Origin of the sequence: Domibacillus sp. (assembly GCF_031181085.1) — a bacterium.
Taxonomy (GTDB): domain Bacteria; phylum Bacillota; class Bacilli; order Bacillales; family Domibacillaceae; genus Domibacillus.
On the sequence record NZ_JAPSLE010000005.1, the window covers coordinates 230,121 to 279,256 of the forward strand.

57 protein-coding genes and 1 other annotated feature (1 of these 58 only partly in view) are annotated in these 49,136 nt (G+C 45.1%); of the genes, 51 read left to right on the plus strand and 6 right to left on the minus strand.

Going from position 1 to position 49,136, the window contains the following annotated elements; all coding sequences use genetic code 11:
- The 4 genes from udk to mtnN form a co-directional block, all read left to right on the plus strand.
- Positions 1-458: the 3' portion of a uridine kinase gene (gene udk / locus RIN81_RS10030; protein WP_242233385.1), read on the plus strand. Its footprint begins 178 nt before the window's first position; the window shows 458 of its 636 coding nt (coding positions 179-636); its start codon lies off the left edge, out of view; it ends in the stop codon at positions 456-458.
- 114 nt (positions 459-572) lie between these two features.
- Positions 573-1,049: a transcription elongation factor GreA gene (gene greA, locus RIN81_RS10035; protein WP_309089752.1), complete on the plus strand. Its 477-nt coding sequence runs from the start codon at positions 573-575 to the stop codon at positions 1,047-1,049.
- A 107-nt stretch (positions 1,050-1,156) separates the two neighbouring features.
- Entirely contained in the window at positions 1,157-1,831 is a 675-nt protein-coding gene (locus tag RIN81_RS10040) for a YrrS family protein (RefSeq protein ID WP_309089754.1), read from the plus strand.
- A gap of 53 nt (positions 1,832-1,884) precedes the next feature.
- Positions 1,885-2,589 (plus strand): 5'-methylthioadenosine/S-adenosylhomocysteine nucleosidase, encoded by a 705-nt coding sequence (gene mtnN, locus RIN81_RS10045; protein WP_309089756.1) that lies wholly within the window; start codon positions 1,885-1,887, stop codon positions 2,587-2,589.
- A 136-nt stretch (positions 2,590-2,725) separates the two neighbouring features.
- Here the strand turns inward: mtnN and sigK are convergent, their stop codons facing one another.
- Positions 2,726-3,484, minus strand: coding sequence for an RNA polymerase sporulation sigma factor SigK (gene sigK / locus RIN81_RS10050; protein WP_309089758.1), 759 nt, complete (start codon positions 3,482-3,484; stop codon positions 2,726-2,728).
- A 44-nt stretch (positions 3,485-3,528) separates the two neighbouring features.
- Entirely contained in the window at positions 3,529-3,672 is a 144-nt protein-coding gene (gene sda / locus RIN81_RS10055; RefSeq protein WP_242233390.1) for a sporulation histidine kinase inhibitor Sda, read from the minus strand.
- A 288-nt stretch (positions 3,673-3,960) separates the two neighbouring features.
- On the opposite strand from sda, the gene RIN81_RS10060 reads away from it, so the two are divergent.
- The 8 genes from RIN81_RS10060 to RIN81_RS10095 are packed head-to-tail and all read left to right on the plus strand — an operon-like array spanning position 3,961 to position 8,930.
- The gene (locus RIN81_RS10060) at positions 3,961-4,482 is read left to right on the plus strand and encodes a YqeG family HAD IIIA-type phosphatase (RefSeq protein WP_309089760.1); all 522 of its coding nucleotides are present in this window, start codon (positions 3,961-3,963) and stop codon (positions 4,480-4,482) included.
- The gene (gene yqeH / locus RIN81_RS10065; RefSeq protein ID WP_309089762.1) at positions 4,482-5,579 is read left to right on the plus strand and encodes a ribosome biogenesis GTPase YqeH; all 1,098 of its coding nucleotides are present in this window, start codon (positions 4,482-4,484) and stop codon (positions 5,577-5,579) included. Before RIN81_RS10060 ends, yqeH begins: the two co-directional genes overlap by 1 nt.
- A 17-nt stretch (positions 5,580-5,596) precedes the next feature.
- Positions 5,597-6,439, plus strand: coding sequence for a shikimate dehydrogenase (gene aroE / locus RIN81_RS10070; RefSeq protein WP_309089764.1), 843 nt, complete (start codon positions 5,597-5,599; stop codon positions 6,437-6,439).
- Complete coding sequence (yhbY, locus tag RIN81_RS10075) at positions 6,433-6,726, plus strand: ribosome assembly RNA-binding protein YhbY (protein WP_309089767.1); 294 nt, start codon at positions 6,433-6,435, stop codon at positions 6,724-6,726. The genes aroE and yhbY overlap by 7 nt, the downstream gene beginning before the upstream one ends.
- On the plus strand, positions 6,723-7,292 hold the full coding sequence (locus RIN81_RS10080) for a nicotinate-nucleotide adenylyltransferase (RefSeq protein WP_309089769.1): 570 nt from the start codon (positions 6,723-6,725) through the stop codon (positions 7,290-7,292). Before yhbY ends, RIN81_RS10080 begins: the two co-directional genes overlap by 4 nt.
- Positions 7,282-7,851 carry a bis(5'-nucleosyl)-tetraphosphatase (symmetrical) YqeK gene (gene yqeK / locus RIN81_RS10085; protein ID WP_309089772.1) on the plus strand — a complete coding sequence of 190 codons (570 nt, stop codon included), beginning with the start codon at positions 7,282-7,284 and terminating at the stop codon, positions 7,849-7,851. Before RIN81_RS10080 ends, yqeK begins: the two co-directional genes overlap by 11 nt.
- Positions 7,852-8,202, plus strand: coding sequence for a ribosome silencing factor (gene rsfS / locus RIN81_RS10090; protein WP_242233397.1), 351 nt, complete (start codon positions 7,852-7,854; stop codon positions 8,200-8,202).
- Positions 8,199-8,930 carry a class I SAM-dependent DNA methyltransferase gene (locus RIN81_RS10095; RefSeq protein ID WP_309089775.1) on the plus strand — a complete coding sequence of 244 codons (732 nt, stop codon included), beginning with the start codon at positions 8,199-8,201 and terminating at the stop codon, positions 8,928-8,930. Before rsfS ends, RIN81_RS10095 begins: the two co-directional genes overlap by 4 nt.
- Before the next feature lie 64 nt (positions 8,931-8,994).
- Here the strand turns inward: RIN81_RS10095 and comER are convergent, their stop codons facing one another.
- On the minus strand, positions 8,995-9,822 hold the full coding sequence (gene comER, locus RIN81_RS10100) for a late competence protein ComER (protein ID WP_309089778.1): 828 nt from the start codon (positions 9,820-9,822) through the stop codon (positions 8,995-8,997).
- Between the two features lie 86 nt (positions 9,823-9,908).
- On the opposite strand from comER, the gene RIN81_RS10105 reads away from it, so the two are divergent.
- From RIN81_RS10105 to RIN81_RS10115, 3 genes are all read left to right on the plus strand, one after another.
- Positions 9,909-10,550 carry a helix-hairpin-helix domain-containing protein gene (locus tag RIN81_RS10105; protein ID WP_309089781.1) on the plus strand — a complete coding sequence of 214 codons (642 nt, stop codon included), beginning with the start codon at positions 9,909-9,911 and terminating at the stop codon, positions 10,548-10,550.
- An 86-nt stretch (positions 10,551-10,636) separates the two neighbouring features.
- The gene (locus RIN81_RS10110; protein ID WP_309089783.1) at positions 10,637-11,053 is read left to right on the plus strand and encodes a deoxycytidylate deaminase; all 417 of its coding nucleotides are present in this window, start codon (positions 10,637-10,639) and stop codon (positions 11,051-11,053) included.
- Positions 11,054-11,066: 13 nt separating this feature from the next.
- Positions 11,067-13,346 carry a DNA internalization-related competence protein ComEC/Rec2 gene (locus RIN81_RS10115; protein ID WP_309089785.1) on the plus strand — a complete coding sequence of 760 codons (2,280 nt, stop codon included), beginning with the start codon at positions 11,067-11,069 and terminating at the stop codon, positions 13,344-13,346.
- 37 nt (positions 13,347-13,383) lie between these two features.
- Here RIN81_RS10115 and RIN81_RS10120 read toward each other — a convergent pair whose 3' ends face one another.
- A complete protein-coding gene (locus tag RIN81_RS10120; RefSeq protein WP_242233403.1) occupies positions 13,384-13,515 on the minus strand; it encodes a YqzM family protein in 132 nt (43 codons plus the stop codon).
- Positions 13,516-13,690: 175 nt separating this feature from the next.
- Between RIN81_RS10120 and holA the strand changes: the two genes are divergently transcribed.
- Entirely contained in the window at positions 13,691-14,710 is a 1,020-nt protein-coding gene (gene holA, locus RIN81_RS10125; RefSeq protein ID WP_309089787.1) for a DNA polymerase III subunit delta, read from the plus strand.
- 31 nt (positions 14,711-14,741) lie between these two features.
- Here the strand turns inward: holA and rpsT are convergent, their stop codons facing one another.
- A complete protein-coding gene (gene rpsT / locus RIN81_RS10130) occupies positions 14,742-14,996 on the minus strand; it encodes a 30S ribosomal protein S20 (RefSeq protein WP_045851032.1) in 255 nt (84 codons plus the stop codon).
- A gap of 180 nt (positions 14,997-15,176) precedes the next feature.
- Between rpsT and gpr the strand changes: the two genes are divergently transcribed.
- The 35 genes from gpr to RIN81_RS10305 all read left to right on the plus strand — a co-directional run bounded on the left by gpr (position 15,177) and on the right by RIN81_RS10305 (position 48,796).
- On the plus strand, positions 15,177-16,178 hold the full coding sequence (gpr, locus tag RIN81_RS10135) for a GPR endopeptidase (RefSeq protein WP_309089789.1): 1,002 nt from the start codon (positions 15,177-15,179) through the stop codon (positions 16,176-16,178).
- A gap of 59 nt (positions 16,179-16,237) precedes the next feature.
- Positions 16,238-17,326 carry a stage II sporulation protein P gene (gene spoIIP, locus RIN81_RS10140; protein WP_309089791.1) on the plus strand — a complete coding sequence of 363 codons (1,089 nt, stop codon included), beginning with the start codon at positions 16,238-16,240 and terminating at the stop codon, positions 17,324-17,326.
- A gap of 91 nt (positions 17,327-17,417) precedes the next feature.
- The gene (gene lepA / locus RIN81_RS10145) at positions 17,418-19,247 is read left to right on the plus strand and encodes a translation elongation factor 4 (protein ID WP_309089793.1); all 1,830 of its coding nucleotides are present in this window, start codon (positions 17,418-17,420) and stop codon (positions 19,245-19,247) included.
- 227 nt (positions 19,248-19,474) lie between these two features.
- Positions 19,475-20,611: a radical SAM family heme chaperone HemW gene (hemW, locus tag RIN81_RS10150; protein ID WP_309089795.1), complete on the plus strand. Its 1,137-nt coding sequence runs from the start codon at positions 19,475-19,477 to the stop codon at positions 20,609-20,611.
- A gap of 89 nt (positions 20,612-20,700) precedes the next feature.
- Positions 20,701-21,735, plus strand: coding sequence for a heat-inducible transcriptional repressor HrcA (hrcA, locus tag RIN81_RS10155; RefSeq protein WP_309089797.1), 1,035 nt, complete (start codon positions 20,701-20,703; stop codon positions 21,733-21,735).
- 11 nt (positions 21,736-21,746) lie between these two features.
- A complete protein-coding gene (grpE, locus tag RIN81_RS10160; protein WP_375164530.1) occupies positions 21,747-22,337 on the plus strand; it encodes a nucleotide exchange factor GrpE in 591 nt (196 codons plus the stop codon).
- A 42-nt stretch (positions 22,338-22,379) separates the two neighbouring features.
- Positions 22,380-24,215 (plus strand): molecular chaperone DnaK, encoded by a 1,836-nt coding sequence (dnaK, locus tag RIN81_RS10165; RefSeq protein WP_242233411.1) that lies wholly within the window; start codon positions 22,380-22,382, stop codon positions 24,213-24,215.
- A gap of 133 nt (positions 24,216-24,348) precedes the next feature.
- Complete coding sequence (gene dnaJ / locus RIN81_RS10170; protein WP_309089801.1) at positions 24,349-25,467, plus strand: molecular chaperone DnaJ; 1,119 nt, start codon at positions 24,349-24,351, stop codon at positions 25,465-25,467.
- Positions 25,468-25,491: 24 nt separating this feature from the next.
- Positions 25,492-26,436, plus strand: coding sequence for a 50S ribosomal protein L11 methyltransferase (gene prmA, locus RIN81_RS10175; RefSeq protein WP_309089803.1), 945 nt, complete (start codon positions 25,492-25,494; stop codon positions 26,434-26,436).
- A gap of 13 nt (positions 26,437-26,449) precedes the next feature.
- Positions 26,450-27,199, plus strand: a complete 750-nt coding sequence (locus RIN81_RS10180) for a 16S rRNA (uracil(1498)-N(3))-methyltransferase (RefSeq protein WP_309089805.1) — start codon at positions 26,450-26,452, stop codon at positions 27,197-27,199.
- Between the two features lie 5 nt (positions 27,200-27,204).
- Complete coding sequence (mtaB, locus tag RIN81_RS10185; protein WP_309089807.1) at positions 27,205-28,536, plus strand: tRNA (N(6)-L-threonylcarbamoyladenosine(37)-C(2))-methylthiotransferase MtaB; 1,332 nt, start codon at positions 27,205-27,207, stop codon at positions 28,534-28,536.
- Positions 28,537-28,645: 109 nt separating this feature from the next.
- Positions 28,646-29,329 carry a deoxyribose-phosphate aldolase gene (deoC, locus tag RIN81_RS10190; RefSeq protein ID WP_242233416.1) on the plus strand — a complete coding sequence of 228 codons (684 nt, stop codon included), beginning with the start codon at positions 28,646-28,648 and terminating at the stop codon, positions 29,327-29,329.
- Positions 29,330-29,438: 109 nt separating this feature from the next.
- The gene (rpsU, locus tag RIN81_RS10195) at positions 29,439-29,612 is read left to right on the plus strand and encodes a 30S ribosomal protein S21 (RefSeq protein WP_018393973.1); all 174 of its coding nucleotides are present in this window, start codon (positions 29,439-29,441) and stop codon (positions 29,610-29,612) included.
- A 14-nt stretch (positions 29,613-29,626) separates the two neighbouring features.
- Positions 29,627-30,073 (plus strand): GatB/YqeY domain-containing protein, encoded by a 447-nt coding sequence (locus RIN81_RS10200; RefSeq protein ID WP_242233417.1) that lies wholly within the window; start codon positions 29,627-29,629, stop codon positions 30,071-30,073.
- Between the two features lie 116 nt (positions 30,074-30,189).
- Positions 30,190-30,894, plus strand: a complete 705-nt coding sequence (locus RIN81_RS10205; RefSeq protein ID WP_309089813.1) for an NfeD family protein — start codon at positions 30,190-30,192, stop codon at positions 30,892-30,894.
- 15 nt (positions 30,895-30,909) lie between these two features.
- Positions 30,910-31,905 (plus strand): flotillin-like protein FloA, encoded by a 996-nt coding sequence (floA, locus tag RIN81_RS10210; protein WP_309089815.1) that lies wholly within the window; start codon positions 30,910-30,912, stop codon positions 31,903-31,905.
- Between the two features lie 70 nt (positions 31,906-31,975).
- Positions 31,976-32,293, plus strand: a complete 318-nt coding sequence (locus tag RIN81_RS10215) for a hypothetical protein (protein WP_309089817.1) — start codon at positions 31,976-31,978, stop codon at positions 32,291-32,293.
- Positions 32,294-32,344: 51 nt separating this feature from the next.
- Complete coding sequence (locus RIN81_RS10220) at positions 32,345-32,611, plus strand: YabP/YqfC family sporulation protein (protein ID WP_251271064.1); 267 nt, start codon at positions 32,345-32,347, stop codon at positions 32,609-32,611.
- A complete protein-coding gene (locus tag RIN81_RS10225; protein ID WP_309089819.1) occupies positions 32,604-33,731 on the plus strand; it encodes a sporulation protein YqfD in 1,128 nt (375 codons plus the stop codon). The genes RIN81_RS10220 and RIN81_RS10225 overlap by 8 nt, the downstream gene beginning before the upstream one ends.
- A gap of 25 nt (positions 33,732-33,756) precedes the next feature.
- Positions 33,757-34,746, plus strand: coding sequence for a PhoH family protein (locus RIN81_RS10230; protein ID WP_242233422.1), 990 nt, complete (start codon positions 33,757-33,759; stop codon positions 34,744-34,746).
- Positions 34,730-35,200 carry an rRNA maturation RNase YbeY gene (gene ybeY, locus RIN81_RS10235; RefSeq protein WP_309089823.1) on the plus strand — a complete coding sequence of 157 codons (471 nt, stop codon included), beginning with the start codon at positions 34,730-34,732 and terminating at the stop codon, positions 35,198-35,200. Before RIN81_RS10230 ends, ybeY begins: the two co-directional genes overlap by 17 nt.
- Positions 35,178-35,555: a diacylglycerol kinase family protein gene (locus RIN81_RS10240; RefSeq protein WP_309089825.1), complete on the plus strand. Its 378-nt coding sequence runs from the start codon at positions 35,178-35,180 to the stop codon at positions 35,553-35,555. Before ybeY ends, RIN81_RS10240 begins: the two co-directional genes overlap by 23 nt.
- Before the next feature lie 14 nt (positions 35,556-35,569).
- Positions 35,570-35,971, plus strand: coding sequence for a cytidine deaminase (locus tag RIN81_RS10245; protein WP_309089827.1), 402 nt, complete (start codon positions 35,570-35,572; stop codon positions 35,969-35,971).
- Positions 35,961-36,869 carry a GTPase Era gene (gene era / locus RIN81_RS10250; protein ID WP_309089829.1) on the plus strand — a complete coding sequence of 303 codons (909 nt, stop codon included), beginning with the start codon at positions 35,961-35,963 and terminating at the stop codon, positions 36,867-36,869. Before RIN81_RS10245 ends, era begins: the two co-directional genes overlap by 11 nt.
- 23 nt (positions 36,870-36,892) lie before the next feature.
- Positions 36,893-37,666: a DNA repair protein RecO gene (gene recO, locus RIN81_RS10255; RefSeq protein ID WP_309089831.1), complete on the plus strand. Its 774-nt coding sequence runs from the start codon at positions 36,893-36,895 to the stop codon at positions 37,664-37,666.
- Positions 37,667-37,712: 46 nt separating this feature from the next.
- Positions 37,713-37,880 (plus strand) — a binding site (T-box leader).
- 134 nt (positions 37,881-38,014) lie between these two features.
- On the plus strand, positions 38,015-38,905 hold the full coding sequence (gene glyQ, locus RIN81_RS10260) for a glycine--tRNA ligase subunit alpha (RefSeq protein ID WP_242233427.1): 891 nt from the start codon (positions 38,015-38,017) through the stop codon (positions 38,903-38,905).
- A complete protein-coding gene (gene glyS / locus RIN81_RS10265; protein ID WP_309089833.1) occupies positions 38,898-40,964 on the plus strand; it encodes a glycine--tRNA ligase subunit beta in 2,067 nt (688 codons plus the stop codon). Before glyQ ends, glyS begins: the two co-directional genes overlap by 8 nt.
- A gap of 91 nt (positions 40,965-41,055) precedes the next feature.
- On the plus strand, positions 41,056-41,691 hold the full coding sequence (ccpN, locus tag RIN81_RS10270; protein ID WP_309089834.1) for a transcriptional regulator CcpN: 636 nt from the start codon (positions 41,056-41,058) through the stop codon (positions 41,689-41,691).
- 20 nt (positions 41,692-41,711) lie between these two features.
- On the plus strand, positions 41,712-42,524 hold the full coding sequence (locus RIN81_RS10275) for a pyruvate, water dikinase regulatory protein (protein WP_242233429.1): 813 nt from the start codon (positions 41,712-41,714) through the stop codon (positions 42,522-42,524).
- Positions 42,525-42,762: 238 nt separating this feature from the next.
- Positions 42,763-44,580, plus strand: a complete 1,818-nt coding sequence (dnaG, locus tag RIN81_RS10280) for a DNA primase (RefSeq protein WP_309089837.1) — start codon at positions 42,763-42,765, stop codon at positions 44,578-44,580.
- 32 nt (positions 44,581-44,612) lie between these two features.
- The gene (gene rpoD / locus RIN81_RS10285; RefSeq protein ID WP_242233431.1) at positions 44,613-45,740 is read left to right on the plus strand and encodes an RNA polymerase sigma factor RpoD; all 1,128 of its coding nucleotides are present in this window, start codon (positions 44,613-44,615) and stop codon (positions 45,738-45,740) included.
- 100 nt (positions 45,741-45,840) lie between these two features.
- The gene (locus RIN81_RS10290) at positions 45,841-46,374 is read left to right on the plus strand and encodes a hypothetical protein (protein WP_309089839.1); all 534 of its coding nucleotides are present in this window, start codon (positions 45,841-45,843) and stop codon (positions 46,372-46,374) included.
- Between the two features lie 135 nt (positions 46,375-46,509).
- Positions 46,510-46,884 (plus strand): cytochrome c550, encoded by a 375-nt coding sequence (gene cccA, locus RIN81_RS10295; protein WP_242233433.1) that lies wholly within the window; start codon positions 46,510-46,512, stop codon positions 46,882-46,884.
- Between the two features lie 96 nt (positions 46,885-46,980).
- Positions 46,981-47,688, plus strand: a complete 708-nt coding sequence (locus RIN81_RS10300) for a tRNA (adenine(22)-N(1))-methyltransferase (protein WP_309089841.1) — start codon at positions 46,981-46,983, stop codon at positions 47,686-47,688.
- On the plus strand, positions 47,675-48,796 hold the full coding sequence (locus RIN81_RS10305) for a Nif3-like dinuclear metal center hexameric protein (protein ID WP_309089843.1): 1,122 nt from the start codon (positions 47,675-47,677) through the stop codon (positions 48,794-48,796). Before RIN81_RS10300 ends, RIN81_RS10305 begins: the two co-directional genes overlap by 14 nt.
- Positions 48,797-48,812: 16 nt before the next feature.
- On the opposite strand, the gene RIN81_RS10310 is transcribed toward RIN81_RS10305, so the two are convergent.
- The coding region (locus RIN81_RS10310; RefSeq protein ID WP_309089845.1) for a hypothetical protein at positions 48,813-49,136 on the minus strand (324 nt) is incomplete at its 5' end.

A 49,136-nucleotide genomic window follows, 5' to 3' on the forward strand; every position in this document is an offset into this window, starting at 1 on the left:
ACCATCCGCTTGCATTTGATAATGACCTGCTGATTGAACAGGTAAATGAGCTGATCAATGGCCGGCCTGTTCAAAAGCCGGTCTATGATTATGCACAGCACACGCGCTCTGAAGAAACAATTCCACTCGAGCCGAATGACGTGATTATTTTAGAAGGCATTCTAGTGCTTGAGGATGAGCGCCTGCGTGATTTAATGGACATAAAACTGTTTGTAGACACGGACGCGGATTTGCGGTTTATCCGCCGTCTGACGCGTGATATAAAAGAGCGGGGTCGTTCGCTGGATTCCGTGATCGAACAGTATACAGAAGTTGTGCGGCCGATGCACAACCAGTTTATCGAGCCAACGAAGCGATATGCGGATGTGATTATCCCAATTGGCGGAGAAAACAAGGTAGCCATTGATTTATTAATTGCAAAAATACAAACAATTCTTGAACAAAAAGACATTTTATAGTATGTTTTTAGAAAACAGGCATACAATGGGAAAAACGCGCGCCTTCTCTAAAGCAGAAGGGGCGCGCTCATATTTAAGTGCTTTTTTTGGTGAACATTAAAGGAGTGGAAGAAGTTGTCGAACGAAAAAGTATACCCGATGACACGAGAAGGTAAAGAAAAACTGGAACAAGAGCTTGAACATTTAAAAACGGTTAAGCGTAAAGAAGTAGTGGAGCGCATTAAAATTGCCCGCAGCTTCGGCGACCTGTCAGAGAACTCTGAGTATGACTCAGCAAAAGAAGAGCAGGCGTTTGTAGAAGGCCGGATCGGCACAATTGAGACGATGATCCGCAATGCAAAAATTATTGAAGACAGTGAAATGAAAGCAGACGAAGTATCGCTTGGCAGAACGGTTACGTTCATTGAACTTCCTGATGGTGAAGAAGAAAGCTATACAATTGTTGGAAGCGCGGAAGCGGATCCATTTGAAGGGAAAATTTCAAATGACTCTCCTATTGCCAAAAGCATGATCGGCAAACGCGTGGGCGACAAAGTGATTGTTCAAACACCGGCTGGTGAAATGAACGTAAAAATCGTTTCCATTGATTAACATAAAAAAGCGCAAAAGGCGCAGGCCTTTTGCGCTTTTTTGTGTAAAAACATTTATCCGTTAAACGAGACATGTTAAAATGAAAGCGGAATGAGGAGGAGAAGCAAATGGAACAATCGTCGCGTGCTGAGCGCAAAACGAAGCGGAGAAAAACAAACCGCATTTTAAATACAGCCATTGCGGTTGTGGTACTGCTTATTGTAATCGTTGGATTTACCATCTTTGCCGGTGGAAATGACGAAGAAACAGCAGCGCCGGAAAAAGCGCAGGAAACAAAGCAGGAACAAACCACTGCCGTGTCTGATGAAGAAACAGAAAAAGAACAGGCTGCTGAAACGACAGAGGAGCCGGCTGAAACAGACGAGCAGACTGAAGAAGAGAAAGCAGCAGAAAAAACGGAAGAGCAAACTGAAGACAAAAAAGAAGATAAAGAAGAAGTAGTGGTTTCAGAAGGCACAGAACCGAATGTGGAACAAGATATCGTCAATCCAAACTGGGAAGGAGTAGGTACGACTCAATCAGGAGAACATACCTCTTCATTCGAAACGGATTCAACTGACTGGCAGGAAAAGGAACAAGCCTTATCTTATGCAACAGGAATTCCACAAGAAAACATGACCGTTTGGTATATTAGCGGAAATGGACCTCAAGCAGCGATCGGAACTGTTTCTCCCAAGTCAAACCAGGATGAAGCGTACCGCGTGTACATTGAATGGGTAGACGGCGAGGGATGGAAGCCGACAAAAGTACAAAAGCTTGAAGAAAATGATAAAGGCCGCTAAAAACCCGCTTTGCCGGCGGGTTTTTTTGCGGAATTAAAAAAGGAGTGCAGCAAATGAAAGCAGCAATTATTGGTGCAATGGAAGAAGAAGTAACCATTTTACGTGGTGAAATGAAAAACAAGGAAGTGAAAATCATTGGCGGCAGCGAGTTTACAATCGGCGAGTTGCGCGGTGTTGAAACAGTTTTGCTACGCTCAGGGATCGGTAAAGTAAATGCGGCGATGACAACAGCTGTTTTAATTCATGAATTCAAGCCGGATGTGTTAATTAATACAGGTTCTGCTGGCGGATTGTCTCCCGAACTGCAGGTAGGAGATGTAGTCATTTCAACTGAAGTCCGCCACCATGATGTAGACGTAACAGCTTTTGGCTATGAATACGGACAGGTGCCGCAGCTTCCAGCCGCTTTTACAGCTGATGAGAAACTAGTTGATATCGCGTTTCAAGCATCCGAAGAGGATACAGAGCTGAAAACGGTAAAAGGACTAATTGCGACAGGGGATTCGTTTATGAATGATCCAGCACGTGTACAAGCGATTGCCGATATCTTCCCTGGCCTTCAGGCAGTTGAAATGGAAGCGGCCGCCATTGCACAGGTAGCTCACCAGTTTAGTGTGCCGTTTGTAGTCATCCGGGCACTTTCTGATATTGCAGGAAAAGAATCGAATATTTCGTTTGAACAATTTTTGCCGAAAGCCGGGCTTCACTCCGCTAACCTTGTGATGAAAATAGTCGAACAGCTTCAAGAAGAGAAATAATCCAATACAAAAAGCATCTTTTATGATAAAGTATTCGTAAGAAACAAGGCGGATGAAAAGGGAGAGATGTCACAAAATGATTATGATGATTATGGGGCTTCTTTTAGCTACAGTGACAGGTGTTATGATCTCTGTTTCAATCGATTGAGGAAAAGTGATTTGAAGGGTGCTCCAGATCTTTTGGGGCCCTTTTTTGTTTTGCTTGAAGCCGCTTAAATTCCTGCATCATTTTAGCAAGGGCTCTTTTTTCAATTCGGGAAACATAACTTCTAGAAATGTTCATTTTGGCCGCAATTTCACGCTGCGTTTTATCTTGGTCATTCGTTAAGCCATAGCGGGCAGCAATTACGGACAGTTCTCGTTCATCAAGAACAGAGAGGCACTTTTTCATTTGTTCAATATCCATTTGAAGGGAGAGGCGGCCTGCGACGTCTTCGTCTTCCGTTTTAAGTAAATCAAGAAGACTGATTTCATTTCCTTCTTTGTCGCGGCCGACTGGATCATAAAGTGATACGTCCTTCTTCGTTTTCTTTAAGGAGCGGAAGTGCATCAGAATCTCATTTTCTATACATCTTGCCGCATAAGTGGCAAGCTTAGTTCCTTTTTTTCCGGAGTAGCTTTCGATGCCTTTGATCAGGCCGATGGTCCCGATAGAAATTAAGTCTTCTGTATCGTGATGAGTTTTCTCAAATTTTTTCACGATATGGGCTACTAAACGGAGATTATGCTCGATCAGCTTGGCACGGGCATTGCGATCTCCCTGTTCATGAAGCGCCAGGTACTTTCGTTCATCTTCCGCACTCAGCGGCTGAGGAAACGCATTATGCTTTACATAAGAGACGAAAAAAACCGCTTCCTTCAATAAAAAAGAGAGAGCGGCTGCTAGTTCAATCATGATGATCCCTCCTTTATAGGCATCATATTCGGAGGGGGAGACGGCTATTCCTTTTTGGCTCTTTTTTGCGACTGAATTTCCCGCCGCTTCATTTCTTTTTCTATCAGAGCTAGAAAGTCATCATTTAATTTTAATTTTGCCGCTTTTTTATAAGAAGAAAGAAGTAAGTGATCGGATAATGAGTGCATAGTCTGTCATCTCCAATGTCATTGATTAATTATTTTTTTCAGTTTAACAAAAAAAACCATTAAGAACAATTGTTCTTTTTTCCACAGGATACAGTGGATAAGTGAGGATAACAAATAGAATAACTAGATTAAACCCTTGAAACAGCTGTGTTAATTTGTGAATAAGGTTATCCACAGAGTAGGATAATGAGAAATATGTCGAAAAGTTTTTGTTCTTAATATTACTTTGTCACATATGGAAAAATCGGCTATGATAGGAGAAGCAAACGAATAGTAGAGGTGTACATTGTGCTGAAATTATTTTTGCCGAATGAGCAGGTAAGAAGTGTGCTTGAAATCCAGCCAGAGCGCTTGAAACAAAAAGGAATTAAAGCGATCATAACCGATCTTGATAATACACTCGTTGCCTGGGACAGACCAGATGCGACACCCGAGCTTTTAATTTGGTTTCAAAAAATGCGGGAAGCGGGCATTAAAGTACTGATTGTATCAAACAATAACCAAAAGCGGGTCAGCACGTTTTCAACGCCGCTTGATCTGCCGTTTATTTTTGAAGCGAGAAAGCCGATGGGGCGTGCTTTCAGAAAAGCCATCAAGCTTTTAAACGTACGAAAAGAAGAAACTGTCGTAATCGGGGACCAGCTGCTGACAGATGTATTTGGCGGGAACCGAAGCGGGATTTATACAATTTTGGTCATTCCCATTGCAGCGACCGATGGATTTTGGACGCGCATTAATCGGAAAATAGAAAGAAGACTCATGACTTTTTTCCAGCGTAAAGGAATGATTCAATGGGAGGAACGAAATTAATGAACGAAGTAATTACTTGTGATGGCTGTGGGGTCGTCATTCAAACAGGAGACCCGGCTGCGCTTGGTTACGCACCGGCTGCTGCCCTGGAGAAAGAAACCGTTGTCTGCAAACGGTGCTTTCGCTTAAAGCATTATAATGAAGTACAGGACGTAGAACTGACCGACGATGACTTTTTAAAAATCTTGAACACAATCGGTGAGACAGAATCATTAATCGTTAAAATCGTGGATATCTTCGATTTTAATGGAAGCTGGCTTCCGGGCTTGCACCGCTTTGCCGGTAAAAACCCCGTCCTGCTTATTGGGAATAAATCGGATTTGCTGCCGAAATCCGTGAAAAAGGAACGGGTTATTCATTGGATGCGCCACGAAGCAAGCCAGCTTGGGTTAAAACCGATTGATGTGCTTTTAACAAGTGCTTCAGAAGGAAAAGCGATCCGCGATGCGGTGGATGCCATCGAGCATTATCGGAACGGAAAAGATGTATACGTAGTCGGCTGTACAAATGTCGGGAAGTCTACATTTATTAACCGAATCATTCAGGAAATTACAGGAGAAGGAGATATTATTACGACGTCTCATTTCCCGGGTACGACATTGGATATGATTGAAATTCCGCTTTCTGACGGCCATGCGCTTGTAGACACGCCGGGAATCATCAATCGTCATCAAATGGCGCACTTTGTTGATAAAGAAAACTTAAAGTTTTTGCTGCCAAAAAAAGAAATTAAACCAAAAGTCTTTCAGTTGAATGAAGAGCAAACACTATTCTTTGGTGGATTAGCCCGCTTTGACTACCTTTCAGGCGGCCGGCGCTCTTTTATATGCCATCTTTCTAATGAAATCGACATTCACCGTACAAAGCTCGAAAAAGCAGATGCTTTGTACGAAAACCATGCCGGGGAGTTGCTGAAGCCAGCGGGGCATGGCGGAGCGCCGCTTGATCTTGTTCGGCAGGAATGGACAATTAAAGAAGCGAAAACAGATATTGTTTTCTCAGGGCTTGGCTGGATTACCGTTAACGAGCCAGGTGCAAAAGTAGCAGCTTACGTACCAAAAGGGGCTGCTGTAACACTGCGCAAGTCGTTAATTTAAAAAGTGGGGGTTGTCGCGTGAAAAAGCTATACGGGGTTATAGGCGATCCAATTGGCCATTCTATGTCGCCTGATATGCATAACGATGCGTTTGGGGCGCTTCATATGGAAGCATACTATCATCCTTTTCATATTAAAAGTGAAGAGCTGAAAACAGCGGTCGCAGGAATGAAGGCCATTGGCCTTTCAGGCTTTAACGTCACTGTACCTCATAAAACAGCCATTATGCCGCTATTAGATGAAATAGATCCACTTGCTGAAGCGATCGGTGCAGTAAACACAGTTGTGCGAGATGAGAACCGCTTCATTGGGTATAATACAGATGGAGAAGGATTTGTACGCGGGCTGAATGAGGAATATGGAAGCTCCGTGCTCGATAAAAAGATCATGATTATTGGAGCGGGCGGCGCAGCAAGAGCGATTTACTATACGCTTAGCCAGCAGGGAGCCGAACGGGTAGATATTGCCAACCGAACACCGGCAAAAGCCGAAGAGCTGAAAAGCCGGTGTCCATATCCCGTTAAAACGGCTCTTTTATCTCTTGAGCAGGCGGAAGAGCAGCTCGGTGATTATGATATTATCATTCAAACAACATCCATTGGCATGTCGCCGAAAATAAGTGAAACACCTATTCATGTAAAGAATATCCGTCCAGATGCGTTTGTATCGGATATCATTTACAATCCAGCGGAAACAATGATCATGAAAGAAGCTAAAAAGCAGGGCGCACGTGTGCAAAACGGTTTGAAAATGTTTGCTTATCAGGGTGCGCTTGCTTTTGAAAAATGGACAGGCGTCCTGCCTGACACGGAACGTATGCAAAAAATAGTACAGAATAAACTTGGAGGAACATCATGCTGACAGGAAAACAAAAACGATTTTTACGAGCTGAGGCTCATCACCTAGACCCAATTTTTCAAGTAGGTAAAGGCGGCGTTAATGAAAACATGACAATGCAAATTGCCGAAGCACTTGAAGTGCGCGAGTTAATCAAGGTGAGTATTTTACAAAACAATGAAGATGATAAACATGAGGTGGCAGAAGCGCTGGCCAAGGGTGCAAAAGCAGAGCTTGTTCAGTTGATCGGCCATACAGTGGTATTATATAAAGAATCAAAAGAAAACAAAAAAATTGTTCTGCCGCGATGAAAAAAGCGGGTATTTTAGGCGGAACTTTTAACCCGCCGCATGTTGGCCATTTAATTGCAGCCAATGAGGCCCTGCATGCGCTCGATCTGGATGAAATCCGTTTTATGCCCAATTCACTGCCGCCGCATAAAAAGCTTGCTGGTCATGTGGAGGACGAACACCGTCTCCGTATGACAGAGCTTGCCATTGAAGGGAATGACTGCTTTCGGGTTGAAACGGTTGAAATCCAGCGTGCAGGGGTATCGTATACGATTGATACAATGCGGGAATTGATAAAGCGAGAACCTGAAACATCGTTTTATTTTATAATTGGCGCGGACATGATTGAATATTTACCGAAATGGCGTGACATTGATGAATTAAGCCGGCTTGTCACCTTTGTCGGAGTCAAGAGGCCGGGCTATTCAACAGAAACGCCTTACCCGGTGTTATTAATTGATACGCCGGAAATTCATTTGTCATCAACGGTTCTCCGGGAAAAAGCAGCGTCAAACAAAACGCTTCATTATCTTATGCCGGAAACGGTCATTCGGTATATAAAGGAGAACGGCTTATATGGAGCGTAGCAGAGCGCTGGAGATTGTTGAAAAACAATTAACGGAAAAGCGGTACACGCATACTCTAGGGGTATCAGAAGCAGCTGTCGAGCTGGCAGGCCGCTACGGAGCAGATATCTACAAAGCGGAGCTGGCCGCCATTTTCCACGATTATGCAAAGTTTCGTCCGAAAGAAGAAATGAAGCAGATTTTAATAGACGAGAGAGAAGACGAGCGGCTTCTTACGTTTCACCACGAGCTTTGGCATGCGCCGGCGGGAGCTGTGCTGGTGCGCAAAGAAGCAGGAATTGAAGACGAAGACATACTCTCTGCTATCCGCTGGCATACAACCGGGAAGCCGGGCATGACCTTGCTTGAAAAAATCATCTATCTGGCAGATTATATTGAGCCGGGCCGAGCGTTTCCAGGTGTGGAGGAAGTACGGGCGATTGCAAAGCAGAGTTTGAATGCGGCTGTTTTGGCAGCTGTAAAAAATTCAATTCTCTTTTTAATGAGTAAAAAACAGCCAGTTTTCCCGGTTACGATGGATACGTATAATGATCTTATTCAGAATGGAGACGATGTTTAATTGACAGAACAACAGCAATTACTGCAAGCAGTAACAAAAGCAGCAGATGATAAGCGGGCAGAAAATATTACAGCCCTTAATATGGAAGGTATTTCACCGGTCGCTGATTACTTCGTGATCTGTCATGGGAATTCAGATAAACAAGTACAGGCAATTGCCCGTGAAGTAAAAGAGAAAGCAGAAGAACTTGGCTTTGATATTCGCCGGATGGAAGGGTTTGACGAAGCACGCTGGGTATTGATCGATATCGGCGATGTAGTCGTTCACGTTTTTCATCGTGAGGAACGGGTTTACTACAACCTTGAACGTCTATGGGGCGACGCGCCGCACGTTGATGTGCTGATGTCATGAGTTATAACCGGTTTGCTTCGGTGTACGATGCGCTTATGCAGGATGCACCGTACGATGAATGGGAAGCATATTTGCAAAGAGAAGTAAAAGGGGGATCCCTGCTTGATATCGGCTGCGGAACGGGAGAACTAGCCGTTCGTTTTGCCCGAGCCGGCTTTCAAATAACAGGGATTGACCTTTCCGATGATATGCTTGCCATTGCCCGCGAAAAAGCGGAAGCAAATGGAATGAATATCCCGCTTTTTCAGCAGGATATGCGTGAGCTTGACGGGATTGGTCAATTTGACACGGCTGTTATTTTTTGCGACTCGCTTAACTATTTACAGTCAGAAGAAGATGTGAAGCAAACGTTTCAATCGGTGTTCAGCCACTTAAAAGAAGACGGTTTGTTTCTATTCGATGTCCATTCCTCTTTTAAAATGAATCATGTTTTTGTAGAGCAGACGTTTGCGGATGCCGCCGAAGATATTTCATTTATATGGAATGCATTTCCGGGAGAACATCCGGACAGTGTCGAACATGAATTAACGTTCTTCGTTCAAACAGAGAACGGCGAATATGAACGATTTGATGAATTGCACTATCAACGCACTTTTGAGCCTAAAGCATATGACCAGTGGCTTAAAGAAGCGGGCTTCTATGTTGAAGCGATCACAGCCGATTTCACAAATGGTGCCCCAGCACCAGAATCAGAACGGATCTTTTTCAAAGCAAGAAAGAGCAGCTGATCAGCTGCTCTTTTTTTGTTAAGATTTTGTAAAGAAGAAAGGAAAACGAGAAGGAGCGCCGAATTTAGTCAATAATGCCAAACGCGGCAGATGCCTCTTTTCTGTCTTCTGCAGCTTTTTGCTGTGTCATTCTGCAAAGCGATGCAAACAATTCGCCCGCCTCCGATTCAATAACCGTAAGGCCTCTTCCTGTTACGCCGCCTTTTGCAGCGGTGCGTTCCGTCAGCATCTCCAATGTCCAATCCTTTTGTTTCAGCAATTCTCCCAGGCCAATCATCATATGGAACGCCAGCGTTTCTGCCTGGCTTTTGGTTAATCCGTATGTGACGGCTTCATCTGCATACATGACAGCCATTTTGGAAAAGAAAGCGGGCCCGCATCCAGTTAAATCTGAAGCAGCCCGGATAATATTATCATCTGTTTCAAGCGCGACGCTGGCAATCTGATTGAGCAGGCCTGTTACTTTTTGCTGCCAGTCGTTGTCGCAGGAATCCCCAAAAGAGTATAAGATACCGCCAGAAGCCACTGTATTGGTGACAGAGGGGATGACTTTTCCGCAGGAGCAGGAAATAATCGATTCCATTTGCTTCGTTGAAACCGCACTTGCGGTAGCCAGCACACAATGTTCCTGCGTTAAAAAGGGTGCGATTGATTCAAGAAGAGGCTTTAAATCGGGCTGCCGGACGCATACAAAAATCAACTGGGTTTTTTTAACAAGCTCTTTAGTGGTTTGGCACACATGTATCCCGGGAAACGAGGCTTTTAAATGCACGGCTTTTTCCCGTGTGCGATTGTGCAGGACAATATTTTCCGGCTCAGCAGCAGCAGCAAACATGAGCGCTTCTGTTAAAACGGTGCCAATGCTTCCTGTACCAATTATCCCAATGTTCATGCTTGCATTCACCCTTTCCTATTCATCTAAACACTGTATGCATGTTATTTGTAAATATAACTGTAAATGAAAGGAGAAGAGAAGAAATGAACAAACAAGAAGTTCTTAAAAAATACAAAGTTCCAGCAGCTGCAGGAGCTGTTTTAGCCGCCGTCTGGCTTTACGGTTTAACAAAAGAAGAACCACAAGCTTTGCCTCCGGAGCCGGCTCTTTTAGAAGCGCCTAAAAACGAACCGGCTGCCAAGGAAGCAGATCCAGCACAAGATCAGCCTAGTGAAGTAGCCATTGATGTGAAAGGAGCCGTTTCAATGCCGGGCATTTATGTGTTGTCAAATGATCAGCGGGTGAATGATGCAATCAATAAAGCGGGCGGACTTACCGAAAAAGCAGATGCGGCTGCCATTAATTTAGCACAAAGAGTACAGGATGAAATGGTCATCTATGTGCCGGCAGAGGGAGAGGGAATGCCGGACGCACAGCAGGCCTCTGCATCATCTTCAGCTGCAGCCGGCAGTGATGAGGCTGCCGAATCTGCTGTAATCAATGTCAACACAGCAGACTCGGCATTATTGCAGGAGCTTCCGGGTGTTGGTGAGTCGAAAGCCCAGGCGATTATTGATTTCCGGGAAACGGAAGGAGCTTTTACAGCAGTAGAGGATTTGAAAAATGTGGCAGGAATTGGTGATAAAATATTTGAAAAGCTGGCTCCTCTCGTCACTATTCAATAAAGAGTTTGACGGATGGAAGAACGTCCCGATAAACTGAAAGAATAAACCGGCCGCAGACCGGAAGAAACAGAAAAGAGGTTTTGAGAATGGAACGAAAAAGCTGGGATGATTATTTTTTAAATATTGCGGAGGTGGTGGCTACCCGTTCAACCTGCATTCGGCTTCATGTTGGCTGTGTGATGGTAAAAGACAAGCATATTGTGTCTACGGGATATAACGGTTCTATTCATGGGCATGAACATTGCCAGGACGCAGGCTGCTTACTATCGGATCAAGGCCGCTGTATCCGGTGCCTGCATGCAGAATTAAATGCAGTGCTTCATGCAGAGCGTGATAAGCTAAAAGGGGCATCTGCTTACGTTACCCACGAGCCATGTGAAAACTGTGCAAAAACGCTTGCCCAGGCCGGTGTAGCGCGGATTATCTATCGTAATGCCTACCCAAACAAATGGAACAGCCACTTTTTAAAAGATATTGAGGTCATCCACGTTCCCGCTGAATAAAGGATGGTGATGTATGCTGCTTCTTCAAATGAGCATGGCGGCCCTTGCAGCCATTTTATTCGCAGTGCAGGCGCCATGGCAGGCTGCTTTGCTGGCCGCTGCGATAGGAGGATTATTATATTGGAATGTGGATCGGCGCACACGCTTTTGGATGATCGGGACATTTATGCTGTTTTTGAGCGTGGTGCCCATTCAGGAAGCGCGCAGCCAGTCTGCTTTTACGGGAAAAGAAACAAAATGGACCGTTTCATTTACAGATAATATCCAAATCGAAGGGAACAGGTTAAGAGCAGGTGTAGAAGAAACACAATTTCATGAAAGACTCAGCTTGGTCTACCGAATGAACTCAAAAGAAGAAAAAGAGCTTTTACAAGAGGGGCTCACTCCAGGATTAACCTGCCGGATTCAAGGGAAGGCATCTCTTCCGAACGAAGCCAGAAATCCAGGTGAATTCGACTACCGGTCCTATTTAGCCGCGAGCGGAACCTTCTTTGTTCTCACACCTGAACATATTTCTCTCGATCAGTGTGTGTTAAACCAGTCACTTCGTTATGTACCTGCTGCCTGGCGGATGGCCGCCATTAAGCGTATTCAAGAACGTTTTCCAGCACCCCTTGCCTATACAGCGGCTGCGCTTCTGGTTGGCGATCGGTCATCCGGTCCCGAACAAACAGAAGAAGACTACGAGCGGCTTGGCATCGTGCATATTCTGTCGATCTCAGGATTGCATGTAACGCTCTTGACAGGACTGCTTTTTTATCTGCTGCTCCGTGCAGGAATAACACGTGAGCGGGCACGTTTGCTTTTATTAGCAGCGCTGCCTCTTTATGCCCTGTTGGCGGGAGGGTCTCCGCCGGTTATTCGTTCCTGTTTAATGACAGGTGCAATTTTGCTTGCTGCTTCTGACAGCAGAAAATTATCAGTTGCTGGAGCACTTGGAGCTTCTTTTTTAATCATGACTCTTTGGAACCCGTTTTTGATCTTTCAAGCTGGTTTTCAGCTTTCCTTCCTCGTTACATTCGCCCTCGTTTTATCAACCGGCGTAGTTTTAAAAAAAGCGCAGCATGCAATCGAGCTTTCTTTATTTGTTTCGGTTTTATCTCAGCTTGCCGCCCTGCCGGTATTGCTTTTCCATTTCGCAGAACTCTCCGTTATTTCACCGCTGGCCAACCTTCTTTTTATCCCATTTTATTCATTTTTTATGATGCCGGCCGTTCTTCTTTTGTTTTGCTTGTCTTTTTTGGTGCCTATTTCTTTTTTCGCTTCGTTTGTCAATGAATGTTTGATCAAAATGGATCAATTGGCTGCGCTGCTGGCGAATCTGCCATTTGCAGTTCTTGTAACAGGACAGCCAGGCATGGAAGCAGCTGCTCTTTTGACTGTCACTTCTCTCGCTTCTCTTTTATTGTGGGAATTGAGAAAAAACATGAAGCTAAGCCTCGCGGTATGCAGTTTTGCTCTGGCTGTTTTTGTCCTGGCCGGCCGCTTCTCCCCAGAAGGGAAAATCACCTTTTTAGATGTTGGGCAGGGAGACAGCATTTTGATTCAATTGCCCCGCAATGAAGGAAACTATTTAATTGATACAGGCGGGCAGGTGCCGTTTGAGCAGGAAGTCTGGAAGGAACGGAATGGCGGGTTTTCAGTAGGGAAAGATACAGTTGTTCCTTTTTTGAAAAGAGAAGGGATTACTAAGCTGGATAAGTTGATTATCACCCACGCAGATTTTGATCACGCCGGTGCAGCCGCAGAAGTGCTCCAATTTATTTCGGCAAAAGAAATCATTATTTCCCCAGGATCAGGAGGAGAACCGGTCATAGCCGACATGATCAAAACCGGCCTGAAGATACGGGAAGGAGGAGAAGGGGAAACGTGGAGGACAAAAAGCGCAGTTTTTCAGTTTTTAGCGCCGGATGACCGGGATTATGAAGGAAACAATGACTCGCTTGTGCTTTTTGCCAGAATCGGCGGGAAAACATGGCTGTTCACAGGTGATCTTGAAAAAGAGGGAGAAGCCGAATTGATCGAGAAGTACAGCTTCCATGCAGACTGGTTAAAAGTAGGCCATCACGGCAGCAAAACCTCTTCCTCGCCATCGTTTATTCAAGCCCTTCAGCCACAGTTTGCCGTGATATCTGCCGGACTTAACAATCGTTATGGGCATCCGCATAAAGAAGTGACCGATACGCTGGAAAAAGCAGGAGTCCGTATATACCGTACAGACAAACATGGTGCCATTACGTATATATTTAAAGGAGAGCATGGGAAAATCGAAACTGTACTTCCATCTCCATAAAAAACCCCGTCCTATGAAAGGGCGGGGTTTTAGTGCATCAACCAACCAGCTGAATCACAGTGGCAAGAATGAACATGGTGGCAAAGAAACCGAATGAAACGATAAAACCTACAGCGGAGTCTACAGCATCATTACGCTTAGATTGAACATTTTTTTCGAAATCGTTCACAGCCATCCCTCCTATTTTCTTTAAGTATAGACAATGAAAACAGAAAAATCTATACGAGACAGCCTCATTTCATTTAAGAAGCGGATAAGTTTGTAGATGGAAAAGATGGAGTCTATCTTGCGTATCGGGATGGTTTTTCCTACAATGAAAACAGAAACAGAATGGAGTCGAGTAAATGGATGTATTAAGAGAGTTAAAGAGCGGCCGGTTTCGTTCCGTTTATTTGTTGTACGGGCCGGAGCAGTATTTTATAGAAGAAGCACGACAGCTGCTTTTAAAAGGAGCACTGGATGGGGAAGATACGGATTTAAACGTCACTTCCTTTGATATGACAGAAGTGCCGGTAGAAGCGGCCATTGAAGAAGCGGAAACCCTGCCGTTTCTTGGAGACAGGAAGCTTGTGTTTGTTCAGAACCCGATTTTTTTCACAGCTGAAAAATCAAAAATAGAGCACGGTACAAAAAGGCTTGAACAATATCTGCAGGACCCCGCTCCATTTACAATTCTTGTTTTTCAAGGAAGGTTTGAAAAGCTTGATGAACGAAAAAAATTAACAAAGCTCATTAAAAAGCAGGCAGGCGTTTTGGAAGCGAAACGCCCGGCTGAACGGGAGCTGTCCGGCTGGATTAAGGGCAGAGCCGCAGAAGAAGGAGCGATAATAGAAGATGCAGCGATCCATCAGCTCCTTGCCATTGCCGGATTTAACTTGTCTGTCCTGTCGATGGAGATTATGAAGCTTGCTCTTCATGCCGGGCAGGGAAACGAGATTACCGAAGAAAATGTAACAGCACTGACGGCGCGGACGCTCGAAAGTGATATTTTTCGACTGGTAGACCGCATCGTCACAGGGCATTTGTCTGAAGCGTTGCGCATTTATTATGATTTAATCCGCCTGAATGAAGAGCCGTTAAAAATTCTTGCCGTTATAGCGGGGCAGTTCCGGCTGATCTATCAAGTAAAAGAGCTGTTGAAAAAAGGATACGGCCAGCAGCAAATAGCCGGACAGCTGAAAGTGCATCCGTTTCGTGTAAAAATAGCGGGGGGACAGGCACGGGCTTTTTCGGAAGCACAGCTTGCCGCAGTGATACAAATGCTTGCAGAAAGTGATTATGAAATGAAAAGCAGTGCTATGGATAAAAAAATGATTATGGAATTATTTTTCTTCCGGCTGCAGACGATGATGCAGACAAAATAAAAAAAGTGTCCAATATTGGACACTTTTTTTATTAGTTAGCCAACTTTTTCATAAGACGGCTTTTTTGACGGTTCGCAGCGTTTTTGTGGATAAGGCCTTTTGCTGCAGCTTTATCTAGCTTGCTAACTGCTTGTACAAGCAATTCTTTTGCGTTTTCGTCATTATTAGCAGCTGCTGTTTCGAACTTTTTCACCGCGCTGCGCATAGCTGATTTCGCTTGCGTGTTGCGTGCTGAACGAATTTGAGCAGTTTTTGTGCGTTTGATGGCAGATTTAATATTTGGCATTTACTGTCACCTCCTAAAATGGATCGAACTTTTATTCGTACCCGATTATCAATCATTATTGAATTAAACAACAAGAAGTATTTTAGCAAAGGAATAAAAGAAATGCAATAGGAATCCGGTGTAAAGGAATAAACTTTTACACATAGGGGCAAACTGAGAAAAAAATGGAGGGTGAATTGAATGAAAAAATGGTCTCCACGCACAGATTTAGCCTTGGAATCCGCTTTGATTGCCGAGCAGCAAACAGGAAGTAAAGTCCCCGGAATTGAAATGAAGGAAGAAGAAAAAGAAGGCACGAAGGTGACAACGGTCGAAATTACAAAGGAAGCTGAGCAGATAACCGGAAGAAAAGCTGGTCATTATGTTACCGTTGAATCAGCAGACTTGCGCCACTCCGATTCTGCCCGCCATGCTGCCATCAGCCGGGTTGTAGCAGAAGAAATTCGTTTATTTATAAAGGGAGCGGGTATTAAGCAAGACGCCTCTTGTTTAATTGCCGGTCTTGGAAATGAACTTGTTACGCCCGATTCTCTTGGGCCGCGTGTAACGGACCGTCTTATCGTGACCAATCATTTATTCAAGCTGCATCCTGAACACGTTCAGCCCGGCTATCGTCCGGTCAGCGCCATTTCTCCCGGTGTTATGGGCATGACGGGAATTGAAACAGGAGATATTCTGCTTGGTTTAATTGAGAGGGAGAAGCCGGATTTTTTAATTGTCATTGACGCGCTTGCTGCTCGTTCGATTGAAAGACTGAATGCAACGATTCAAATGACGGATACGGGTATTCAGCCGGGAGCCGGGATCGGGAACCGCCGAAAAGAAATCAGTCGTGAAACAGCAGGTATCCCGGTGATCGCCATTGGCATTCCCACTGTGATTGACGCTGCTACCGTCACGCGCGACGCAGTAGAAATGGTCATGGAGAATCTGCAAGAAAAAAGCGGACGCGGAGATGAAGAATGGAAGCGGTCGTTTTTAGGAAATATCGGTCTGCTGGATGAAAACGAAAAACATCAATTAATTCATGAAGTGCTGACCCCGGCAGGTTTAAATATGATTGTAACACCAAAAGAAGCGGATATGTTTATTCAAGGAGCGGCAGCGGTCGTTTCCAGTGCATTGAATGAATCTCTTCATGACCGTCCACCGGAAGAAACACGATCTTTTTTTGCAGGCTGATTCATGGTCTGCTTTTTTTATTTGCTGCATAAGGTAAAGGGATAAGAGCTGAAAAGGGGATGGCGACAATCCTTTTGCACAAAAAAAAGCATATACCATACTGGCTTGTTCCCGTATACGCCTGCCTAGTGGTCATGCCGTTTTGGATGGCGGGGTTTTTAACGGTCATGCCGTTTTCGTACCATTTCACCTCCCAATCTATGAGCCGGGCGGCAGCAGAAATTCCGGCCGCTTCTTTTTATCAGCTTCTGCGTTTAGAAAATCATGCTTTCCAGTCAAATGAAAAAGTGGGACAAGGTACAATCGGGTGGGTGGACGCTGCTTTTCAATCGGCTGCCGGAATTAGTTTGCGCGATCCGCGGACCTTTCTGGGAAAAGAACTTCCGGGCTTTTCTATTTATGACAGCCAAATTTTAATTGCCGGTGAAGGAACGGATTATACGAATTTACCGGTTGAATCCAAAAAGCCGGATGATCTTCCGGTGCCGAAAGAATCAGAACCGGATGAGACAAAAGAAAATACGCCTCCAGCCGGGGAAGAAAAAGTGCTTCTTTACTTTACGCATACGTCGGAATCATTCACTCCCAAAAATGGACAAGCCCCAATGAACATTACAGAAGTGGGAACAATGATTGGAAAAAGTTTGGAGGAAAAGGGAATCGGGGTATCTGTCAATAAAACGGATATAGGGGCGCTGTTAAAGAAAAAAGGGAAAAAATACAGTGCTTCCTATGAGGAATCACGGACTGTCGTTGCGGCTGTTCAAAAAGAAGAGCCGTCGTTGTCTTATTTAATTGATATTCATCGCGATTCACAGGACAAATCGATTACAACAGCCCGTGTAAACGGGCAGGATATGGCAAAAACCGTATTTGTCGTCGGCGGAGAGCATCCAGGGTATGAAGAAAATGCCCGTTTTGCTTCATCACTTCATAAACTTTTCGAACAGTATTATCCCGGTCTTTCGCGCGGTGTAATCGTAAAGTCGGGCAGTCAGACAAATGGAAAATTCAACCAGGATCTTTCAAACCGGGCGATTTTGATTGAAATGGGCGGTGTCGATAACACCCGTGAAGAATTGGAAAGAAGTGCGGCTGCCGTCGCTGATATTTTGGCCCGTTTTATTAAAGCGGAACAAAATGAATAACCCGTTCGTCTAATGTTCGTTGTCAATTGCATAACGCGCTGATATAATCACAATAGTATCTATGTGCCGATAAACAGGAGTGAACATTGAAATGAACAACAACGAACGACTAGAACGGCAGGAGCGTATTCGAAATTTCTCGATCATTGCCCATATTGACCATGGGAAATCAACGCTTGCTGACCGTATTTTAGAAAAAACAAAAGCGTTAACAGCGCGTGAAATGAAAAGCCAGCTTCTTGATTCAATGGATCTTGAACGGGAACGCGGTATTACGATTAAACTAAATGCAGTACAGCTGAACTATACGGCTAAAGACGGACAGGACTATATCTTTCACTTGATTGATACGCCGGGACACGTCGATTTTACGTACGAAGTATCAAGAAGTCTTGCAGCCTGCGAAGGCGCCATCCTTGTGGTGGATGCGGCGCAGGGCATTGAAGCACAAACGCTCGCTAACGTTTATTTAGCCCTGGACAATGACCTTGAAATTTTGCCGGTTATTAATAAAATTGACCTTCCGGCTGCAGAACCAGAGCGTGTGCGCCAGGAAGTAGAAGATGTGATCGGCCTGGATGCCTCAGAAGCAGTTCTAGCGTCAGCGAAAGCCGGCATTGGTATCGAGGAAATTTTAGAACAGGTGGTTGAAAAAGTGCCGGCGCCAACCGGAGATCCGGAAGCACCGCTTAAAGCTCTTATTTTTGACTCTCTTTACGATGCATACCGCGGGGTTATTGCTTATATCCGGGTTGTAGACGGCACGGTGAAGGTCGGCGACAAAATTAAAATGATGGCGACCGGAAAAGAATTTGAAGTAACTGAAATCGGTGTTTTTACCCCAAAAACGACACAGCGAAAAGAGCTGACGGTTGGAGATGTTGGCTACCTTGCTGCCGCTATTAAAAATGTCGGAGATACGCAGGTCGGGGATACAATCACATCGGCGAAAAACAGTGCGACAGCACCGCTTGCCGGCTATCGAAAACTGAATCCAATGGTGTATTGCGGTCTTTACCCGATCGATTCGTCAAAATACAATGACTTGCGTGAAGCGCTTGAAAAGCTTGAGTTGAATGACTCCGCTCTTCAATATGAGCCGGAAACATCCCAGGCACTCGGCTTTGGTTTCCGCTGCGGCTTCCTTGGCTTGCTTCATATGGAGATTATTCAGGAACGGATTGAACGCGAGTTTAAAATTGACTTGATTACAACAGCACCAAGCGTTATTTACCAGGTAACGATGACAGATGGTGAAGAGGTTCGGATCGATAATCCATCGGATATGCCGGATCCACAAAAAATTGCTCACGTTGAAGAACCGTATGTAAAAGCATCGATCATCGTGCCGAATGACTATGTCGGAGCAGTGATGGAGCTTGCCCAGGGTAAACGCGGCAATTTTATTGATATGCAGTATCTTGATACAAACCGCGTCAGCGTTGTTTATGAAATGCCGCTGTCTGAAATTGTGTATGACTTCTTTGACCAGTTGAAGTCGAGTACGAAAGGCTATGCCTCATTCGACTACGAACTCATTGGCTACAAACAATCCAAGCTGGTGAAGATGGATATTCTCCTCAACGCAGAAACGGTCGATGCACTCAGCTTTATTGTTCACCGTGACTTTGCGTATGACCGCGGCAAGATTATCGTTGAAAAGCTGAAAGAACTCATTCCGCGCCAGCAGTTTGAGGTGCCTATACAGGCGGCGATCGGCAACAAGATTGTGGCCCGGTCCACCATCAAAGCGATGCGTAAAAACGTTCTGGCCAAGTGTTACGGCGGGGACATTTCCCGAAAACGGAAACTGCTTGAGAAGCAGAAGGAAGGGAAAAAGCGCATGAAGCAGGTTGGATCGGTTGAAGTACCGCAGGAAGCGTTTATGGCTGTCTTAAAAATGGATGATCCACAAAAATAACAAGAAGGTGCCTGGATTACGGGTATCTCAGAGCGTAGACACAGGAAGAAAGCAGGCTGATTAAAAACGTCTGCCTTTCCGGGAACGAAGCCGTTCGAGAAGCGGAGTGACCTTTTGGGTCATGAGCTTCACGCACGGCAAGTGACGCCGAAAGCAGGCGTTTGTCAGCAGCCTGAGGTGCCCTTATGAGGGGCACCTTCCTTTATGTATAGAAGGGCGTGAACAAAATGACAAAAGCAGCTTATCTTCATATTCCGTTTTGCCATCATATTTGTCATTATTGTGATTTTAATAAAGTATTTATGAAAAACCAGCCAGTGGAAGAGTATTTAAATGCGCTTGATAAAGAAATGGCAATGGCCGGCGTCAAGCAGGGATTACAATCGATTTTTGTAGGAGGCGGAACACCGACCTCCCTAAATGAGGCACAGCTTCTTCAACTGGTCGAGTCAATTGAGCAGCGGCTTCCTTTGCAGCCGGGTGCCGAGTATACATTCGAAGCCAATCCGGGCGACTTAACACCTGAAAAACTGCGCATTTTAAAAGAAGGCGGCGTAAACCGGCTGAGCATAGGGGTGCAGTCCTTTAATGACGCTCATTTAAAACGGATCGGGCGCACGCATACGAAAGAAGATGTTCTGCGCACGGTCCGGGATGCTGAACGGGCAGGCTTTGATCATTTAAGCATTGATTTAATTTATGGACTCCCGGAGCAGACGGTTGATGATGCAGTGGATACGGTAAAGCAGGCACTGGCACTTGGCCTTCCGCATTACTCCGCTTATTCACTGATCATCGAACCGAAAACGGTTTTTTATAATTTAATGGCCAAAGGCCGCCTCCCGCTTCCAAAGGAAGAAGCGGAAGCGGATATGTATGAAGCCGTCATGAGAGAAATGGAAGCGCACGGGCTTCATCAATATGAAATCAGTAATTTTGCCTGGCCGGGATTTGAAAGTATTCATAACATTACGTATTGGAACAATGAAGAATATTATGGATTCGGTGCCGGTGCGCACGGGTATGTAGATGGAGAGCGATACGCAAATTTTGGACCGCTTAAAAAATACATGCAGCCCATTGAGCGTAATGAACAGCCGCGTATGTCTTCCCAAAGGGTAACGAAGCCGGAACAAATGGAAGAAGAAATGTTTCTCGGATTGCGAAAAATGGAGGGTGTGTCTATCACAGCTTTCGAAAAACAATACGGGGAAAGCCCTGTCCAGCTGTTCCAAAAAGCCATCCAGGAAATGACGAGCCGTGGTCTGCTTGAGGTGGAAGAAGGTTTTATCCGCCTTACCCATCGTGGAAAGTTTCTTGGAAATGAAGTGTTTCAATCTTTTTTAATTGGCGCACAAATGTGAGCGTACTCGTTGACAGACAAAAAGGATTTTGATAATTTAAATGTAGATTTAGCACTCGAATACTAAGAGTGCTAACAGAGGTGATATACGTGCTGACAGACCGCCAACTTTTCATCTTGCAGATTATCATTGACGATTTTATTCGTTCGGCGCAGCCAGTCGGTTCACGCAATCTTGCCAAGAAAGAGGAAATTTCCTTTAGTCCGGCCACTATTCGTAATGAAATGGCGGATTTGGAGGAAATGGGGTTTTTGGAAAAAACGCATACCTCATCCGGCCGTGTTCCGTCGGAAAAAGGGTACCGGTATTACGTAGATCACTTACTGTCACCGGGATCTTTGCGGCGCAGCGAACGGACAGCGATTCATTCTATTTTTGCCGACAGGCAGGAAGGGCTTGAAAAAGCTGTTCAAAATGCAGCGACGATTTTGTCAGAACTGACAAATTATACATCGATCGTTCTTGGGCCAAAATTTAACGACCACCGGGTTAAGCGCCTGCAAATTATTCCTATTGATACCCAATCTGCTGTTGCTATCATTGTGACCGACACGGGACATGTGGAAAATAGAATTTTCAATCTGCCGGAAGGAATAGAGCCGTCAGATATTGAAAAAATGGTCAATATTTTAAATGATCGGCTGACCGGTGTGCCATTGGCAGAGCTTCACCGAAAAATTTACAAAGAAACAGCAGAATTAATGAGACGGCATCTTCACAATTACGAAGCTGTGCTGCATATGTTTGCGGAAGCTTCCGGCGGCTCGCCAATCGGCAAGCTTTTTATCGGGGGCAAAACAAATATTTTCAATCAGCCGGAATTTCGTGATGTGGAAAAAGTCCGCCTTGTGATGGACATGATGGAGAAAGAACAAGATATGTATGAGTTAATCCGCCCGACAGAAACCGGTGTACAGGTGAGAATCGGAACGGAAAACGCGGAGCAGGCAATGGAGGACTGCAGTTTAATTACGGCGTCTTATTCCGTTGGGGATGAGCCGGTTGGCACTATTGCCATTCTTGGTCCAAAACGGATGGAGTATTCGCGTGTGATTACACTTGTGGATTTTTTAAGTCATGACATGACAAAGGTGCTGACGCGCCTTTACAATACGCGAACATAAATTGATGATAAATGTTGGAGGTGACATCAGTGGCAGAAGAACAAAAGCCATTGACGGAAGAAAAACCAGCCGATGAGGCGGTTTCTTCTACAGAAGAGCAAGGTACCGTTGAAGTAGAAGTGGATCAAACAATCATTGAAGAGGTGGAAGAAGAATCAAAAGAAGAGCAGCTTCAAAAACAGCTTGATGAAGCAGAGGACCGTTATCTGCGGCTGCGGGCAGATTTCGATAATTTCCGTCGCCGGGCAAACCTGGACCGGGAAGCACAGGAAAAATACCGCGCGCAAAAGCTTGTAACGGAGCTGCTGCCAGTGCTTGATAATTTCGAGCGGGCGCTGCAGATCACTCCAGAACATGAAGAAACAAAATCTGTTCTTCAAGGAATGGAAATGGTTTATAAAACATTTGTTACAGCGCTTGAGAGCGAAGGTGTCAAGCCAATCGAAACAGTCGGAAAGCCATTTGATCCGAATGTACATCAAGCAGTCATGACAGACAGCGATGATTCAGCAGAACCAAATTCAGTTTTAGCTGAGCTGCAAAAAGGCTATACATTAAAAGATCGGGTTATTCGCCCGTCAATGGTAAAAGTAAATCAATAAATTTATTTTGATAAGCAATGATTTCAGGAGGGAACTTTAAAAATGAGTAAAATTATCGGTATTGACCTTGGAACAACGAACTCTTGCGTAGCAGTCCTTGAAGGCGGCGAAGCAAAAGTAATCCCAAATCCAGAAGGCAATCGTACAACACCATCTGTTGTAGCGTTTAAAAATGACGAGCGCCAGGTAGGGGAAGTGGCAAAACGCCAGGCGATTACAAACCCGAATACCATTATTTCGATTAAGCGCCATATGGGTACAACCCATAAAGAAACGATTGATGGAAAAGAGTATTCACCACAAGAGATTTCCGCAATGATTTTACAACATTTAAAAGCTTACGCAGAAGATTACCTTGGTGAAAAAGTAGACAAAGCCGTTATTACGGTACCGGCTTACTTCAATGATGCTGAACGCCAGGCTACAAAAGATGCCGGTAAAATTGCTGGTCTTGAAGTAGAGCGTATTATCAATGAGCCGACAGCTGCTGCGCTTGCATATGGCATGGATAAAACAGACCAGGACCAAACGATTCTTGTATACGACCTTGGCGGCGGTACATTTGATGTTTCGATCCTTGAGCTGGGCGACGGTGTATTTGAAGTACTTTCAACTGCCGGCGACAACCGTCTGGGCGGCGACGACTTTGATGAAGTCATCATTGATTATCTTGTAAATGAATTCAAGAAAGAAAACGGCATTGATTTGTCAAAAGACAAAATGGCAATGCAGCGTTTAAAAGATGCTGCTGAAAAAGCGAAAAAAGATTTGTCTGGTGTGACATCTACACAAATCTCTCTTCCATTTATCACAGCAGGCGAAGCTGGACCGCTTCACCTTGAAACAACACTTACACGTGCAAAATTTGATGAGCTGTCATCAAACCTTGTAGAGCGTACGATGGGCCCTGTTCGTCAGGCACTTCAAGATGCAGGCAAAACAAATGCGGATATCGATAAAGTAATCCTTGTCGGTGGATCAACTCGTATTCCGGCTGTACAGGAAGCGATCAAAAAGCAAACAGGCAAAGAGCCGCATAAAGGCGTTAACCCGGACGAAGTAGTTGCAATGGGTGCAGCGATCCAGGGCGGCGTACTTACAGGTGACGTAAAAGACGTTGTTCTTCTTGACGTTACACCGCTTTCGCTTGGTATTGAAACAATGGGCGGCGTATTTACAAAGCTGATCGATCGCAATACGACAATCCCAACATCAAAATCACAAGTATTCTCGACGGCAGCAGATAACCAGCCGGCTGTTGATATTCATGTGCTTCAAGGTGAGCGTCCAATGTCAGCTGATAACAAAACGCTTGGCCGCTTCCAGTTGACAGATATTCCGCCGGCACCGCGCGGCGTACCGCAAATTGAAGTAACATTTGATATTGATAAAAACGGTATCGTAAATGTAAAAGCAAAAGATCTTGGCACACAAAAAGAACAGGCGATTACGATTCAATCTTCATCTGGTCTTTCTGATGAAGAAATCGAACGCATGGTAAAAGAAGCGGAAGAAAACGCGGATGCTGACAAACAGCGTAAAGAAGAAGTAGAACTTCGTAACGAAGCAGACCAGCTTGTGTTTACAACAGAAAAAACGGTAAAAGAGCTTGAAGGCAAAGTGGACGAAGCAGAACTTCAAAAAGCTACGGAAGCAAAAGATGCGCTGAAAGAAGCTATTGAAAAAGGCGATCTTGAAGAAATCCGTACAAAACGCGATGCATTAAATGAAATTGTGCAGGCATTGTCAATGAAGCTGTATGAAGAAGCAGCAAAAGCGGCTCAAGCACAGCAAGGGGCTGAAGGTGCTGCCGCAAAAGATGACGGTGTCGTGGATGCCGAATTTGAAGAAGTAGACGATTCGAAAGATAAAAACTAAGCGAAGTCACACGAAAAAGTCAAAGTCAGCGGTTTTCCGGCTTTGGCTTTTTTCGTGAAGCAATTTAATTTACCAATGAAGAGCAGATGTATGTTAAAATAGCGGTTATGTGAATAAAACGGGAGTGAAAACGGTGAGTAAACGGGATTATTATGACGTATTAGGCGTTGGTAAAACAGCTTCAAAAGACGAAATTAAAAAAGCATACCGAAAGCTGTCTAAAAAATATCATCCGGATATCAATAAAGAAGCGGGCGCGGATGAAAAGTTTAAAGAGATTTCGGAAGCTTATGAAGTGCTGAGTGATGAGTCAAAAAGAGCCCAGTACGACCAATTTGGTCACGCAGGCCCGCAGCAGGGTGGATTCGGCGGTGGCGGATTCTCAGGCTTTGGCGGCGGTTTTGATGATATTTTCAGTACCTTTTTCGGTGGTGGAGGCCGCAGACGCGATCCGAATGCGCCCCGTCAGGGAGACGACCTTCAATATACAATGACTTTGACGTTTGAAGAAGCGGTTTTCGGTGTGGAAAAAGATATTACCATTCCGAAAGAAGAAGAATGCGGAACGTGCCACGGAAGCGGTGCGAAGCCGGGCACATCTCCTGAAACGTGCTCACACTGTGGCGGAGCCGGCCAGGTAAATGTGGAGCAAAACACACCATTTGGCCGTGTAGCAACGCGCCGTACTTGTCATCATTGCAGCGGTACAGGCAAAATGATTAAAGATAAATGTTCTACATGTGGTGGAGACGGCCGCGTAACGAAAAACAAAAAAATCAATGTGAAAGTGCCTGCTGGTATTGATGAAGGCCAGCAAATCCGTTTATCCGGGCAGGGAGAAGCCGGTGTTAACGGGGGACCTCCAGGCGATTTGTATGTTGTATTCCGCGTGCGCGAACATGAATTATTCGAACGGGACGGCGATGATATTTACTGTGAAATGCCGATCACATTCGTACAGGCTGCTCTTGGTGATGAAATCGAAGTGCCGACGGTTCACGGTAAAGTGAAGCTGAAGATTCCGGCTGGTACACAAAGCGGTACCAGATTCCGTCTGCGCGGCAAGGGTGTAGCCAACGTAAGAGGTTTTGGCATTGGCGATCAGCATGTTTTAGTAAAAGTAATTACACCGGTAAAACTAAATGAAAAGCAAAAGCAGCTGCTGCGGGAGTTTGCAGAGGTAAGCGGTGAGCAGCCAAGCGAAGAAGATGGCTTCTTTGATAAAGTAAAACGCGCACTCAAGCGTGATTAAATGGCATGATGGGAGCGGACATATATGAAGTGGTCAGAAATTTGCATTGAAACCGTAAACGATGCAGTTGAACCGATTTCGAATATTTTACACGAGGCAGGGGCGAGCGGTGTTGTCATTGAAGATCGTGCCGAGCTTGATAAGAAGCGGGAAGGCGGCCTTTTCGGTGAATTGTACGAGCTGAACCCGAACGACTACCCGGATGAGGGAGTGGCTGTAAAAGCGTACCTGCCGGTAAACAGTTTTCTGCAGGAAACGGTTGATGATATTACAGCTGCTGTTAAAAATTTGTCTGCTTATCAAATTGATACTGGAAAGCTGCGCGTATCTGTCAGCGAAGTACATGAAGAAGACTGGGCAACAGCATGGAAACAATATTATAATCCGGTAAAAATCTCTGAAAAATTTACGATTGTCCCTACATGGGAAGAGTATGAGCCATTTTCAACCGATGAACTCATCATTGAGCTGGACCCGGGCATGGCATTTGGTACAGGAACGCACCCAACAACCGTGATGTGTCTGCAGGCGCTAGAACGGTTTGTGCAACCAAACCACCATGTAGTGGATGTGGGAACAGGATCGGGGGTGCTGGCTATTGGTGCCGCTCTGCTGGGAGCTTCTCGTGTTACGGCGCTTGATTTAGATGAAGTAGCCGTATCAGCAGCACGCCAGAACGTGGCGCTGAACCATGCAGAACACATTGTTACAGTTTCTAAAAACAATTTAATTGACGGAATTGACGACCAGCCCGATGTAGTTGTCTCCAATATTTTAGCGGAAGTGATTATTTCCTTTACCGGTGACGTAGCGTCAATCCTGCGTCCGGGCGGATTCTTTATTGCATCCGGTATTATCGGGCAGAAAAAAGACGAGGTTCGCAAAGCGATGACGGATGCTGGTTTATTTATCGAAGAAACCGTAGTCATGGAAGACTGGGTCTGCATCGTCGGCAAAAAAGCGGAATGACAGAGGTGCAAGTATGCAGCGATATTTCTTAACGAGCGGGCAGAATGCAGAAAACATTCACTTTTCAAAAGAAGATGCGCATCACATCCGCCGGGTGATGCGGATGGAAGAAGGAGACCGTGTTTATGCCGTCTTCTCGGAAGGCAAAGCAGGGGTGGCTGTCCTAACGTCTGTAACAGACACCTCTGTTGAAGCGAAAATAGAGGAATGGATTGAGCAGTCAACAGAAATGCCGGCTGAGGTTGTGGTTGCCTGCGGTCTTGTGAAAGGTGATAAATTCGATTATATTATACAGAAAGGAACAGAACTCGGCGCTGCCGGGTTTGTTCCATTTGAAGCAGAGCGCTCGATCGTAAAGTGGGATCCGAAAAAAGGAGCCAAAAAAACAGAGCGCTGGCAGAAAATTGCTAAAGAAGCGGCGGAACAGTCACACCGAAACCGAATTCCAGACGTAGCAGAACCTACGTCTATGAAGCAGATGATTGAGCAGTCAAGCACGTTTGATGTGAAAATCTTTGCTTATGAAGAAACGGCTAAATCCGGAGAAATGACGGCATTTTATGAGGCTGTTCATTTATTGAAGCCAGGCGGGCGAATGCTGGTCGTCACCGGTCCGGAAGGCGGGTTTTCCGAAAAAGAATCGGCTCAGCTGCAGGATTCAGGATTTATTCCCTGTGCCCTTGGCCCAAGAATTCTTCGGGCGGAAACAGCGCCTTTGTATGTGCTGTCGGCGGTTTCGTTTTATCTAGAATTAAAGAGGTGATCAACATGCCAACAGTGGCATTTCATACATTAGGCTGCAAAGTAAACCATTACGAAACAGAAGCAATCTGGCAGCTGTTTGAGCAGCAAGGCTATGAACGTACAGATTTTGAAAAAACGTCTGACGTTTATGTAATTAATACGTGTACCGTTACCAATACAGGTGACAAAAAAAGCCGGCAGGTAATCCGGCGCGCAGTGCGCAAAAATCCGGATGCGGTTATTTGTGTAACTGGCTGCTATGCGCAGACATCCCCGGCTGAAATTATGGCCATTCCAGGAGTAGATATTGTTGTAGGGACACAGGATCGTGTCAAGATGCTTGATTATATCGAGCAATTTAAAGCGGAGCGCCAGCCGATCAATGCGGTAGGCAATATTATGAAGAATCGCGTATATGAAGAACTGGATGTGCCGGCATTTACGGACCGGACTCGTGCTTCTTTGAAAATTCAAGAAGGCTGCAATAACTTCTGCACGTTTTGTATTATTCCATGGGCACGCGGCTTAATGCGTTCGCGTGATCCGGAAGAAGTCATTCGTCAGGCAAAACAGCTTGTCGAGTCCGGCTATCAGGAAATCGTTTTAACGGGTATTCATACCGGCGGTTATGGGTCTGACTTTAAGGATTACAATCTGGCAATGCTTCTTCGTGATCTTGAAGCGAAGGTGCCTGGATTAAAACGAATCCGTATTTCTTCGATTGAAGCAAGTCAGTTAACCGATGAAGTAATTGATGTGATTGACCAGTCAAATATTGTGGTCCGTCACCTGCATATTCCGCTTCAGTCCGGTTCGGACACAGTATTAAAACGGATGCGCCGCAAGTATACAATGGCCGCTTTTGCAGACCGCTTAAACCGGCTGAAAAAAGCACTTCCAGGACTTGCTGTAACGTCTGACGTTATTGTGGGCTTCCCAGGCGAAACAGAAGAAGAATTTATGGAGACATACAACTTTATTCAAGAACATGGTTTCTCCGAGCTGCACGTATTCCCGTATTCAAAACGGACGGGTACGCCGGCAGCCCGAATGGAAGATCAAGTAGATGAAGAAGTGAAAAATGAGCGTGTTCATAAATTAATCGCCCTGTCCGATCAGCTTGCGAAAGAATACGCAGCCCGTTTTGAAAACGAAGTGCTCGAAGTGATTCCGGAAGAACCTTTTGGAGAAGGCGGAGAAGGGCTTTACAGCGGTTATACCGACAATTACTTAAAAGTGGTTTTCCCGGCTACAGAAGATATGGTAGGGAAAATTGTAAAAGTGAAGATTACAAAAGCTGGCTACCCATACAACGAAGGACAGTTTGTCCGTGTTCTTGAACCAGTTCATGCATAATCCAAAGCCGGCCGCTGCGCCGGCTTTTTTGCTGCTGTTTCTCGCAAGCCGCCCGGAATAATGGTAAACTAAAGAGGTACGGACAACTAACCGAAAGGGGATCATGAAGATGATTACCGATACATTTGGAAATATTGCTAAAACAATTGACCATACGCTGTTAAAAGCAGATGCCACACAGGAAGAAATTGCGAAGCTTTGTGAGGAAGCAAACCGGCACGGCTTTGCATCGGTCTGTGTGAATCCGGCACGAGTCAAGCAGGCGGCCGAACTCCTGCGGGGATCAGAAGTAAAGGTTTGTACAGTGATCGGGTTTCCGCTTGGCGCTACGCTGACGGAAGTAAAAGCGTTTGAAACAAAAACAGCGATTGAGCACGGAGCGACAGAAGTCGATATGGTGATCAATATTGGCGCTTTAAAAGACGGCGATACTGAAACTGTTCAAAAAGATATCAAAGCGGTCGTGGCTTCTGCGCAGGGAAAAGCGCTTGTAAAAGTCATTATTGAAACAAGCCTGTTAACGCAAAAAGAAAAGAAAACAGCATGCGAGCTCGCAGTGGCTGCAGGAGCGGATTATGTTAAAACATCAACCGGCTTTTCAGCAGGCGGAGCAACGGAAGAAGATGTACGCTTAATGCGTGAAACCGTCGGGCCTAAAGTAGGCGTAAAAGCTTCAGGAGGCGTTCGTACCCAGCAGGATGCAATGACAATGGTGAAAGCAGGAGCGACACGAATCGGTGCAAGCTCAGGAATCGCCATTGTAACCGGAGTTGAAGGGGAAGCCGGATATTAATTATGAATCTTTTGTAAAGAAAGTTTCTTGACCGAATACTATGCATGTATTATAATAATGCAGTACATGGAATTTCCATCGTAATGTGTTCGGAGGGAGGGAAAAAGAAATGTCAAAAACTGTTGTTCGCAAAAACGAATCGCTTGAAGATGCTCTTCGCCGTTTCAAGAAAACTGTTTCTAAAACTGGCACCCTGCAGGAGTACAGAAAGCGCGAATTTTATGAAAAACCAAGCGTGAAACGCAAAAAGAAATCAGAAGCAGCTCGTAAACGTAAGTTCTAAGAGGAGGTTTTTATATGAGTCTTCTCGGACGTCTTAATGATGAGATGAAGCAAGCGATGAAGAACAAAGAGAAAGAAAAGCTGACAGTCATCCGCATGCTCAAAGCTGCATTGCAAAATGAAAGTATTAAAGCAGGCGGCCGCGACCTGACGGAAGAGGAAGAACTGACAGTCCTTTCTCGCGAAGTGAAACAGCGCAAAGACTCCCTCCACGAGTTTGAAAAAGCCGGCCGTGAGGATCTTGTGGCCAAAATTCAGACTGAACTGACTTACGTGAACGAATATATGCCGGAACAGCTTTCAGAAGAAGAAGTATCAGCCATTGTGGAAGAAACAATCGCTGAAACAGGCGCTTCTGCAAAATCAGACATGGGGAAAGTGATGGCTGCGCTTATGCCAAAAGTAAAAGGCAAAGCGGATGGATCACTTGTCAACCGTCTTGTTCAGCAAAAGCTTTCCTAAAAAGCTGCCGTCCTTAATTGGGCGGCAGTTTTTTTATTTTATTTTATGAAACTTTTTTCCTGTTTATTCCGTATAAATAAGAAACAACCTACAGAAAGGCGGTGAAATCGAGTGACATGAGAAATTGGACAGGGCTGCTGGCAGGTTTTCCAGTTTTAACGGCCTTTAACTGGAGTGACCGGTTTATTGAGTTTTCGACACACCCCATTACGGTCATGATTTTGTTATCCGTTATGCTGGCAGGTTTTATTTTGGAATTGTTTACACCAGGCTTCGGACTGCCCGGGATGGCTGCCACCCTTGCATTAATCATCTTTATAGCAGGCCATATGATGTCAGGTGATGCCGGGATATCAACCGTTCTGCTTATCATTGTTGGTGTTCTTTTTATTCTGGCCGAAGTCGTTTTACCAGGCGGGGTTATCGGTTTTTTAGGCTTTCTCCTCTTTGCCGCAGGAGTGCTTTTTGCCGGTGCAAGCATGCTATGGATGGCCGTTTCCCTATTGATCGCCTTTTTAGTAGCAACTGCAGTACTGATTTTGATGGTAAAGGTGTTGGGAAAAGAAATGAAATTTTTAAAAAAGTTTATTTTAAGTGATTCGACGGATACTGAACGCGGCTATGTGTCGAATGTGACGCGCACAGACTTAATCGGGAAAACAGGTAGAACGAAAACACCTCTGCGTCCATCAGGGACGGTTGTGATTGGCGGAGAGCGCATTGATGCAGTGGCGGAAGGTGTTTTCATTCCCGCAGGCGTAGAGGTAGCCGTCGTAAAAACAGAAGGTGTCCGGGTTGTTGTTAGAGAAATTGAGTCCTAAAGGAGGAAGGATCGTATGGTTGTAGGAAATACCGTTCTTTTAATTGTCGTGGTGATTGGAGTCATTATTTTACTCAGTATTTTGTTAACACTTGTGCCGGTCGCGCTTTGGATTTCTGCCCTGGCAGCCGGGGTGAAAATTAGCATCTTTACATTGGTTGGTATGCGGCTGCGCCGGGTTATACCAAGCCGTGTTGTGAATCCGCTTATTAAAGCATCCAAAGCGGGCCTTGGCTTAACCATTAATCAGCTTGAGAGCCATTATTTGGCCGGGGGCAACGTTGACCGTGTGGTAAATGCGCTGATTGCCGCTCATCGTGCCAATATCGACCTGACGTTTGAACGGGCGGCTGCGATTGACCTCGCTGGCCGTGATGTACTTGAAGCGGTTCAAATGAGCGTAAATCCAAAAGTGATTGAAACACCATTTATTGCAGGGGTTGCCATGAATGGAATCGAAGTAAAAGCAAAAGCGCGTATTACCGTGCGTGCAAATATTGACCGCCTCGTCGGAGGAGCCGGAGAAGAAACAATTGTAGCCCGCGTCGGCGAAGGGATCGTTTCAACTATAGGTTCAAGCGAACACCATAAAAAAGTATTAGAAAATCCGGATATGATTTCTCAAACTGTCTTAAATAAAGGACTGGATTCGGGGACGGCTTTTGAGATTTTGTCCATTGATATTGCAGATGTAGATATTGGCAAAAACATAGGCGCTGAGCTGCAGACAGAGCAAGCAGAAGCCGATAAAAATATTGCCCAGGCAAAAGCAGAAGAACGCCGTGCAATGGCGGTAGCGAAAGAGCAGGAAATGAAAGCGCGCGTAGAAGAAATGCGGGCAAAAGTTGTAGAAGCAGAGGCAGATGTACCTCGTGCGATGGGAGAAGCATTGCGTGCCGGTAATATTGGCGTGATGGACTATTTAAATATCCAAAATCTTTCTGCGGACACAGATATGCGTGATGCAATCAGCGGTCTTGGGGAAAAGAAAAAAGATCATAATCAGGATTAATAATCCAATGTAAAAGGGGGTCATCGCAATAGAAGCACTCATTATTGCCGTTATTGCCGGTTTGATCTCAATGCTTTTTAATAAAAAAGAAAAGCAGGAAACGCCTAAATCTCATAAACAAAAAGCCGAACGGAAAGTAAAGGATTTAGCCGGCCGTCTAGAAGATCAGCGTGCAAACGTGAAGGCAGCAATACCGGTCGAATTAAAACAGCCGAATACGCAGCCGGTACTAAGAGAGGAAAAAAGCAAGTCACGCCCTGCTCGGGTAAACCGAACAAAAAAACAAGAGCCGATCTCGGTCATTGATACATGGACGGGAGAAGACATGATAAAAGGAATTATCCTGTCTGAAGTTCTTGGCCCGCCAAAGTCGAAGCGTAAAAAGTGATGAGTGCCCCTTTTTTTTCATAGATATATGAAAAAGAAAGGGGCGCTTTTAATGAAATGGATGGGGAAAATGGCCGGGCTGCCGGAAGATGCTATCGGCCGCATTCCGAGAGTAGTGGTCATTGGCATGAATAAAGTAGCGGTTTACAATGCCGAAAAGCTTGAGCAATTTACTGACCGGACTGTGCGCATCCAGCTGTCGGATGCTGTGCTTGAAATACAGGGGAAATCACTTGAGGTCCTGGAACTCATGCCCTCTGAAGTGGTGATTGAAGGAACAATGACAAGCGTTTGCTTAAAGGAAAAACGATTTGGCTGACTTTTTTGTAAAAGGCGCTGTAACCGTGCTGGTCAGAGGAGAAGAGGCCCCTTTATTTCCTGGCAGACTGCACCAGCGCGGCGTCACCTTAAAAAACATTCAGTACAGCCGCCAAAATGAAGTTCAATTCACCCTGTGCCTTGAAGACATAAGCAAGCTTCGGCAGGAAGCAAGACGCTTTTCAGGCACCGTTCGGTTCAAGGAACGGACTGGCCTTCCTTTTTTGAAAAAGCGGGTCATCCGCTATGCGCCATTCCTCGTTGCCAGCCTGTGCTTTTTTCTGGTGATGGTTTTGCTGTCTGCGATGATTATTCGAATCGATATACAGGGGGCGGATGACGAACTGGAAAGAGACGTCCGGGCTTTTTTGAAAAAAGAAGGAATCCGTGAAGGAGCAATTCGCCTGAACGATGTAGATACCGAATCGATATCCAGGCGTGCTGTGCAGGATATACCCGGTGTAGTGCGTTTTTTAATTCAAAAAAAAGGAGTCGTGTACGTAGTGGATGTTTCCTCGGAACATCCGCCTCCGCGCGATACGGCTAAAACACGGCATGTAAAGGCTGTAAAATCGGGTGTTATTCAGGATATGTTTATTAAGTACGGTGTGTCGGAAGTGCAGCGCGGTGATTTTGTAGAAGCTGGAGACCGGCTGATTAAGGGAACAAAAAAAAAGCCGGCTTCCGGGACCGTTACGGCAGAAACATGGTATAAAGCAACCGTTACGCTTGGAGGCGGCGCATTAAAAACGAGAAATGGGGAAAATAGAAAACATATCTTCTTTTCAATTGGTGAAAAAGAGTATGCCTTATGGAAGCCTTCGTCTTTGAAAGGGTCTATTCAGAGGGAGGAAAACCGCTATTCTTTTCACTTTTTTTCTTATCAGCTTCCTTTTTCGGTGCGGACTGAAACAGAGTATGCATTAAAGCCGGCTGGAACGGTAGAAACGGAAGCGGAACAAGAAGAAAGAGCCGTTCAGGCAGCGAAAGCGACATTGATGGCTAAACTTCCTAAAGAAGCGGAAGTGGTAGGCGAAAACGTTTTACAGAAGCGGTCTGAAAGTGGTAAAGTAAAGGTGATTATACACTTCCAAGTACTTGAAAATATTGCAATTAACTAACGTGGCAGCTAAGGAGAATGATTGAATGCAGGAAGAATTGAAGTCAGCAGCCGTCGCTCTCGGCGACCAAAACGAAGCCGTCCTATTATTCGGCGTTTCTGATCGTCATTTAACGATCATGGAAGAAGAATTCCACGTATCAATGGTAACACGGGGAGAAGCGGTTCATTTATCTGGAACCGCGGAAAACGTTGAAAAAGCACGGGTAGTGGTGGAGCAGCTGCTTGCTGTCATTCGCAAGCAAATCAATATAAGTGAACGCGATGTCATTAATGCTGTTCAAATGGCTAAAAATGGCACAATTGAATATTTAGATGAACTGTATGAAGAAGAAATCACAAAGAATGCGAAAGGAAAGTCTATTCGCATTAAAACGCTGGGCCAGCGGGATTACATTGAAGCCATTCGCGGCAGGGACATTGTTTTTGGCATCGGGCCTGCTGGAACCGGTAAAACATACCTTGCTGTTGTAATGGCTGTGCGTGCATTGAAAAACGGCCAGGTGAAACGAATTATTTTAACACGCCCGGCCGTTGAGGCAGGCGAGAGCCTTGGCTTTCTCCCAGGAGACCTAAAGGAAAAAGTCGATCCGTACCTGCGTCCATTATATGATGCACTTCATGATGTTCTTGGTGCAGAACATACCGAGCGTATGATTGAACGGGGAACAATCGAAGTGGCGCCGCTTGCTTATATGCGGGGCCGTACGCTTGATGATGCTTTTGTTATTTTAGATGAAGCGCAAAATACAACGAATGCACAAATGAAGATGTTTTTAACGCGTCTCGGTTTCGGCTCTAAAATGGTCATCACAGGTGACCGCACACAAATTGACCTGCCAAAAGGCGCTGCTTCAGGTCTTGTGTCAGCAGAACAGGTACTTGGAAACACTTCTGGCATTTCGTTTATTCATTTAACAGGGACGGATGTTGTGCGTCATCCACTTGTGGCAAAAGTCATTACAGCATATGAAAAAGCGGAAAAAGGAGATGGCCAGCATGGCACTCGTCGTTGATTTTTTGGACGAAACGAACAAGCTTGAAGAAGGAGTAGAAAAGCTTGCTGAAGAACTGCTTCAGCTGGCAGCCGAGAAAGAAGCTGTGCCAGACGGCAGTGAAGTTTCTGTCACGTTTGTAACCAACGGGCGGATTCAGGAAATTAACCGCGATTATCGGGACAAGGACGCCCCGACTGACGTGATTTCATTTGCTCTTGAAGAAATGGGCGAAGATGAAGTGACCATTACTGGAACAGATATGCCCCGTATATTAGGCGATATTATTATTTCCATTGACCGGGCAAAGGAGCAGGCAGAAGAATACGGCCACTCTTTTGAACGGGAGCTTGGTTTTTTAACGGTTCACGGTTTTTTGCACCTTCTTGGGTATGACCACATGAATAAACAAGATGAAAAAGAGATGATCAGCCGCCAAAAAGATATTTTGGATGCGTACGGACTTGAAAGATAAACGGTCTTTTCACATAAAAAGACTTTTTTCTTCATTTCGCTTCGCTGGAAATGGGCTGAAGCTCGCTTTGTCTGAACCGAATATGCGCGTGCATATTGCTGCAGGTATATTGATATCTGCAGCCGGTTTTATTTTTGAGCTTACCCGAACGGAATGGTGTGTACTGCTTTTAACGATAGCAGGTGTTATGTCACTTGAAATGGTGAATACAGCCATTGAAAAAACAGTGGATCTTGTCACGGAAGAATACAGGCCGCTCGCAAAAATGGCGAAAGACCTGGCAGCGGGAGCCGTTCTGCTTTTTGCCATTGCAGCGGTGACCATTGGCTGCCTTTTATTTATTCCGAAACTTTAATGAGGTGAATGAACATGAATAAACAACAGCTTATGGAAGCGGCAAAGCAGGCGCGTGAACGAGCGTACGTTCCTTACTCGAACTTTAAAGTAGGCGCTGCACTGCTGACAAAAGATGGGCAGATATTTGGCGGATGCAATATTGAAAATGCCGCATATGGCGTTGTGAACTGTGCTGAACGTACCGCTATTTTTAAAGCTTGGTCTGAAGGCGCAAGCGAGTATGCAGCCATTGCTGTTGTAGCAGACACGAACCGGCCTGTGCCGCCGTGCGGAGCGTGCCGGCAGGTGATTGCGGAGCTTTGCCCGCCGGACATGCCGGTTATTTTAACAAATTTGAAAGGCGACGTGCAGACACTGACCGTAGCAGAGCTTTTGCCGGGCGCTTTTTCACCGGAGGATTTAAATGGAGAATAACACACACAAATCAGGATTTATTGCTATTATCGGCCGCCCGAATGTCGGTAAGTCAACTTTTTTAAATCGGGTAATCGGCCAGAAAATCGCCATTATGAGCGACAAACCCCAGACAACCCGTAACAAAGTGCAGGGCGTTTTAACAACAGAGAACGCCCAAATGGTGTTTATCGATACGCCGGGGATTCATAAGCCGAAGCATAAGCTTGGGGATTTTATGATGAAAACCGCTGTCAATACGTTAAAGGAAGTCGATCTCATTCTTTTTATGATCAACGCAGAAGAAGGATTTGGCGGAGGCGATGAATTTATTATCGACAAGCTGAAAGACGTGAAAACACCTATTTTTCTTGTCATTAATAAGATTGACCGTATTCATCCGGACAAATTGATGGAATTAATCGTGCAATACAAAGAATTTCTTCCGTTTGCTGAGATTGTGCCGATTTCAGCGCTTGAAGGAAATAATGTAGACCGTTTGCTTGAGCAAGTGGAGAAAATGCTGCCGGAAGGCCCGCAGTACTATCCGGCTGATCAAGTAACCGATCACCCTGAGCGCTTTATTGTTTCAGAATTAATTCGTGAAAAAGTGCTGCATTTAACTCGTGAAGAAGTACCGCACTCGATTGCGGTTGTGATTGATAAAATCTCCAAGCGTGATGGCAAAGATATGATCGATGTGATGGCGACCATTATTGTGGAACGGGATTCACAAAAAGGAATTGTCATCGGCAAGCAAGGAGCGCTTTTAAAAGAAATCGGCAAGCGTTCACGCCGGGATATTGAGCATTTGCTCGGTTCAAAAGTATTTTTAGAGCTATGGGTAAAAGTACAAAAAGACTGGCGCAACAAATCGGCAAATTTACGCGACTTCGGTTTTAAAGAAGACGAATATTAAGGGCTTGAGAAGGAGTGGGCAGCATGCTTGAAAAGTGTGAAGGCATCGTGCTCCGGACCAATGATTATGGAGAAACGAATAAAATTGTCACCATGCTGACACGTGAAAAAGGAAAAAGAGGGGCAGTGGCGCGGGGAGCCAAAAAAACAAACAGCCGGCTTTCCGGTGTTACCCAGCCGTTTACACATGGGTATTTTCTTGTGCAGGGCGGCCGCGGGCTTGGCACCATGCAGCAGGGAGAAACGCTTGATTCCATGCGCCATATTCGGGAAGACTTGGTAAAAACAGCTTATGCGGCCTACATTGTTGAGATGACCGACCGAACGACCGAGGATGGTGAAGGGGGCGCACCGCTGTTTGAGCTCGTTCGTAAAAGTCTGGTGTACATCAACGAAGGGATGGACCCGGCTATTGTGACCAATATTTTCGAAATGAAAATGCTGGCACACGTCGGGCTCCGGCCCGAGCTTTCTTCCTGTGCCGTATGCGGTGAAACAGAAGGGCGTTTTGGCTTCTCTATTCGGGAAAACGGCTTAATCTGCCACCGCTGTTTTGACAAAGATCCTTACTATCTTCCGCTTTCCCCAGCCGCGATCCGTCTGCTGAGGCTTTTTTACTTTTTTGACTTGGACCGCCTTGGCTCTATTGATGTGAAGGAATCAACGAAAAAAGAGCTGCGGTCGGCTATTTCCATGTATTATGACGAGTATGCCGGCTTGTTTTTAAAATCGCGCCGGTTCTTGGAACAAATGGAACGGTTTGAAAATGCCTTTAAAAAAGATGAGGCCGATGATTGACAAAAAGATCGTTATGCATTACCGTTTAATAGACAAAAGCAAATAATCAAGTGCAGTGAAGGAAACAAGTAAGCGTGGTTTTTCTTTTCAAGCGAGCCTGGGGCGGTGTGAGCCAGGTAAAGAAACAGGCTGAAGGGGCACTCTGGAGCACGTTTTAAAGAAAGCGGCCATTTGGCAAATAGGGTGGAACCGCGGGCAAAAGCCCGTCCCTATGTACACAATTTTGTGCTACATAGGGACGGGCTTTTTGCTGTTAAAATAACTTTTTTCTTTAAATGATTTTCCAGCTTTCGATACGATCAGGTCGAGAGACGTCCTGCGCTTTATTAATAAAAAGGAGGAAGTAAAGTGAATATTCAAGAGATGATTTTAACGCTCCAGAAGCATTGGTCAGATCAAGGCTGCATTTTAATGCAGGCGTACGATGTAGAAAAAGGAGCAGGTACGATGAGCCCTTATACATTTTTGCGGGCTATTGGGCCGGAGCCGTGGAATGTAGCCTATGTAGAGCCGTCCCGCCGTCCGGCAGATGGGCGTTATGGAGACAATCCAAACCGTTTGTATCAGCACCATCAGTTTCAAGTTATTATGAAGCCGTCTCCAGACAATATTCAGGAATTGTATTTGGATTCATTAAAAGCGCTTGGTATTGATCCGCTTGAACATGATATCCGTTTTGTAGAAGATAACTGGGAAAACCCGTCGCTTGGCTGCGCTGGCCTTGGCTGGGAAGTATGGCTTGATGGGATGGAAATCACTCAATTTACGTATTTCCAGCAGGTTGGAGGACTTGAGTGCAAGCCGGTGTCCGTTGAAATTACCTATGGTATCGAACGTCTGGCTTCTTATATTCAAGACAAAGAAAATGTTTTTGAACTGGAATGGACAAACGGATTTACCGTGCATGACATTTTTTATCAGCCAGAATTTGAGCATTCAAAATATACATTTGAAACGTCTGATCCAGATATGCTGTTTAACTTGTTCAGCGTATACGAAAAAGAAGCAAAACGCCAAATGGACGAGGGGCTTGTTCATCCGGCATACGATTATGTGTTGAAATGTTCGCACGTTTTTAATGTACTTGATGCCCGGGGAGCCATTTCAGTTACGGAACGGACAGCTTACATTGGACGGATGCGGAATCTTGCCCGTCAAGTAGCGAAAACATTTTATGAAGAGCGGGAAAAATTAGGCTTCCCGATTTTAAACCGGAAAGGGGACGCGGCTCATGAGTAAAGATCTTTTATTAGAAATCGGCCTGGAGGAAATGCCGGCCCGTTTTGTAACGCAGTCCATGAAGCAGCTGGGCGATAAAACAGCCGCTTTTTTAACAGAGCTAAACATCAGCTTTGGAGATGTTCAAACATACTCGACGCCAAGACGTCTTGCCGTCCTTGTGAAAAATGTCTCGGAAGCACAGGAAGATATTAATGAAGAAGCAAAAGGCCCGGCTAAAAAAATTGCGCAGACAGAAGATGGCGAATGGTCAAAAGCGGCCATTGGCTTTGCAAAAGGCCAGGGTATGACAACAGATGATATTTACTTTAAAGAAATAAAGGGTGTTGAATACGCGCATGTGAAAAAGTTCGTCAAAGGGCAGGAAACAGCCGCGCTTCTTTCAGGCCTTGAAGATGTTGTGCTTTCTTTAACATTCGGCAAAAACATGCGGTGGGGCTCCAATGACATTCGCTACGTGCGTCCGATTAAATGGGTAGCAGCCCTGTTTGGACAGAACGTCATTTCATTCGAGGCAGCAAATGTTGAAGCCGGAAATCAAACGGCGGGGCACCGGTTCCTGGGTACGTCAGCTCTTATTTCAGAGCCAGCAGCATATGTGGATACGTTAAAAGGCGAATTTGTCGTTGCAGATCCAGACGAACGCCGCAGCATGATCCTGGCCCAATTGAAAGAGCTGGAAAATCAAAATAACTGGTCTATTCCTGTAGATGAATCGCTTTTAGAGGAAGTGAATAACCTCGTCGAATATCCTACGGCGCTTTCCGGTTCATTCAATGAAGCGTTTCTGGATCTGCCGGAAGAAGTGCTGATTACGTCTATGAAAGCGCACCAGCGTTACTTCCCAGTTAAAGATGCAGACGGTACGCTGCTGCCTCATTTTATTACCGTCCGCAACGGCAACACTCATGGGATTGAGAAAGTCGCACGCGGCAACGAAAAAGTATTGCGTGCCCGTTTAGCAGATGCCGACTTCTTTTACAAAGAAGATCAGAAAACGCCGATTGCAGATTCTCTTCAAAAGCTGGAAAGAATTGTGTATCACGAAAAAATTGGCACACTGTCAGAAAAAGTGTCCCGGATTCGCCGTATTACAGCAAGTCTCGCCCAGTTAATCGGTGCAACAGACGAAGTAAAAGCGTTGGCAGACCGCGCAGCAGAAATTTGCAAGTTTGACCTTGTTACACAAATGGTGTATGAATTTCCAGAGCTGCAAGGCGTGATGGGTGAAAAATATGCCCGTCAAAAAGGTGAAAAAGAAGAAGTAGCTGTGGCGGTTAATGAGCACTATATGCCGCGTTCAGCAGATGATGCCGTTCCGGTAACGAAAACAGGCGCCCTTGTCAGCATCGCAGATAAGCTTGATACAATTACGGCCTGCTTCGCAGTTGGAATTATCCCTACCGGCTCTCAAGATCCGTACGCCCTTCGCCGTCAGGCAGCAGGTATTGTGCAGACGATGCTGGAGCAGAACTGGAATGTACCGCTTAAAGACGTAATTGCTGCTGCAATTAAAGAAGTGCTTGCAGACCATGTAGGTGATAAAACAGCCGAAACACTTCAAGAGGAAATCAGCTCTTTCTTCTCGCTTCGTGTGAAGCATATTCTTCAGGAAAAAGGCATTCGATATGACATTATTGATGCTGTTTTAACAAAAGCAGGAACGCTGAAGAGCATGGAAGAAACAGCTGCGGTGTTAATGGCCCATAAAGAAGATGATGATTTCAAGGAAACGATGGAAGCGCTGAGCCGCATTGTGAATATTTCAAGAAAAGCAGCCGGTGAACACACGGTAAATCCATCATTGTTTGAAAACGACCAGGAAGCAGCATTGTATAAAGGATATGAGACGTTACAAAGTGAATGGAACCAGACGGGATCAGCGGAAGCCCGTTACAGCCTTCTTGCGTCCTTAAAACCAGCTATTGAAGATTATTTTGATCATACAATGGTCATGGCAGAAGACGAGGCGCTTAAACAAAACCGCTTAGCGATGATGACGCATCTGGCCCGCTTTATTCTTGACTTCGCAGAAGTGCCGGCTGTTCTTGTAAAATAAACCGGTCCATCCTGCGGTGCCCGCTGTTGAATCAGGAAAAATAAGTTATAATAAGAAGACGACATAAAACAACGGGATTTATATTGACGGGATGGTGAGGACGATGGAACTAAATAAACGGCAGGAAAAAATTCTTGAAATTGTAAAAGAAAACGGTCCGATTACAGGAGAAAGTATAGCGGACCAGCTTAACCTGACCCGTGCTACACTGCGTCCGGACCTGGCTATTTTAACAATGGCCGGGTTCTTGGATGCGCGTCCGCGTGTCGGTTATTTTTACACAGGAAAGTCCGGTCCGCAGCTTATGACGGAGAGTTTAATGAAACTGTATGTGCGCGACTTCCAAGCGGTGCCCATCGTGGTGAAGGAGCAGTCAACCGTCTATGATGCGATCGTTACCATGTTTCTTGAAGACGTCGGCACCTTGTTTGTGGTGGATGAATCCTTTTGCTTATCAGGTGTCCTATCAAGAAAAGATTTGCTTCGAGCCAGTATCGGTAAGCAGGATTTAAACTCTCTTCCCGTCAATATTATTATGACGCGGATGCCTAATATTGCGGTTTGTGAGCGGGATGATTTGCTTCTGGATGTAGCAAAAACACTGCTTGAGAAACAAATCGACTGCGTGCCTGTTGTGAAAAAAACCGATAAAGGGCAGGAAGTAACCGGCAGGGTCACCAAAACAACGATTACCCGTGCTCTTGTGTCCCTGACAGATGATCATTAAAAGAAAGGCGGCTACCATGCATGAATGATCCGATCATTTATATTGTATCCGATTCCGTCGGTGAAACAGCAGAACTTGTCACAAAAGCAGCTTTAAGCCAGTTCAGCGGCCCTCATGCCGTCATTAAACGATTTCCTTACGTAGAGGACCCCTCCCATATTGATGAGGTCATTAACCTGGCCAGGGAAGATGGCGGGATTATTGTATACACGCTTGTAAAGCCGGATATTCGTGCATACATGATTAAATCTGCGGATGTGAATAATATAGAGGTCATTGACTTAATCGGCCCGCTTATGGACCAGCTTGAATCAATGTATACCATGCAGCCATTATTCGAACCGGGGCTTGTACGGCGCCTGGATGAGGATTATTTCAAGAAGGTGGATGCGATTGAATTTGCGGTAAAGTACGATGATGGACGCGATCCCCGCGGATTGTTAAAAGCCGATATTATCTTAATCGGTGTATCGCGCACATCCAAAACGCCGCTTTCACAATTTTTAGCCCATAAACGGGTAAAAGTAGCAAATGTACCGATTGTGCCGGAAGTGGACCCGCCGCAGGAATTATTTACGATTCCAAAAGAAAAGTGCATCGGCTTGAAGATCAGTCCAGAAAAGCTGAATTCGATTCGTCGTGAGCGGCTGATTTCTTTAGGACTGGACGACAGCGCCAGCTATGCCGATGTAGAACGTATCAAAAAAGAATTGACGTATTTCGAGGAGATTACGGCGAGAATTGGCTGCGACGTCATCGATGTAACCAACAAAGCGGTGGAAGAAACAGCGAATATTATTATGAGCCTTTATCGAAGCCGAAAAAGTACATAATCAGTCGATTATGTACTTTTCATTTTCATGGAAATGTTCTATAATAAAAAATTGTGATAAAAATGTTCAAAAAGGTTTAGACCTGCCTTCAAAAGAATAAACTATCTATGTAACCCTTCAGGTGGCAGTCTTTACCCAGCAAGAAGTTCTTTTCGACGAACTTTTGTGCGAAAAGAAGGATTCTACTCACGTTTGTAGAATAAATAACAAAATACGATTTTACAGCTGGTGATGTCATTTGTCCAGAAGAATACCTGAAGAAACCATTCAGCAAATTAAACAGGGTGTTGAGATCGCTGATGTAATCGGAGAGTATGTTCAGTTGAAAAAGCAGGGCCGGAACTACTTCGGTTTATGCCCATTTCATGGTGAAAACTCACCGTCTTTTTCAGTGTCGCCTGAGAAACAAATTTATCATTGTTTCGGCTGCGGTGCTGGAGGGAACGCGTTTACCTTTTTAATGGAAATCGACCAGATTCCGTTTCAGGAAGCGGCGGCAAGACTTGCTGACCGTGCAGGGGTCACACTGGATATTTCCCCATCAGAAAGCGAAGAAACGATAAAAACAGATGAGAATGCCGATCTGTATGAAGCGCATGAACTGATGGCGAAATTTTACCGGCACCTGCTTCTGAATACAGAAGAAGGAAGTGAGGCGCTTTTTTATTTGCGCAAGCGCGGATTTACAGACGAAGACATTGACCGCTTTCAAATCGGCTGGGCACTGCCGCAGCCTGAATTTGCGTTAAACATTCTTACAAAACGCGGTTTTTCTGTCGAACGAATGGAACAGGCTGGCCTGCTGGTTAAAAACGAAGGAACCGGCCGTTACTTTGATCGGTTTCGCGGCAGGATTATGTTTCCCCTTCATGATCAAAAGGGGCGTGTATCCGGATTTTCCGGCCGCGATCTTGGAGAAGGGCAGCCAAAATATTTAAATTCACCCGAGACACCCATTTTTCATAAGAGCAGCCTTTTGTACCACTTTCATGCAGCAAGAACAGCAATCAAAAAGCAAAAACAATTTATCCTTTTTGAAGGGTTTGCCGATGTTATTGCAGCGGTGAGAGCCGGTTTTCATCAATCGGTAGCCGTTATGGGTACCGCCCTTACGGAAGAGCACATCAGGCAGTTAAAGCGCATTTGTGATCAAGCAGTCATTTGTTATGACGGGGACAAGGCTGGCTTAAATGCTGCTTACAAAGCAGCCAATATGCTTGACAGTCACGATATCGGCGTAAAAGTCACGATTCTTCCCGAGCAGCTTGATCCTGATGAATTTATCAGGCAAAAAGGTACAGATGCTTTTTCTGCTTATATAAAGGATTCTTCGCTTACACTGATGGCGTTTAAAATGGAGTTTTTAAAGCGCGGAAAAAATATGCGGGATGATGAACAAAAGTTCCGCTATATTGAAGAAGTGCTGACAGAAATCTCTAAGTTAAAAAAAGCAGTAGAGCGGGATCATTACTTACGCCGGCTGGCTGATGAATTTTCGCTGTCTCTGCAGGCACTGCAGGAACAGGAAAAAGCATTATTCCTAAAAAAACGGCCGGTGCGGCCGGCCCTGCCTCAAAAAGAGGAAGTTTCCGGAAATGTTCCACAGCGGGAACGGGTGATCCGGCAGTATCCGCGTCATGAAACAGCTGAAAGAAGACTGCTGGCTCATATGCTGGCCAATCCTGAGCTCGCAGAACGAATCCGAATGATGCTTCAAGGAGATTCGTTTTCCATAGATGAGCACCAGGCACTGTTTACGTATTTACTTGGATATTATGAACAAACAACAGAACCGGATATGGCATCTTTTTTGTCCGTACTGCAGGACAGCCAGCTCAGGCGTCTCGCTGTTGACATCAGCTTAACAACAGTCAGCGGCGAGCCTGGCGAGGAAGAGCTTTCCGATTATGTAAAAGAAATTCAAAAACAGCATCGCCGTTTGGAAATCGAAGAGAAAAAAAGAGAGCGGATTGAGGCAGAAAAACGTCATGATTATGTAGGAGCTGCCCGAATTTTGCATGAAATCATTTCGCTTGAAAAACAACTCGCCCGCTAAGATTGTCCAGGAAGTTGGAAGGAGGGGGACTAATGGCTGAAAAGTCAACACGTTCCAAAGAAGCTGAATTAACACTTGAAAAAGCAAAAGAACTTATTATCGAGACAGGTAAACAAAGAGGAGAATTAACATACAATTACGTAGCGGACAAATTAGCCTCGTTTGAAGTGGATTCCGGTCAGATTGATGAGTTTTACGAATCCCTTACAGAGCAGGGAGTAGAACTCGTTGATGAAGAAGAAAGCAACGATGATGGTGATCCGAACATCCAGGAGCTTGAAAAAGAAAATGAGGAATTTGATTTAAACGACTTAAGTGTTCCTCCTGGTGTGAAAATCAACGATCCCGTTCGTATGTACTTAAAAGAAATTGGCCGTGTTGATCTTTTGTCTGCCCAGGAAGAAATTGAACTGGCTCACCGGATTGAAGAGGGAGACGAAGAAGCAAAACGACGTTTAGCAGAAGCGAACCTGCGTCTTGTTGTCAGCATTGCCAAACGTTATGTAGGCCGTGGCATGCTGTTCCTTGATTTGATTCAAGAAGGAAATATGGGCTTAATCAAAGCGGTTGAGAAGTTCGACTACCGCAAAGGGTTTAAATTCAGTACGTATGCCACATGGTGGATTCGCCAGGCAATTACCCGTGCCATTGCTGACCAGGCCCGTACCATTCGGATCCCGGTTCATATGGTTGAAACGATTAATAAATTAATTCGTGTACAGCGCCAGCTTCTTCAGGATCTCGGTCGCGAACCGGCACCGGAAGAAATTGCGGAAGAAATGGATTTAACACCTGAAAAAGTACGTGAAATTTTAAAGATCGCTCAAGAGCCTGTTTCACTTGAAACACCAATTGGGGAAGAAGATGATTCACATCTTGGCGACTTTATTGAAGACCAGGAAGCGACTTCTCCGTCTGAACACGCTGCTTATGAATTGTTGAAAGAGCAGCTTGAAGACGTGCTCGATACCTTAACGGACCGGGAAGAAAATGTTCTTCGCCTTCGTTTCGGCCTTGATGATGGACGGACACGGACACTTGAAGAAGTAGGTAAAGTATTTGGTGTAACGCGTGAGCGTATCCGCCAAATTGAAGCAAAAGCCCTTCGTAAGCTCCGCCATCCAAGCCGCAGCAAACGTTTGAAGGATTTCTTAGAATAAGTTAAATTCAAGGCCGGGTTTTCCCGGCTTTTTTCGTGCAAAAAAGCAGGATAATCCTTGCCGGTCACGAATAGTATTGTGTATTGGGGTGTGAAGCAGGGTGAAACAAACGAAAAAAGACATTATTATTCAGGAAATACTTCTCTGGAAAGACAATCAAATGCTGCCTCCACATTATTGTGATTATTTATTAGCGCTTTATACACAGGGAACAGAATTTACAGAAGCAGGAAGACGCGCCCGATTGAAGCGGATTCACATGTCAACCGCACTGCTTGCACTGCTTTTATTGCCAGTTGCTGTATGTATTCTCTATTTTACGGAATTGTCTTTTCTTTTGCAAACAGTGATTTTGACAAGTTTTGTCGGAAGCCTGCTGCTGCTGGCTATTTATTTTTCACGCCAAAAAGTGCTGGCGCCTATGCTTTTTTTAGGTGCTGCAGTCCTGCTTTTGCTGCTCTCCTTGGAATTAAATACCCGGATTTTTCATGATCATCCTTATACTTTATACGGGCTTCTTGCTGTGAATTGTCTGCTTTGGATTTTTACCGGTATAAAGCTCAAGCTGTTTTACTTTTCTTTTTCCGGTGGATTGGGCCTTATCGTGCTTCTCTTTTTCTGGCTGCAAAACTAAAAGGGCAGCTGAATGATTTGCCGCAAGGGGAAAAACTTTAAAGTAAGCCTTTTCGTACCCTTTGTTTTCAAGTAAAATAATAAGTGTTTGTATTTTTCAGTTTTCTTTTTACATAAAAAGAGAGGGGGAAACAGCATGAATCGTAATCCGTTAATTCCATTTTTATTAATTGCGGTATTCGGGCTCGGATTGATGTTCTTTTTGTCGTTGGATGGAATTGATAACGCAAAAGAAAGAGCCGAGGAAGGAAAGACAGCAGAAGAAGGCGGCGGAGAAACAGCGGCAGGGGGAAAATTTGATCCGGAGGCTCACTATGAGTCCTCTTGCATTGGCTGCCATGGCAGCAACTATGAAGGCGGTGCAGGCCCGTCGCTCGTTGGGGTAGGAGAAAAGCTTTCCCAGGAAGAAATCCAGGATATTGTGGTAAACGGTAAAGGCAGTATGCCGGCAGGTCTTGTTCCCCAGGAAAACGCCGAGGCGATGGCAGCCTGGGTGGCTGAAATTAAATAATAACATTCCACAAAGGCCTTTCTATATGCAAAGGCCTTTTTTCTTTTGAAATGTGATAAGATAGGAAAGAATTTTAATAAAAAGCGGTGAACATATATGAATAGCAATCAGTTATCAAAAAGACTCGAAACGGTTGTTTCGTTTATTGAACCAGCCAGAACAATCGCGGATATTGGCTCAGATCATGCTTATCTGCCCTGTTATGCGGTGAAAAAAAACCTGGTAGACCGGGCTGTGGCGGGAGAAGTGGTAGAAGGCCCTTTTCAGTCTGCGAGACGGCAAGTACTGTCAGAAGGGTTGTCAGAGAAAGTTGATGTGCGTAAAGGAAACGGACTCGCTGTGCTGGAAGCGGGAGAAGTGGAGTGCATCACGATTGCAGGAATGGGAGGTCCGCTGATCGCATCGATTTTAGAAGAAGGAAAGAGCAAGCTTGCCGGCGTTGCAAAGCTCATTCTGCAGCCGAATATTGCCGGCCATGCAGTTCGAGAATGGCTTGATGCAAATAGCTGGACTATAGAACAAGAAGCCATTTTAGAAGAAGATGGCCAATTGTATGAGATTATCAGCGCTACAGCCGGCTCGTCACGTGCTTTGTCGCCGAAGGAATTGCTCTTTGGACCGTTCTTGATAAAGCAAAAAAACAACGCATTCCGGCTGAAATGGCAGCGGGAACTTGACCAAATTAATCATGTTCTCAGCCGTTTAACAGATGCCCAGCATACAGAGGGCACCGAAAAGAAAAAAAGCGAGTTAAAACAAAAAAAACAGTGGATTGAGGAAGTGATCGCCGATGAAAACGCCTAACGGATATGAGATTATTGGGCTGTTTGAACGATTTTCACCGAAATCTTATGCAATGGAAGGAGACAAAATCGGATTGCAGATCGGCCGCTTAAACAAGCCGTGCAAAAAAGTTATGATTGCGCTGGATGTTCTTGAAAGCGTCGTAGATGAAGCGATCAAAGAAAACATTGATTTGATTATAGCCCATCATCCGCTTATTTACCGGCCGCTTGGTGCCATTCAAACGGACCAGACAGCAGGAAGAGTCATTGAAAAGCTGATTAAGCATGATATTGCGGTATACGCTGCTCATACGAATTTGGATGTAGCGAAAGGCGGAGTAAATGACCTGCTGGCTTCCGCTCTTCACTTAACGAATACAGAAGTACTCGTGCCGACCATAGCTGAAGAGTTGAGAAAGCTGGCCGTTTTTGTGCCGCTCGATCAGGCAGAAGCCGTAAGAGAGGCACTTGGCAAAGCAGGCGCTGGAGCGCTTGGAAATTATCAAAACTGTTCTTTTTCTCAACAAGGAGAAGGGCGTTTTCAGCCTGGTGAAGAAGCTGAGCCTTTTATCGGCCAAGCCGGCGGCCGCTTAGAAACAGTACAGGAAGAAAAAATCGAAGTTATTTATCCTGCCCACATAGAGAAGAAAGTGCTCAGTGCCATGCTTAAAGCCCATCCATATGAAGAGGCAGCTTATGATATTTATCCGCTTCAAAACAAAAGAGAACCGCTTGGACTGGGCCGTATCGGCCTGCTTCCGCAGGAAATGACACTGGAGCAGTTTGCTATGCATGTGAAAGAGTCATTGCAATCTGGAGGCGTAAGAGTAGTCGGTGATAAAGCACGTCTTGTCCGTAAAGTAGCCGTATTGGGCGGAGACGGAAACAAATACTGGCAGACGGCGCTGCGTAAAGGAGCAGACGTGTATGTAACAGGTGATTTTTATTATCACACTGCGCATGATGCAGATGCTGAAGGCCTCGCTGTTGTCGATCCAGGGCATAACGTAGAGAAAGTGATGAAAAAAGGCGTAGCAGCCATTCTTCACGAGCAGGCCTCTAGAAAAAAATGGACTGTTGAATTTGTGGCTTCTGCCGTTGAAACAGACCCTTTTCAATTTATGTAAATGAAAAAGCAGCTCCTTAAACGGAGCTGCTTTCAGAGTGTAGACAAACCCTATTTTCGAAAAGAACTTCTGCGAAAATGGGGTTTTCGTCTTCTTGTTTTAGCTTATTTAGTTGACTTGTAACTAAAACAACACAAAATCTTGATTGCTCATTCAATATTAAAAAGGACTGTCGACTTTGTCGACAGCCTGAAAGCAGCTCCTTAAACGGAGCTGCTTCAGAGTGTAGACAAACTCTATTTTCGAAAAGAACTTCTGCGAAAATGGGGTTTTCGTCTTTTTGTTTTAGCTTATTTAGTTGACTTGTAACTAAAACAACACAAAACCTTGATTGCTCATT

Excerpts from the sequence above, each read along its gene's own strand:
- RIN81_RS10040 (WP_309089754.1), top strand. The coding sequence starts at position 1,157 with ATGGAACAATCGTCGCGTGCTGAGCGCAAAACGAAGCGGAGAAAAACA.
- rpsT (WP_045851032.1), bottom strand. The coding sequence starts at position 14,996 with ATGCCAAATATTAAATCTGCCATCAAACGCACAAAAACTGCTCAAATT.
- mtnN (WP_309089756.1), top strand. The coding sequence starts at position 1,885 with ATGAAAGCAGCAATTATTGGTGCAATGGAAGAAGAAGTAACCATTTTA.
- RIN81_RS10205 (WP_309089813.1), top strand. The coding sequence starts at position 30,190 with ATGAGAAATTGGACAGGGCTGCTGGCAGGTTTTCCAGTTTTAACGGCC.
- RIN81_RS10220 (WP_251271064.1), top strand. The coding sequence starts at position 32,345 with ATGAAATGGATGGGGAAAATGGCCGGGCTGCCGGAAGATGCTATCGGC.
- RIN81_RS10240 (WP_309089825.1), top strand. The coding sequence starts at position 35,178 with ATGCGTACGGACTTGAAAGATAAACGGTCTTTTCACATAAAAAGACTT.
- sda (WP_242233390.1), bottom strand. The coding sequence starts at position 3,672 with ATGCACTCATTATCCGATCACTTACTTCTTTCTTCTTATAAAAAAGCG.
- ybeY (WP_309089823.1), top strand. The coding sequence starts at position 34,730 with ATGGCACTCGTCGTTGATTTTTTGGACGAAACGAACAAGCTTGAAGAA.
- RIN81_RS10080 (WP_309089769.1), top strand. The coding sequence starts at position 6,723 with ATGAAAAAAGCGGGTATTTTAGGCGGAACTTTTAACCCGCCGCATGTT.
- floA (WP_309089815.1), top strand. The coding sequence starts at position 30,910 with ATGGTTGTAGGAAATACCGTTCTTTTAATTGTCGTGGTGATTGGAGTC.
- RIN81_RS10105 (WP_309089781.1), top strand. The coding sequence starts at position 9,909 with ATGAACAAACAAGAAGTTCTTAAAAAATACAAAGTTCCAGCAGCTGCA.
- RIN81_RS10230 (WP_242233422.1), top strand. The coding sequence starts at position 33,757 with ATGCAGGAAGAATTGAAGTCAGCAGCCGTCGCTCTCGGCGACCAAAAC.
- glyS (WP_309089833.1), top strand. The coding sequence starts at position 38,898 with ATGAGTAAAGATCTTTTATTAGAAATCGGCCTGGAGGAAATGCCGGCC.
- holA (WP_309089787.1), top strand. The coding sequence starts at position 13,691 with ATGGATGTATTAAGAGAGTTAAAGAGCGGCCGGTTTCGTTCCGTTTAT.
- RIN81_RS10245 (WP_309089827.1), top strand. The coding sequence starts at position 35,570 with ATGAATAAACAACAGCTTATGGAAGCGGCAAAGCAGGCGCGTGAACGA.
- RIN81_RS10300 (WP_309089841.1), top strand. The coding sequence starts at position 46,981 with ATGAATAGCAATCAGTTATCAAAAAGACTCGAAACGGTTGTTTCGTTT.
- dnaK (WP_242233411.1), top strand. The coding sequence starts at position 22,380 with ATGAGTAAAATTATCGGTATTGACCTTGGAACAACGAACTCTTGCGTA.
- rpoD (WP_242233431.1), top strand. The coding sequence starts at position 44,613 with ATGGCTGAAAAGTCAACACGTTCCAAAGAAGCTGAATTAACACTTGAA.
- ccpN (WP_309089834.1), top strand. The coding sequence starts at position 41,056 with ATGGTGAGGACGATGGAACTAAATAAACGGCAGGAAAAAATTCTTGAA.
- hemW (WP_309089795.1), top strand. The coding sequence starts at position 19,475 with ATGACAAAAGCAGCTTATCTTCATATTCCGTTTTGCCATCATATTTGT.
- RIN81_RS10095 (WP_309089775.1), top strand. The coding sequence starts at position 8,199 with ATGAGTTATAACCGGTTTGCTTCGGTGTACGATGCGCTTATGCAGGAT.
- gpr (WP_309089789.1), top strand. The coding sequence starts at position 15,177 with ATGAAAAAATGGTCTCCACGCACAGATTTAGCCTTGGAATCCGCTTTG.
- deoC (WP_242233416.1), top strand. The coding sequence starts at position 28,646 with ATGATTACCGATACATTTGGAAATATTGCTAAAACAATTGACCATACG.
- RIN81_RS10180 (WP_309089805.1), top strand. The coding sequence starts at position 26,450 with ATGCAGCGATATTTCTTAACGAGCGGGCAGAATGCAGAAAACATTCAC.
- yqeH (WP_309089762.1), top strand. The coding sequence starts at position 4,482 with ATGAACGAAGTAATTACTTGTGATGGCTGTGGGGTCGTCATTCAAACA.
- mtaB (WP_309089807.1), top strand. The coding sequence starts at position 27,205 with ATGCCAACAGTGGCATTTCATACATTAGGCTGCAAAGTAAACCATTAC.
- comER (WP_309089778.1), bottom strand. The coding sequence starts at position 9,822 with ATGAACATTGGGATAATTGGTACAGGAAGCATTGGCACCGTTTTAACA.
- RIN81_RS10215 (WP_309089817.1), top strand. The coding sequence starts at position 31,976 with ATGCTTTTTAATAAAAAAGAAAAGCAGGAAACGCCTAAATCTCATAAA.
- RIN81_RS10200 (WP_242233417.1), top strand. The coding sequence starts at position 29,627 with ATGAGTCTTCTCGGACGTCTTAATGATGAGATGAAGCAAGCGATGAAG.
- RIN81_RS10305 (WP_309089843.1), top strand. The coding sequence starts at position 47,675 with ATGAAAACGCCTAACGGATATGAGATTATTGGGCTGTTTGAACGATTT.
- RIN81_RS10115 (WP_309089785.1), top strand. The coding sequence starts at position 11,067 with ATGCTGCTTCTTCAAATGAGCATGGCGGCCCTTGCAGCCATTTTATTC.
- RIN81_RS10275 (WP_242233429.1), top strand. The coding sequence starts at position 41,712 with ATGAATGATCCGATCATTTATATTGTATCCGATTCCGTCGGTGAAACA.
- spoIIP (WP_309089791.1), top strand. The coding sequence starts at position 16,238 with ATGGCGACAATCCTTTTGCACAAAAAAAAGCATATACCATACTGGCTT.
- rpsU (WP_018393973.1), top strand. The coding sequence starts at position 29,439 with ATGTCAAAAACTGTTGTTCGCAAAAACGAATCGCTTGAAGATGCTCTT.
- sigK (WP_309089758.1), bottom strand. The coding sequence starts at position 3,484 with ATGATTGAACTAGCAGCCGCTCTCTCTTTTTTATTGAAGGAAGCGGTT.
- recO (WP_309089831.1), top strand. The coding sequence starts at position 36,893 with ATGCTTGAAAAGTGTGAAGGCATCGTGCTCCGGACCAATGATTATGGA.
- era (WP_309089829.1), top strand. The coding sequence starts at position 35,961 with ATGGAGAATAACACACACAAATCAGGATTTATTGCTATTATCGGCCGC.
- lepA (WP_309089793.1), top strand. The coding sequence starts at position 17,418 with ATGAACAACAACGAACGACTAGAACGGCAGGAGCGTATTCGAAATTTC.
- prmA (WP_309089803.1), top strand. The coding sequence starts at position 25,492 with ATGAAGTGGTCAGAAATTTGCATTGAAACCGTAAACGATGCAGTTGAA.
- yhbY (WP_309089767.1), top strand. The coding sequence starts at position 6,433 with ATGCTGACAGGAAAACAAAAACGATTTTTACGAGCTGAGGCTCATCAC.
- grpE (WP_375164530.1), top strand. The coding sequence starts at position 21,747 with ATGTTGGAGGTGACATCAGTGGCAGAAGAACAAAAGCCATTGACGGAA.
- RIN81_RS10110 (WP_309089783.1), top strand. The coding sequence starts at position 10,637 with ATGGAACGAAAAAGCTGGGATGATTATTTTTTAAATATTGCGGAGGTG.
- cccA (WP_242233433.1), top strand. The coding sequence starts at position 46,510 with ATGAATCGTAATCCGTTAATTCCATTTTTATTAATTGCGGTATTCGGG.
- yqeK (WP_309089772.1), top strand. The coding sequence starts at position 7,282 with ATGGAGCGTAGCAGAGCGCTGGAGATTGTTGAAAAACAATTAACGGAA.